Source organism: Paraburkholderia sp. EG286B, from assembly GCF_040965655.1.
GTDB lineage: Bacteria > Pseudomonadota > Gammaproteobacteria > Burkholderiales > Burkholderiaceae > Paraburkholderia.
The window spans coordinates 1-57,361 of the sequence record NZ_JBFRCF010000025.1 but is presented as its reverse complement, the minus strand read 5'-3'; the positions used below and the strand labels follow the sequence as shown (position 1 = coordinate 57,361).

The 57,361-nt window shown below is 62.7% G+C and carries 47 protein-coding genes and 3 pseudogenes (1 of these 50 cut by a window edge); 28 read left to right on the top strand and 22 right to left on the bottom strand.

Going from position 1 to position 57,361, the window contains the following annotated elements:
- Window positions 1–51, top strand: a pseudogene (locus AB4Y42_RS36175) (DMT family transporter); its annotated part reaches 808 nt to the left of the window's first position; the annotation flags it as partial.
- 706 nt (window positions 52–757) lie between these two features.
- Window positions 758–1,000, top strand: a complete 243-nt coding sequence (locus AB4Y42_RS36170) for a hypothetical protein (protein ID WP_368696879.1) — start codon at window positions 758–760, stop codon at window positions 998–1,000.
- 237 nt (window positions 1,001–1,237) lie between these two features.
- Here AB4Y42_RS36170 and AB4Y42_RS36165 read toward each other — a convergent pair whose 3' ends face one another.
- The 4 genes from AB4Y42_RS36165 to AB4Y42_RS36150 are packed head-to-tail and all read right to left on the bottom strand — an operon-like array spanning window position 1,238 to window position 5,364.
- Window positions 1,238–2,845 carry a rhodanese-related sulfurtransferase gene (locus tag AB4Y42_RS36165; RefSeq protein ID WP_368696878.1) on the bottom strand — a complete coding sequence of 536 codons (1,608 nt, stop codon included), beginning with the start codon at window positions 2,843–2,845 and terminating at the stop codon, window positions 1,238–1,240.
- A complete protein-coding gene (locus AB4Y42_RS36160) occupies window positions 2,842–3,438 on the bottom strand; it encodes a cysteine dioxygenase (RefSeq protein WP_368696877.1) in 597 nt (198 codons plus the stop codon). Before AB4Y42_RS36160 ends, AB4Y42_RS36165 begins: the two co-directional genes overlap by 4 nt.
- A complete protein-coding gene (locus AB4Y42_RS36155; protein WP_368696876.1) occupies window positions 3,438–4,268 on the bottom strand; it encodes a class II aldolase/adducin family protein in 831 nt (276 codons plus the stop codon). The genes AB4Y42_RS36160 and AB4Y42_RS36155 overlap by 1 nt, the downstream gene beginning before the upstream one ends.
- A gap of 19 nt (window positions 4,269–4,287) precedes the next feature.
- The gene (locus AB4Y42_RS36150; protein WP_368696875.1) at window positions 4,288–5,364 is read right to left on the bottom strand and encodes an LLM class flavin-dependent oxidoreductase; all 1,077 of its coding nucleotides are present in this window, start codon (window positions 5,362–5,364) and stop codon (window positions 4,288–4,290) included.
- A gap of 226 nt (window positions 5,365–5,590) precedes the next feature.
- Between AB4Y42_RS36150 and AB4Y42_RS36145 the strand changes: the two genes are divergently transcribed.
- Window positions 5,591–7,048 (top strand): NAD(P)-binding domain-containing protein, encoded by a 1,458-nt coding sequence (locus tag AB4Y42_RS36145; RefSeq protein WP_368696874.1) that lies wholly within the window; start codon window positions 5,591–5,593, stop codon window positions 7,046–7,048.
- Window positions 7,049–7,057: 9 nt separating this feature from the next.
- On the opposite strand, the gene AB4Y42_RS36140 is transcribed toward AB4Y42_RS36145, so the two are convergent.
- Window positions 7,058–8,044, bottom strand: a complete 987-nt coding sequence (locus AB4Y42_RS36140; protein WP_368696873.1) for an aliphatic sulfonate ABC transporter substrate-binding protein — start codon at window positions 8,042–8,044, stop codon at window positions 7,058–7,060.
- 246 nt (window positions 8,045–8,290) lie between these two features.
- On the opposite strand from AB4Y42_RS36140, the gene AB4Y42_RS36135 reads away from it, so the two are divergent.
- Window positions 8,291–9,352 (top strand): LLM class flavin-dependent oxidoreductase, encoded by a 1,062-nt coding sequence (locus tag AB4Y42_RS36135; protein WP_342924035.1) that lies wholly within the window; start codon window positions 8,291–8,293, stop codon window positions 9,350–9,352.
- A gap of 21 nt (window positions 9,353–9,373) precedes the next feature.
- On the opposite strand, the gene AB4Y42_RS36130 is transcribed toward AB4Y42_RS36135, so the two are convergent.
- From AB4Y42_RS36130 to AB4Y42_RS36110, 5 genes are read right to left on the bottom strand one after another with little or no spacing between them, the layout of a single operon-like run.
- The gene (locus AB4Y42_RS36130; RefSeq protein WP_368696872.1) at window positions 9,374–10,615 is read right to left on the bottom strand and encodes an acyl-CoA dehydrogenase family protein; all 1,242 of its coding nucleotides are present in this window, start codon (window positions 10,613–10,615) and stop codon (window positions 9,374–9,376) included.
- Window positions 10,616–10,637: 22 nt separating this feature from the next.
- Entirely contained in the window at window positions 10,638–11,645 is a 1,008-nt protein-coding gene (locus AB4Y42_RS36125) for an NrtA/SsuA/CpmA family ABC transporter substrate-binding protein (RefSeq protein WP_368696871.1), read from the bottom strand.
- Window positions 11,646–11,679: 34 nt separating this feature from the next.
- Window positions 11,680–12,423 carry an ABC transporter ATP-binding protein gene (locus tag AB4Y42_RS36120; protein WP_342924038.1) on the bottom strand — a complete coding sequence of 248 codons (744 nt, stop codon included), beginning with the start codon at window positions 12,421–12,423 and terminating at the stop codon, window positions 11,680–11,682.
- Entirely contained in the window at window positions 12,423–13,262 is an 840-nt protein-coding gene (locus tag AB4Y42_RS36115) for an ABC transporter permease subunit (RefSeq protein ID WP_342924039.1), read from the bottom strand. The genes AB4Y42_RS36120 and AB4Y42_RS36115 overlap by 1 nt, the downstream gene beginning before the upstream one ends.
- 45 nt (window positions 13,263–13,307) lie before the next feature.
- The gene (locus tag AB4Y42_RS36110; protein WP_342924040.1) at window positions 13,308–14,237 is read right to left on the bottom strand and encodes an ABC transporter substrate-binding protein; all 930 of its coding nucleotides are present in this window, start codon (window positions 14,235–14,237) and stop codon (window positions 13,308–13,310) included.
- Window positions 14,238–14,406: 169 nt separating this feature from the next.
- Between AB4Y42_RS36110 and AB4Y42_RS36105 the strand changes: the two genes are divergently transcribed.
- On the top strand, window positions 14,407–15,318 hold the full coding sequence (locus AB4Y42_RS36105) for a LysR family transcriptional regulator (protein ID WP_368696870.1): 912 nt from the start codon (window positions 14,407–14,409) through the stop codon (window positions 15,316–15,318).
- 73 nt (window positions 15,319–15,391) lie between these two features.
- Here AB4Y42_RS36105 and AB4Y42_RS36100 read toward each other — a convergent pair whose 3' ends face one another.
- From AB4Y42_RS36100 to AB4Y42_RS36075, 6 genes are all read right to left on the bottom strand, one after another.
- Window positions 15,392–16,042: a peroxidase-related enzyme gene (locus AB4Y42_RS36100; RefSeq protein WP_342924042.1), complete on the bottom strand. Its 651-nt coding sequence runs from the start codon at window positions 16,040–16,042 to the stop codon at window positions 15,392–15,394.
- A gap of 64 nt (window positions 16,043–16,106) precedes the next feature.
- Complete coding sequence (locus AB4Y42_RS36095) at window positions 16,107–17,318, bottom strand: acyl-CoA dehydrogenase family protein (RefSeq protein ID WP_342924043.1); 1,212 nt, start codon at window positions 17,316–17,318, stop codon at window positions 16,107–16,109.
- Window positions 17,319–17,615: 297 nt separating this feature from the next.
- A complete protein-coding gene (locus AB4Y42_RS36090) occupies window positions 17,616–18,827 on the bottom strand; it encodes a cytochrome c (RefSeq protein WP_368696869.1) in 1,212 nt (403 codons plus the stop codon).
- Window positions 18,828–18,859: 32 nt separating this feature from the next.
- Window positions 18,860–19,672, bottom strand: coding sequence for an ABC transporter ATP-binding protein (locus AB4Y42_RS36085; RefSeq protein ID WP_342924045.1), 813 nt, complete (start codon window positions 19,670–19,672; stop codon window positions 18,860–18,862).
- Complete coding sequence (locus tag AB4Y42_RS36080) at window positions 19,666–20,766, bottom strand: ABC transporter permease (RefSeq protein WP_368696868.1); 1,101 nt, start codon at window positions 20,764–20,766, stop codon at window positions 19,666–19,668. The genes AB4Y42_RS36085 and AB4Y42_RS36080 overlap by 7 nt, the downstream gene beginning before the upstream one ends.
- 4 nt (window positions 20,767–20,770) lie before the next feature.
- Window positions 20,771–21,808 (bottom strand): ABC transporter substrate-binding protein, encoded by a 1,038-nt coding sequence (locus tag AB4Y42_RS36075; RefSeq protein WP_069266828.1) that lies wholly within the window; start codon window positions 21,806–21,808, stop codon window positions 20,771–20,773.
- Window positions 21,809–22,189: 381 nt separating this feature from the next.
- Here AB4Y42_RS36075 and AB4Y42_RS36070 point away from each other — a divergent pair, with 381 nt between their 5' ends.
- The 8 genes from AB4Y42_RS36070 to groL all read left to right on the top strand — a co-directional run bounded on the left by AB4Y42_RS36070 (window position 22,190) and on the right by groL (window position 29,525).
- Window positions 22,190–22,408: a hypothetical protein gene (locus AB4Y42_RS36070; protein ID WP_069266827.1), complete on the top strand. Its 219-nt coding sequence runs from the start codon at window positions 22,190–22,192 to the stop codon at window positions 22,406–22,408.
- 173 nt (window positions 22,409–22,581) lie between these two features.
- Window positions 22,582–23,049: a rhodanese-like domain-containing protein gene (locus tag AB4Y42_RS36065; RefSeq protein WP_342924048.1), complete on the top strand. Its 468-nt coding sequence runs from the start codon at window positions 22,582–22,584 to the stop codon at window positions 23,047–23,049.
- 45 nt (window positions 23,050–23,094) lie between these two features.
- On the top strand, window positions 23,095–24,057 hold the full coding sequence (epsC, locus tag AB4Y42_RS36060; protein ID WP_069266825.1) for a serine O-acetyltransferase EpsC: 963 nt from the start codon (window positions 23,095–23,097) through the stop codon (window positions 24,055–24,057).
- Window positions 24,057–24,320, top strand: coding sequence for a helix-turn-helix transcriptional regulator (locus AB4Y42_RS36055; RefSeq protein WP_342924055.1), 264 nt, complete (start codon window positions 24,057–24,059; stop codon window positions 24,318–24,320). Before epsC ends, AB4Y42_RS36055 begins: the two co-directional genes overlap by 1 nt.
- Before the next feature lie 115 nt (window positions 24,321–24,435).
- The gene (locus AB4Y42_RS36050) at window positions 24,436–25,368 is read left to right on the top strand and encodes a family 2A encapsulin nanocompartment shell protein (RefSeq protein WP_133188073.1); all 933 of its coding nucleotides are present in this window, start codon (window positions 24,436–24,438) and stop codon (window positions 25,366–25,368) included.
- Window positions 25,343–27,337: a family 2A encapsulin nanocompartment cargo protein cysteine desulfurase gene (locus tag AB4Y42_RS36045; protein ID WP_368696867.1), complete on the top strand. Its 1,995-nt coding sequence runs from the start codon at window positions 25,343–25,345 to the stop codon at window positions 27,335–27,337. The genes AB4Y42_RS36050 and AB4Y42_RS36045 overlap by 26 nt, the downstream gene beginning before the upstream one ends.
- Before the next feature lie 236 nt (window positions 27,338–27,573).
- The gene (locus AB4Y42_RS36040; protein WP_167053534.1) at window positions 27,574–27,864 is read left to right on the top strand and encodes a co-chaperone GroES; all 291 of its coding nucleotides are present in this window, start codon (window positions 27,574–27,576) and stop codon (window positions 27,862–27,864) included.
- Window positions 27,865–27,890: 26 nt separating this feature from the next.
- Complete coding sequence (groL, locus tag AB4Y42_RS36035; RefSeq protein WP_368696866.1) at window positions 27,891–29,525, top strand: chaperonin GroEL; 1,635 nt, start codon at window positions 27,891–27,893, stop codon at window positions 29,523–29,525.
- Between the two features lie 353 nt (window positions 29,526–29,878).
- Here the strand turns inward: groL and AB4Y42_RS36030 are convergent, their stop codons facing one another.
- Window positions 29,879–32,812: a Tn3 family transposase gene (locus tag AB4Y42_RS36030; protein WP_368696865.1), complete on the bottom strand. Its 2,934-nt coding sequence runs from the start codon at window positions 32,810–32,812 to the stop codon at window positions 29,879–29,881.
- Window positions 32,813–33,299: 487 nt separating this feature from the next.
- Between AB4Y42_RS36030 and AB4Y42_RS36025 the strand changes: the two are divergent.
- Window positions 33,300–33,775 (top strand): annotated as a pseudogene (locus AB4Y42_RS36025) (transposase); the annotation flags it as partial.
- 10 nt (window positions 33,776–33,785) lie between these two features.
- Here the strand turns inward: AB4Y42_RS36025 and AB4Y42_RS36020 are convergent.
- The 3 genes and pseudogenes from AB4Y42_RS36020 to AB4Y42_RS36010 all read right to left on the bottom strand — a co-directional run.
- Window positions 33,786–34,106 (bottom strand): annotated as a pseudogene (locus AB4Y42_RS36020) (transposase); the annotation flags it as partial.
- 784 nt (window positions 34,107–34,890) lie between these two features.
- Window positions 34,891–36,096 carry a mechanosensitive ion channel family protein gene (locus AB4Y42_RS36015; protein ID WP_368696864.1) on the bottom strand — a complete coding sequence of 402 codons (1,206 nt, stop codon included), beginning with the start codon at window positions 36,094–36,096 and terminating at the stop codon, window positions 34,891–34,893.
- A gap of 951 nt (window positions 36,097–37,047) precedes the next feature.
- Complete coding sequence (locus AB4Y42_RS36010) at window positions 37,048–37,731, bottom strand: TetR/AcrR family transcriptional regulator (RefSeq protein ID WP_368696863.1); 684 nt, start codon at window positions 37,729–37,731, stop codon at window positions 37,048–37,050.
- Window positions 37,732–38,073: 342 nt separating this feature from the next.
- Between AB4Y42_RS36010 and AB4Y42_RS36005 the strand changes: the two genes are divergently transcribed.
- The 9 genes from AB4Y42_RS36005 (at window position 38,074) to AB4Y42_RS35965 (ending at window position 49,449) form a co-directional block, all read left to right on the top strand.
- Window positions 38,074–39,591 (top strand): DHA2 family efflux MFS transporter permease subunit, encoded by a 1,518-nt coding sequence (locus AB4Y42_RS36005; RefSeq protein ID WP_368696885.1) that lies wholly within the window; start codon window positions 38,074–38,076, stop codon window positions 39,589–39,591.
- 21 nt (window positions 39,592–39,612) lie between these two features.
- Window positions 39,613–40,050 (top strand): MarR family winged helix-turn-helix transcriptional regulator, encoded by a 438-nt coding sequence (locus tag AB4Y42_RS36000; protein WP_368696862.1) that lies wholly within the window; start codon window positions 39,613–39,615, stop codon window positions 40,048–40,050.
- 52 nt (window positions 40,051–40,102) lie between these two features.
- Complete coding sequence (locus AB4Y42_RS35995) at window positions 40,103–41,611, top strand: efflux transporter outer membrane subunit (protein ID WP_368696884.1); 1,509 nt, start codon at window positions 40,103–40,105, stop codon at window positions 41,609–41,611.
- Window positions 41,612–41,646: 35 nt separating this feature from the next.
- On the top strand, window positions 41,647–42,957 hold the full coding sequence (locus AB4Y42_RS35990; protein ID WP_368696861.1) for an HlyD family efflux transporter periplasmic adaptor subunit: 1,311 nt from the start codon (window positions 41,647–41,649) through the stop codon (window positions 42,955–42,957).
- Window positions 42,958–43,006: 49 nt separating this feature from the next.
- On the top strand, window positions 43,007–43,933 hold the full coding sequence (locus tag AB4Y42_RS35985) for a LysR family transcriptional regulator (RefSeq protein ID WP_368696860.1): 927 nt from the start codon (window positions 43,007–43,009) through the stop codon (window positions 43,931–43,933).
- A gap of 734 nt (window positions 43,934–44,667) precedes the next feature.
- Window positions 44,668–45,105, top strand: a complete 438-nt coding sequence (locus AB4Y42_RS35980; protein ID WP_368696859.1) for a hypothetical protein — start codon at window positions 44,668–44,670, stop codon at window positions 45,103–45,105.
- A 1,193-nt stretch (window positions 45,106–46,298) separates the two neighbouring features.
- Window positions 46,299–47,039 (top strand): SDR family NAD(P)-dependent oxidoreductase, encoded by a 741-nt coding sequence (locus tag AB4Y42_RS35975; RefSeq protein WP_368696858.1) that lies wholly within the window; start codon window positions 46,299–46,301, stop codon window positions 47,037–47,039.
- A gap of 87 nt (window positions 47,040–47,126) precedes the next feature.
- Window positions 47,127–47,993: an ABC transporter substrate-binding protein gene (locus AB4Y42_RS35970; RefSeq protein WP_368696857.1), complete on the top strand. Its 867-nt coding sequence runs from the start codon at window positions 47,127–47,129 to the stop codon at window positions 47,991–47,993.
- Window positions 47,994–48,375: 382 nt separating this feature from the next.
- On the top strand, window positions 48,376–49,449 hold the full coding sequence (locus AB4Y42_RS35965) for a porin (protein WP_368696856.1): 1,074 nt from the start codon (window positions 48,376–48,378) through the stop codon (window positions 49,447–49,449).
- Window positions 49,450–49,596: 147 nt separating this feature from the next.
- Here the strand turns inward: AB4Y42_RS35965 and AB4Y42_RS35960 are convergent, their stop codons facing one another.
- Both AB4Y42_RS35960 and AB4Y42_RS35955 read right to left on the bottom strand, forming a co-directional pair.
- Complete coding sequence (locus tag AB4Y42_RS35960) at window positions 49,597–50,397, bottom strand: adenylyltransferase/cytidyltransferase family protein (RefSeq protein ID WP_368696855.1); 801 nt, start codon at window positions 50,395–50,397, stop codon at window positions 49,597–49,599.
- A gap of 44 nt (window positions 50,398–50,441) precedes the next feature.
- Window positions 50,442–51,434 carry a LysR family transcriptional regulator gene (locus tag AB4Y42_RS35955; RefSeq protein WP_368696854.1) on the bottom strand — a complete coding sequence of 331 codons (993 nt, stop codon included), beginning with the start codon at window positions 51,432–51,434 and terminating at the stop codon, window positions 50,442–50,444.
- A gap of 156 nt (window positions 51,435–51,590) precedes the next feature.
- On the opposite strand from AB4Y42_RS35955, the gene AB4Y42_RS35950 reads away from it, so the two are divergent.
- The 5 genes from AB4Y42_RS35950 to AB4Y42_RS35930 all read left to right on the top strand — a co-directional run bounded on the left by AB4Y42_RS35950 (window position 51,591) and on the right by AB4Y42_RS35930 (window position 56,398).
- A complete protein-coding gene (locus tag AB4Y42_RS35950; RefSeq protein WP_368696853.1) occupies window positions 51,591–52,157 on the top strand; it encodes a flavin reductase in 567 nt (188 codons plus the stop codon).
- A gap of 33 nt (window positions 52,158–52,190) precedes the next feature.
- Window positions 52,191–53,747, top strand: a complete 1,557-nt coding sequence (locus AB4Y42_RS35945) for a 4-hydroxyphenylacetate 3-hydroxylase family protein (protein ID WP_368696852.1) — start codon at window positions 52,191–52,193, stop codon at window positions 53,745–53,747.
- Window positions 53,748–53,811: 64 nt separating this feature from the next.
- Entirely contained in the window at window positions 53,812–54,684 is an 873-nt protein-coding gene (locus AB4Y42_RS35940) for an intradiol ring-cleavage dioxygenase (protein WP_368696851.1), read from the top strand.
- Window positions 54,685–54,709: 25 nt separating this feature from the next.
- A complete protein-coding gene (locus AB4Y42_RS35935) occupies window positions 54,710–55,303 on the top strand; it encodes a malonic semialdehyde reductase (protein WP_368696850.1) in 594 nt (197 codons plus the stop codon).
- A 36-nt stretch (window positions 55,304–55,339) separates the two neighbouring features.
- Window positions 55,340–56,398, top strand: a complete 1,059-nt coding sequence (locus AB4Y42_RS35930) for a maleylacetate reductase (RefSeq protein ID WP_368696849.1) — start codon at window positions 55,340–55,342, stop codon at window positions 56,396–56,398.
- The last annotated feature ends 963 nt before the right edge of the window (window positions 56,399–57,361 follow it).

Sequence of the window (57,361 nt, the reverse complement as noted above, 5' to 3'; positions counted from 1 at the left end):
GTGTTAGGCCAGCCATTGGGTGTCCTCCAGTTGGGTGAAATGTTCCTAATGAAATGTAACGGCGATGTGGAAGTGCAGTCATACGTGCGAACAGTGAGGGCTGCGGAGGCTTCACGTGTATATCCGGTCCGCCAGAAACTATGGATCCGGAGCGCGCGAAGCTGTGCGACACGCAGCGCAGGGAGTGGGGGCAATCAACAACCGGCTCGCAGAGCTCGGGGGCGGAATTTTTGTTCTGGTGGGAGACGCGATCGAGTTGCGGCAGGTGTGGCAATGCCCGATCGCGCGCGAGTCTATTGTTCCGATAGAACGTCCTGTCACTAGGGGCCGAGTTTCGTCCTGAACAAAGCGGAGAGCCCCCGGCAACTCGCGGCACCAACGTCCATATGCAGCGGATTTTGACGTTCATTTATCAGGCACTTTCAGACACGCAAATTTCAACATCAGTTTCGACGACAGCGCCTTTGATGCAACGTACAAACCGCCCCGGACCAAACCCCAGTTCGGACGATGCTCTGAGGTATAGCAGTCAAAAACAGAGCCGCAATGCACGAGAATGTGCAGACCATCCGGCGCTAAAAGTGGACCTATCAATCTCATTTTGGTGGATATATAAGCATGTCCATTCGCTGATATCGTTCTTCCACACCTGAGCGCGAAGCGCCCTCTGTCTCAGGGGACTTGACCCGAACCGCACTGTCTAAACGTGAATTGCCGTGCTTCATGATGACGTTATGCTTCGGCGAAGGAGCGGATCGTGGGAGTTACAAATGCCTTGGAGCTTCCCCGATTCAGCAATGCCGAACCGGACAGGCAACCCGAGCCGAGTGAGAAATTTTGGAGGCCAGAACTATCGGAACATATGGAGAAGCGAGCACTTTCGTTCTTTTTCAGTCGAGACCTGTCGGCGGGGAAGTCGTTTGCCGCGCTGGACGAGCGTAAATGCCCGACACAGCGCGGAAGCTGGCTATTTTACATAAAAACAATGATCGAATTTTGATCATTGTCCATAAAATAACAAAGGAGTACAGATCAGATGAAGCGCGTCCATTCCCTTACTGATAGGCACGATTCTCCGTCCCTAGCTGACTATCGAGAACAGCTCTGCGGCGCTTGAATCGTCGCTTTCTTTCGAAGAGCTCGATTACTTTTTTGAGATTGATCACGCCATCGCGTATGCCTTTCGCCGGGCTCGAATGTGGATTGAAAGGCGCGGCACGCCCCTGTCGCGCCGTGTTCAGACCACGAAAAAGCCATGCGTGCCGTCTCGCCCTAGCTGCGCCACGAGCCCGTACTCCCATTCGAGGTACGCGTTCATCGCTTCGCGGGCGTTATCGGTGCCTTCGTAAGGGCGCCGGTAGCGGTCGATACGCGGCGAGGCCAGATGCGCGTCGCCGCTTTGCACCGGCAGGCCGGCGTGTATCCATGCCGCCGTGCCGCCTTCCAGCACTTCGACGGGCTTGCCCGTGAGCGAGGCTATCTCGGACGCGGCGAACGGTGCGAGGGCGTTGGTCATGCACACTGCGACATAGCGGCGCGCATCGGGCAGCGCGCGCAGATCGTCGAAGCCCGGCGCGAGATGCGACCGCAACGCCCACCACGCGTCGGGAATATGCGCCTTCACATGATTGGCACTCGACGTGAAATCGAGCACGACGGTGCCATGATCGCTCGCGGCAAGACGCGTGGCGAGCGCTTCGGGCGTGATCGTCGGGACGCTGGCGGCAGCGGGCTTCGGCGCGCGCCATGCGCCCGCTTCGGTGAGATCCTCGGTGCGGGCTGCGTCGATTACATACACGTCGACGTTCATCTGTGCGAGCCAGGAAGCGGTCATGTTGGCGCGCACGCCGTCGTCGTCGAACAGGACCACGCGTGCGCCACGCACCGGCGCGAACATTTCGGTTTCCTGGACGAGTTGCCCGCCCGGCGCACCCTGAAACCCTGGCGCATGCGCGTGTTCATACTCGGCAGGCGTGCGCACGTCGAAGCGATACGTCGTACGCGACGTGTCGGCGGCCCACTGTTCGGCTTGCGCGAGCGTCGTGCGCTGCACGCCCGCGCGGCTGGCGAGCGCGGCGGCCGCCGCGCGCGATTGCGCGAGCGTGGCCGCGTCGCGTCCCGCCTGCGGTTCGAACTGGCGTGTGCTGCCGTGCTCGAGCGTCTGCCCAGCCAGCGTCCAGCCGATCGTGCCGTTGCGCAGTGCCGCCACGGGGTTCGGCAGCCCCGCATTCACGAGCGATTGCGTGCCGATGATACTGCGCGTGCGCCCCGCGCAGTTCACGATGACGCGCGTAGCGGGATTGGGCGCCAGCGCGCGGGCGCGCAGCGCGAGTTCCGCGCCCGGCACGCTGATGCTGCCGGGAATGTTCATCGTGCGGTATTCGTCGAAGCGGCGGGCGTCGAGCACGACGACATCTTCGCCGCTCGAGAGCAGCGCATTCACGGCCTCGGCCGTCAGCGAAGGCGTATGGCGCTCCGCTTCGACGAATTCACCGAACGCCTTGCTTGGCACGTTCACGTCGCGGAACACTTCGCCGCCCGTGCGTATCCACCCCGCGAGTCCGCCATCCAGCAGTGCGATATCGGTGTAGCCAAGCGCGTCGAGCTTCGTGGCCGCGCGCTGTGCGAAGCCTTCGCCGTTGTCGAGCAACACGATCGGCACGCTGCGGCGCGGCAGCTTCGTCCAGGCGTCGAGTTCGAGCTTCGAGAGAGGCAGATTGGCGGCGAAAAGCGGATGACTTTGCGCATGCGGATCTTCCTCGCGCACGTCGAGCAGAGCGATCTCGCGGCGGGCGAGCAGGGCGTCGCGCACGTCCTGATACGTGCGTACGGGAAATGACTTCATGAGGCGTTGGGTTCCTTGCTGAGATCCCAGAAGTTCGGGAGGACGTCGTTCGAGTAGCCGGAGATGAAGGGCTTGGGCGGGGCGTCGGCCGGATAGGTAAACCGGCGCACCGCGCCGATGTTTGCACCGTATACGTGAATGCTGACCGAAACGCGATCGTCGTAGGCATTGCGCACGCGGTGGATGTCGCCGAGCGTCGGCGAGACGGCCTCCACCTCGCCGCGCTGAAGCAACACCTCGCGGCCCAGCGGATGCAACACACCCGCCGCGTCGTGCGCGTAGGTCTGCGCATATTCGGCTCCGCGCAGCACGCCTATCAGGCCCCACACCGTGTGGTCGTGAACGGGCGTTTGCTGGCCCGGTCCCCAGACAAAGCTGACCACCGAAAAGCGCTGGCGCGCGTCGGCATAGAGCAGGTATTGCTGATAGCGCTCAGGCGAATGCGCGGCGTAGGCTTCGGGCAACCAGTCGTCGTCGCGCACGAGTTCGCGCAACGCATCGAGGCCGTGATCGATCAACCTGGACTCGCGCGGCGCGTGGTCCACGAGTTCCGCAATCGTGCCGACGAAGCGGCGAAGCTTGTGAATGCCCATCAGTCGAGCAACTCCGGTTCGCGCTCGACAAGCCCTGTATAGAGGCTCTCGAACGCATAGGCTGCGCCGCCGGGGCGCCCCACCTGCGTGTGCGTGAGCGCGGCGACCTCGTGAGGAATGGGTTGTGGCTGGCCGGCGGCCTGCGCCAGCAATTGCGTATGGCAGGCGTTGTCGAGCGCGATATACCACCAAGCCGCGGCTTCGACGGTCGGGCCGGCTGTGAGAATACCGTGATTCTTGAGAATCACAGCCTTGCGTTGGCCCAGCGCGTTGGCAATGCGCGCGCCTTCATCTGTGTCGAGCACCACGCCGCGAAAGTCGTCGAAAAGCGCATGGTCTTCGTAGAAGGCGCAAGCATCCTGGGTGAGCGGATCGAGCGTGCGGCCAAGCGTCGACCAGGCCTTACCGTAAAGCGAGTGAGTATGGGCCGCGGCCACGACATCCGGTCGCGCTTCGTGAATGGCCGCGTGAATGGCAAATGCCGCCTGGTTCACGGGGCCCGCGCCCACGACGATCTCGCCATGCCGGTTCACGAGCAGCAGGTCGGACACCTTGATGCGGGCGAAATGCAACCCGAGCGGATTGACCCAGAAGTGATCGGGCCATTCGGGGTCGCGCGCCGTGATATGCCCCGCGAGCCCCTGGTCGAAGCCGTAGCGCGCAAAGAGGCGGAACGCACCGGCCAGCCGTTCCTGCCGATGGCGGCGCTCTTCGTCGAGTGTGCGCGCGGGCGTTGCTTCGTCGTCGAACCAGAACTTGCGGATGGGCGCATGCCGGAAGTCGACGCGCGGCGCGGCGGTGCCGATATCTGCGGTGTCGGTGTGCCTCATGGCGGTCTCTCCAGCCGTTTCAGGCGGCGGCGCGCACGCGCGAGGCCAGTTCGCGCGTGGCCGGAATCAGCACCCGGCCGTAATCGATGGCGTCCTCGAGCGGGTCGAAGCCGCGAATCAGGAACGTCGTCACACCCAGCGCGTGATATTCAGCGAGCGTCTGCGCCACCTGGCCAGGCGTGCCCACGAGCGCCGTCGAGTTCGAGCGCCCGCCAATTTCCTTCGCGACGGCGGTCCACAGCCGGTCGTCGGCGCGCACGCCTTCGCCCGCTGCCCCGAGCAGGCGGCGCGCGCCTTCGCTCTGAAGCGGGCCACCCTTGTCGAGACCCTGTACGGCGCGCAGGCGGCGCGTCTCGTCGAGGATGTGTTCGGCGCGCTCCCACGCCGCCTTCTCGGTGTCGGCGAGGATCGGCCGGAACGAAACGGAGAAGCGCACCTGGCGTCCGTGTTTCGCGGCTTCGGCACGCACGCGAGCAATCAGGTCGGCCACGCCTTGCTTCGATTCGCCCCACAGCGCGTACACATCCGCGTGCTTGCCGGCGACCGCGAGCGCGGCTTCGGAAGCGCCGCCGAAGTAGATCGGCACGTGCGGCTGCTGACGCGGCTTGACCTCCGACCACGCCTGTTCGAAGCGATAGAACCGGCCTTCGTGGTCAAACGGCTTGCTTTCGGTCCAGACGCGTTTGAGCACCTGCAGGTACTCGTCGGTGCGCGCGTAGCGCTCGTCGTGGCTCAGGTAGTCGCCGTCGCGCCGTTGATCGACGTCGCTGCCACCCGAGATGAAGTGCACGGCGAGCCGGCCGCCGGAAAAGTGATCGAGCGTCGCGAGCTGGCGCGCGGCGAGCGTTGGCGAAACGAAGCCTGGACGGTGCGCCAGCATGAAATGCACGCGCGACGTCACGCTCGCCGCATAGGCGATCGTCAGCGTGGCGTCGGGGCTGACTGAGCTGTGCGGCACGAGAATGCGGTCGAAACCTGCGCGTTCGTGCGCCTGCGCAAAGTCGCGAACGTAGTCGACGTCGATGGCCGGACCTTCGGCGAGATGCGTCTCCGACACCTTGCGCTGCTGGATCATGCCGATGAATTCGATGCTCATGCGGGCTCCCTGGATGGTCGAACGATCAAAAGAGCCTACCACCCGAGCATGCGAGGTTTAAATATTGAATGCTGATAAACATTCCATTTGCACATGACAAGCAGCGACATGCCGCGCGCCGAAAAAGGAAAGTCCGAATCGTTCTTTGCCGGCGCGCGAGTGCTCACCGATACTCGGATTTCCGGCGCGCGGTTGCGCCCCACGTGCCCCTTCGCAGGACATTCCCATGAGCGATCCCACACTGCGCGACCGTCATGCGCACACCACACTGCGCCTCATCGGCCCCGACCCGGAAGATTGGGTCGTCAACCGTGACGGCATCGATCACAACGTGGTCATCGTGGGCGGTGGCCAGAGCGGCACGGCCTTCGCGTTCGGCTTGCGGCGCGCAGGGATCGGCAAGGTCAGCGTGATCGACGGCGCGCCTGGCGCGCCGCAGGCGGGTGTCTGGGCCACACGCGCTCGCATGCAGCGCTTGCGCACGCCCAAGACACTGGCGGGGCCGGAAGCAGGGTTGCCCGCGCTGAGCTTCCAGGCGTGGTACGAAGCGCGCCACGGCGAGGCCGCTTACGCGGCGTTCGAGCGCATTGGCCGGGAAGATTGGGCCGAGTATCTCGCGTGGTATCGGGAATTCCTCGGCATCGCGGTTCGTTACGGCACGACGCTCACACGCATCGAACCCATTGGTGCGCACTTCAGGCTACATCTGGACGTTCGTCACGGCGACGACGTCGTGCGGCGTGTGGAAACGGCGCGTAAGGTGATACTCGCAAACGGCGTGGCGGGCAATGGCAAGCCCAACGTCGCCGCGCCGCTGGCCGTGCTGCCGCGCACGCACCTCGCACATACGTCCGATGCGATCGATTTCGCCGCATTACGCGGCAAGTCCGTCGCAGTGGTGGGGGGCGCGGCTTCGGCGTTCGACGCGGCGGCGACGGCGCTCGAAGCGGGCGCTGCCGATGTGCATCTCTTCGTGCGTCGCGCGCTGTTGCCAAGCCTTCCTGTGACGCGCGCCCGTGCGTATCCCGGCGCTTACGACAACTATCCCGCGCTTCCCGACGCGCTGCGCTGGCGTCAGGCGCTGCGCTTTCGCCGCGCGGGATCGACGCCGCCCGCCGACGCAGTCTCACGCGCCACGCGCTTCCCGAACTTCCATCTGCATCTGGACGCCGTGTGGCAACGCGCGACGGTGGAGGGCACGCGTGTAGCAGCGCGGGTGAACGACGCAACGTTCGCATTCGATTTCGTGATTGCCGGAACAGGTTACGCCGTCGATCTGCACGCGCGGCCCGAGCTTGCCGACCTGGCCGATCACGTGCTGCTCTGGCGCGATCATTACACGCCGGCGCCGCACGAGCAGGACGAGGCGCTCGGCGCGCATCCTTACCTCGGCGCGGCGCTCGAATACCTGGAGAAGGCGCCGGGCACGGCGCCGTTCCTGCGCAATGTTCACGTCTTCAATCCGGCCGCGTTCGTGAGCCGCGGGCTGCCTGTTGGCGACGTGCCGAGCATGAAGCGCGATATCCCCGCCGTGATCCGGCGCATCAGCGAGGATCTGTTTCTCGACGATATCGAGGCGCATGAGGCGCGGATGAGCGCCGTTGTGGCCGCCGATTTCGAACCGTCGCTGTATGTGGACAGTGTGTACCGTGAAGAGCGCGTCGAGCCGGCGCAATCGCGGTGACGGCGAGGCTTACGCGCCGATCGCAACCGCCCGTTTTTGTGCGAAGTCCCAGCGCTCGGCGTGCGCCGTTTCCACCGGGGCAGGCAGAAGATGCGCGTTGAAGAACGTGTCGGCGATTTTCTGCTGCTCGCCGAAAACCGGGGCGCTGACCTCGCGCACGAGATAGCTTCGGCGTGCGTTGGCGCGCTCGATGATGGGCGCATCGAGCCCCCAGACCGGCGCGAGCAGCCGCGCGGCGTCCTGCGGCGCGCTGCGCACCCATTGACCGGCGTCGCGCAACTGCGCATAGACCACGGCGATCACGTCCGGCCGCGCCTGCGCAAAACGCGTGGAGGCGAGGTAGTAGCGCTGGTAGGTGGCGAGCCCCTTGCCGTCGGCGAGCACGCGCACGTCGGGCTGCTGGTCGACCGAGGCCACATAGGGGTCCCACGTCACCCACGCGTCGACGCTGCCGTTCTCGAAAGCGGCGCGCCCGTCTGCAGGCGTGAGGTAGTGGATGCGCACCGCTTCGGCGGCCACGTTCGCCTGCGCGAGTGCAGCCAGTAGCAGATAGTGGCTGCCGGCCGCCTTCGTCACGGCGATGTCCTTGTCGCGCAGGTCGGCGAGCGTGCGCAGCGCACCCGCGCGCTTGACGATGATGGCCTGCGCGCCGGGCGAGGGCGCTTCCTGGGCGACGTAGACGAAGCGCGCATGTGCGGCCTGCGCGAAGATCGGCACGGTGTCGGCAACATCGGCGCTGAAATCCACGGCTTGCGCATTGAGCGCTTCGGTGAGCGGCAGGCCGCTCGCGAACTCGCTCCAGCTCACGCTCACACCGAGCGGCGCGAGCGCGGCTTCGAGCTTGCCTTGCGCCTTGAGCACGGTGATCAGCGTAGACGACTTCTGATAGCCGATACGCAGCGTGGAAGCCGGTGCGGCAACAGCGAGGCCCGTGGTCGCCGCGACGCCGAGAATCGATCCATGAATGAGCAGGCGGCGGCGGGAGGGAGAGAACATGGCGGACCCAGCGGATTCAGTTGACGAATCGAAAATGCTGGATGACCTTCGCGCACAAGGCAACGAAGCGATTCTGCTAAGGATTCGCGCGGGAGCGCTTTAGCCGGGTGAACGCGCAATATCAGCGGCGTGATTCGCCTTAATGCGTTTTCACGGCTTTGATATCAGCAGATATTGGATTGGCCGTGACGCACGTGGCGTTAGTATGGATGCCCGATCATTTCCGTCCTTTGACGTTCTCACGCGATGTCCCGTTCTTTCCCACGTTTTGGCATCTGGGCGCTCGTGCACGGAAGCCGCGCGGCGCTGCAAGACCCCGCTGAACCCTACGATGCCTCGTGGGCCCGCAACAAGGCGCTCGTGCTCGAAGCCGAGCGGCTTGGCTACGACTCGGTGCTCGTGGCGCAGCATACGGTCAATCCGCACGATCCCGCACTCGACCAGCTCGAGGCGTGGACCGCTTCGGCGGCGCTCGCGGCGCTTACCTCGCGCATCGAGATCATCGCCGCGATCAAGCCGTTTCTCTACCATCCGGTCGTGCTCGCGAAAATGGCGCAGCAGATCGAGCACATCAGCGGCGGCCGCTTTGCGATCAACCTCGTAAACGCATGGAACCGGCCTGAACTCGAACGCGCCGGCATCCCGTTTCCGGAACACGACGATCGCTACCACTATGGCCGCGAATGGATCTCGGTGGTTGACGCGTTGCTGCGCGGCGAGCGCGTGACCCATCACGGCGACCATTTCCACATCGACGATTACCGGCTGCTTCCGGCCGATCCGTTTCGTGCGCGTCCGCGCATCTACGTGGGTGGCGAGTCTGAACCGGCGCGCTCGCTTGTTGCCGCGCACGGCGATACGTGGTTCATCAACGGCCAGCCGTTCGACGACGTGGCGGCCCTGATCGCCGATGTGTCGGCACGCGCGCGGCCCGCCGGCCACGAAGCGTTGCGTTTTGGCCTCTCCGCGTTCGTGATCGCACGTGAAACGCAGGCGGAAGCCGAGGCCCATCTCGAGCATCTCTTCGCTCTGGCCGAACTCGACAAGCCGCTTCGCGAGCGCCAGAAGGCCAACATCGACCCGAACGCCGAAATGTTCAAGACCTTCGCCCGCTCGGCGCGCGTGGGTTCCAATGGCGGTACGGCCGCCGGCCTCGTCGGCGACTACGATACGGTCGCGCGTCGCGTCGCGGCCTTTCACCGGGCGGGCGTCGAGCTATTCATGCTCCAGTTCCAGCCGTTCGAAGACGATATGCGGCGCTTCGCGCAGGAGATCGTCCCGCGCGTGCGCCGCGAACTCGCAGTGTGAAGCGGGTAGCGGCGGGCGCGATCAGAAGAACGCGCCCGTTGGCGGAAGCTGGCCAGTCAGCAGGTTCTGGCCGAGCAGGCGCTCCTTGTAGAGGCGCGGATTGTGCGAGGCGATGACCTTGATGTTGCGCCAGTGCCTGTCCAGCGCGCCCACGCTCGACACCACGGAGCCGGAGCCGAGGTCGATGAGCCAGCTCGCGACTTGCGGCGCGAGATCGTCGATCACGACCTTGGCCTCCGAAGCCGCGAGCGTCGCAGCGAGGGTGGCGGCGTATTCCTCGTTCGTGCCTTCGCTATCCAACGCGCGTTGCAGCGCCTGCACGGCGCGGTCGGCGCTCGCCTCGATGCTCGCTGCGTAGGCGCGAATGCGGCCCAGCAGGGCCTGTAGCGCCGGTTCGTCAGCGGGATGCGCCGCCCCGCCGTGGTAGAAGTTGCGCTTGCGCCCTCGCAGCACCTCGAGCGCATCGAGCACCACGCGCCGAACGATGCCGGCAATGCAGTTGGTCAGGTAGACCTGGTGGAAGGTGAAGCCCCACGGCGCGGCTTCGGGCGCTTTCGGCGGGTCAGGCGCATAGACATGCTCGACCTGTACCACGACGTTGCGGAATCGCGCGGTGCCGGAGCCGGTCAGGCGCTGCCCGAAACCCTGCCAGTCGTCCTCGTCGCTCACGCCTTCGCCGCGTTCGAGCACATATTGCACAGTTGTGTTCGCGCGGCTTTCCACAGCGATGCCGATGAATGCATCGTTGTACAGATTACCTGTCGCGTAGACCTTGTCGCCCGAACCCAGATACACCCGTTTGCGCTCGTCCCATTCCAGGCGGCTCAATACGCGACTCGGTCGCGCGCCGGCCGCCGTCGCGTCGCTTTCGACGAAACTGAGCCCGATCGTCTTGCGCTGGCGCACGAGGTCGAGCACGTGCGCATGGAACGGCAGGGTACGTTGCTTGAGCGCGGCTTCCACTTGCCAGAAGTGATTGCGCAAGGCGTGGGCGATGTTCGAATCGGCCGCGGCGACGTCACGCGCCACGGCGAAGAGTTCGCTCAATGACAGGCCGCGGCCGCCATCATCGACGGGCAGGCGCAACGCGCCGAAGCCGAGCGCCTTCAGCGTGGCGATCTCTTCGTGCGGCAGGCGCTGCTCCCGCTCGCGCTGTGCCGCCGTCGCGGCGATCCCGCTTATCGCTTCGGAGAACCCGAGCGCGGCGGACAAGGGCGAGACGAACGCAATCCCGCCGGGCTGGAGGGTGGAGGTTTCAGACATGCGCATTCCCGTTCATGGCGCGTCACACCTTGACGCTGTAATCGGCGACCTTGATGGGCGCGTTGATGATCTTGCGTTGCGCGAGCCAGTCCGCGGCGCGTTGGAACTGCGCCATGAAGGCCGCGTCGTCGGGCTCGTGAAACTGGTTCACGCGCTTCAGGCTCGTCAAATGGTCGCGCACCTGGTCCGGATACTTCGCTTCCCTCTGTACGAGCAGTTCCGATTCGGCGGCATGCGCTGACTGCCAGGCGCCTTCCACGTAATACGCGTCGAGCACGGCGCGCACCAGCTCCGAATTTTCTTCGGAGAACTTGCGACGTGTCACGAGCGAGCTGTAGTCGATGAGGAAGTCGAGATCGCGCCCCTCGTTGAAAATGTCCTTCGCGTCATTCGAATAGCGTGCGATATCCACGGCGGGCGACCACATCGACCATGCGTCGACTCTGCCTTGGGCAAATGCAGGCGCCGCATCGGGCGGATTCAGATAGACGAACTCGACCTTGTCGCGGTCGATATGGTGCTTCTCCAGCGCCGCGATGAGCAGGAACTCGCCGAGCCCCGAGCGGTTCACCGCGACCTTGCGCCCGGCGAGGTCGGCAACCGAGTTGATGCCGCTCGACTTCTTCACGATGATGGCTGTGGACCGCGGCGAATACACGTCGAAGCCGGTGAAGACGATGGGCGAGCCGGCCAGCATGGCGGCGAGCGCGGGCGTGGTGGAGCCCCAGAAGCCGAAGTCCGCGCTACCGCCGACCACGGCCTGAATCGAGGGCGCATGGTTCGGGAACGGACCGACCCATTCGACCTTGATGTTCTTCGCGGCGAGCGTCTTCTCGAATACGCCGCGCTGCCTGGCGATGTCGGGCAGGGCGCCATAACCCCAGCCAATGCGGACCGTGTCGGTGTTGCGCGTGAGCTTGCGGGGCGGCTCGGCCGCCTGCGCGGAAAGAAGAGGCGCGGCTGCGGCGCCGGCAAGCAAACCTCCCGCCGCGAGCAGAAGCTGGCGGCGAGTCAGTGAAACATCGTTCATTCGTGGTGGTTCCTTCTGTAGAGAGCGGAGCGGATCAGTGCGACCGAACGCCCAGTCCCTCGAGCAGCGTGAGCCGCAATGCCTGCGGCGTGCGGTCTTTGGTGTGAAACGAAGCCGCGATGCGCCCGGCGCGCATGACGAGTATCCGGTCCGCGAGCGCGAGCGCCTCGTCGACGTCGTGGGTCACGAGCAGCACGCCCGGCGCGTGGCGCGCGACCAGCTCCTTCACGAGCCCGTGCATCTTGATGCGCGTGAGCGCGTCGAGCGCGGCGAACGGTTCATCGAGCAACAGCAGCGCGGGGTCGCGCACGAGCGCCCGCGCGAGCGCCACGCGCTGCGCCTGACCGCCGGACAGATTGCGCGGCCAGTCGTCCTCGCGGCCTGACAAGCCGACTTCGGCCAGTGCCCGGGTGGCACCGGTGCGCCCGACGCTCGACTCGTGGCCGAGCGCGACGTTCTCCCACAAGGTGGCCCAGGGCAGCAGACGATGCTCCTGAAACACCACGGAGGGCCGCTCTGGCGCGCGAATCTGCCCGGCATCCGGTTTGTCGAGGCCCGCGAGCGCACGCAGCAGCGTGGTCTTGCCGCAGCCGCTTTCGCCAAGCAGCGCGACGAATTCGCCTTTGCGGATATCGAGGTCGAGTGCGTCGATGACGACGCGCTCGCCATAGCGTCGTTGCAGGCCGCGCACCGATACTGCGGACAGCGCCGCGGCGGCTTCGTTTGCGGCGCGATGCGCGCCATTCGCAGGAAGGGACAACGCGACGGTGGAGCCCATTATTTCGCCTCCTTCACGTAGTTAGCGTGCCAGGAGAGGAAGCGCGCTTCGAGCGAGCGAACCAGCGCGTCCGCGGCAACGCCGATGATCGCGTAAATAATCATGGTCAACAGGATGACGTTGGTTTGCAGGAACTCGCGAGCGTCCATGGCGAGAAAGCCGATGCCCTTGGTCGTCGCGAGCGTTTCGGCGATCACGAGGGCGAGCCACGCGTGCGCCAGCGCGTAACGCACGCCGGTGAGGATCGAAGGCATGGCGCCAGGCAGGATGATCCGGCGCACCACGGCAGGCCAGGTCAACCCGATCACCTTGGCCAGTTCCATCAGCTTGGGATCGATCTGTCGAATGCCGAGCATCGTGTTGATGTAGACAGGAAACAGCACGGCGAGCGCGACCAGAAAGATCTTCGCGACTTCGCCCACGCCGAACCACACGATGACGAGCGGCAGCATCGCGAGAAAGGGAATCGCGCGCACCATCTGGATCGACCGGTCGATGAGCGCCTGCGCGAGCCGGGAAAAACCCACCAGTACGCCAAGCACGAGGCCGATCGTGCCGCCGATCAGGAAGCCGGTGACGGCACGCAGCAGCGAGACGCCGAGGTGCACGAACAGGTCGCCGCTGCGGGCAAGGTCCCACGCTGTCGCGGCGACGCTGCTCGGCGCCGGTAGCACTTGCGGCGCGATCCAGCCCACGCGCGCCGCGAGTTCCCAGACTACGACGATCAGCGCGGGGATCGCCCACGAGAGCCAGTAGTAAAAGCGGCCCGTCGAAAGCCGCGAGCCGCCGGCGCGCGAAGGCAGTCCATAGCGGTTTGAAGAGGAGGTGACGTCAGCCATGTCGGTTCCGTAATTGCGGTGAGTGTCCGGGCGATGGACGCCCGTTCAGGGAGCGGTCGACGAGAACTGTTTGTCGAAGCTCGGCGCAACGTCGAGGCGTGTTTTGATGACGTCCGCGCGCAGGTAGAGATCGGCGGTGCGCTGCTGCTCGGCGATCACGCTGTTGTCAATCGGCACGGGATGCAGTTGCGCGCGCTGATAGACGGTCTTGAGCACGTCGGCGGGCAGGCCCGTCACGCGCGACTGGATCGCCGCGACTTCGTCAGGATGCGAGAGCGCCCAGCGCTGGCCGGCCGCCACGCGACGCAGGAAGTCGGCGAGTTCGGCGTGCTTGTCGCGGATCGCCGTATCGGTGGCGGCCTCGAAGCTCAAGCCCGACGAAACGCCCACGCCGTTCGCGATGCTGCGCGTATGCTGGCGCGCTTCGGTGAGCGCCACGTAAGGGTCCCATGTGGACCAGGCGTCCACGCTGCCGGTGGCGAGCGCGGCCTGGGCGTCGACGGGCTGCATGTACGACAAGATCACGTCGGTGAGCTTGAGGTTCGCATGCTCGAGCGTGGCGACGGCGAGATAGTGGCCGATCGAGCCGCGCGTGGTGGCGATCCGCTTGCCCTTGAGGTCGGCGGCGTCGCGGATGGGCGAGGTGTCGGGCACGACGATCGCAAGATCGACAGGCGTCGAGCGTGCGGCCGATACGGCGCGGATTTTCGCGCCTGCCGAGTACGCGAAGATGAGCGGGGCGTCGCCCAGACCGCCAACGTCGATCGCGCCCGCATTGAGCGCTTCGCCAAGCGGCTGCGCGGCGGGGAAATTGAACCATTCGATCTCGTAGGGCACATCCTTTAGCTGGCCCGACGCTTCGAGTATGCCGCGCGTCTGGAACTGCTGGTCGCCGACCTTGAGCGTGGCGGCGGATGCGGCCAGCGGCAACGTTGCAGCAATAGCGACAAGAAAGCGGACATAAGCGCGGCGCATGAAAGATTCCCTGGGTAATGCGTGTGACGAAGAGAGCACGATACGGAGCGCTCCCGTATAAGGCAAACGCATTGTTCTTCTAAGGAAATATGCAGATCGCAAATGCGACGCCGCTTGAACGAAGCGCTGCAACGACGCTAAGCTACGCGATCAATACACCGGGACCATCATGACACTCGACGAGATCGAAGCCTTCGTCGCCGTGGTACGCAGCGAGTCGCTGAGCCACGCGGCCGAACGGCTCGAACTGACGCAGCCCGCCGTGACTCGCCGCATCCAGAATTTCGAGGAAGCATTGGGCGTGGCGCTGCTCGATCGCAACACCAAGCCCATGCGCACGACGCCGATGGGCCGCGCCGTGTACGACCAGTGCCGCGCCATCGTGCGAGAGATCGACGCTCTGCGGCAGCTCGTGAACGACGGGGCGCCGCTTGCGGGCGTGCTGCGTGTGGGCGTGGCGCAAACCGTTGCGGACATCGCGATGCTCGACGCGCTGCAATCGCTGCGTCACGCGCATCCCGGGTTGCAGGCGCGCGTGTCCACGGGATGGGGCGCACCGCTGCTGCAAAAAGTGGAGGACGGTGAACTCGACGCGGCCGTCGTGCTGTTGCCCGCGAACCGCGCGTTGTCCGAAACGCTGGTGGCGGAATCGCTCAGCTCGCTCAAGCTCGCCGTGGTCGCGCAAAAGGGGCTGCTGAAGCGCCGCGCCTGGACGCTCGCCGAATGTCAGTCGTACGGCTGGGTGCTCAATCCGGACGGTTGCGGCTTTCGCGCCGGCCTGCAGCATGCGCTCGCCGCGCAAGGCCACGCACTCAAACTGAATTTCGAAACGCTCGGCACCGAGTTGCAGCTCGGGCTCGTCGCGGACGGCGTGGGCCTCGGCGTCGTGCCGTATCCGCTCGTCGTGGCGAGCGCGCACGCCGATTTGCTGGACATCGTGCAGGTGAGCGACTTCAAGCCCGAAATCACGGTGCGGATCGTCCGCTCACGCGCCATTGGCAAGATGGAATCTGCTATCGCGGTGTTGGCGCAAAGCATTGCGCAAAGCTTCAAGTCGGCGAAGCTTGCACGCGCGGCGTGAGCGGCGGTAGCGCCTGCGGCGAGCGGCAGCGGCGGGTGGCAGCGGCTATGCGGTCGGGTCGACGGCGCGAATCTTATGAGGTCTCGCGGTCTCGTCCCGAGAAAAACTGATCGTCAGGCACGACATTGAGCGCGATCGTCAGACGATTCGCGTAATTGAAGAAAGCGGATATTTCGAGGATCTCGACGACGGCCTCACGCGTGAAGCCGAGGTCGTGGAGCCGCTGCAAAGCGCTGTCGTCGACGAGGCCGGGTTCGCGCGTGAGCTGCTCCGCAATCCCGGCGAGCGCCGCCTCCTTCGGATCCAGCCGCACGTGATGCCATCCTTGCGCGATGCGCTGTGCGCGCACGGTGTCGCCGAGCGCAGTCGCGAGCGACTGGGTGTGGTTGAACACACAATAGCTGCACGTGTTGGCTGCGGAAGTGACGACCGCGATCAGTTCTCGCTCGGCGGCCGTCAGGCGGCTGCGATGCGGGTCGAACAGATGTTCGTAGAACGCCACGAGCCGCCACGCCGTGTCGGGGTTGACGGCCAGCGCGGCCAGCCAGTTTGGCACGAAGCCGTATTGGCGCCGAAATCGCTCGAAGAGCCCGGCAGCATGCGGCGGCAGCGCCGATTCTTCGGGCAGGCCAAGCCGGGAGACGGGCTCGTTTGCGATGTCGTGACCGGCAACGAAATCCGCCCGACGCGATGAGATATCGATAGTAGATGCGGCAGTAGACATAAAAGGACTCCTTATGTTTTGCGTGCGAGCCGGTAATCTTCGAAGAATCGCTGAGATGCGTGCGCTATGCGGTCTGACCGAGGACGCCCAGCCATAGCTGGCCGATCAACTCGTGCGTTGCGTCGGCGTTGGGCGGATGGAACGCGCCGGCGCGCACGTCGCGGAAAAGCCGTTCGAGTTCTTGCCGGCGCGAGAGCGAACCCGCGCCGCTCACCTGCAACGCGAGATTGACCACACGCAGCGCGCCATCGACGGCGTGCTGCTTGGCCGCAAGGAGTTGCGCGAGCCACAGTTCGCCAGGTGCGTAGCCGTCCCACCAGCGCTGTGCGGTGCGCTCGAGCAGCGCCTCGATGCTCTCCAGTTCGATCGCGGCTTGCGCGACGTGGGCCTGCGTGAGCGGCTTGAACGCATACGTCTGGCCGCCCAGCGCGAGAGAACGCCGCGATCGTGCGGCATCGAGCGCAAGGTCGAAAGCGCGCTTCGCAATGCCGTAATACACCGCGCCAAGGCCCGGTAGTACCGCGCCGAGAATGCCGTCGACGAATGGATCGTCGGGCGGCCCCGCGGGCAGCACGCGGGTGACGTGCTCGGGCTGCGCAACGACGCCTTCGAGCCACGTGTCGTGACTGCTCGTCGCACGCAATCCGAGCGCATCCCACGTGGGCTCGGTGCGATGGCCCGCCGCGTCCCGGCGAATGAAGGCGTGCACGATGCGCGGATTGGCCGGATCGCTATCGTCGCGTCCATGCACGCCGAGCCAGTCCCATGCGGGCGCGAGCGACGTGAAGATCTTGTGGCCGTCGAAGCGCCAGGCGCCGCCGGGTAGCGGCGTCGCGCGTACTGTCGAGTCCGCGAGGCCTGCATCGTTGCCCGGCTCGCCATGGCCTGCGGCGAATACCTTGCCCGCGCCGATCTCGCGCAGAATCCAGTCGGCCGAATGATCGCCGCGCCGCCACAGATGCAAGGCGGCGCCTGCCCAGTAGAGATGCATGTTGAGAGCGAGCGCCGTGGCGGGCGCCCGGGAGGCGAGCCTGATCTGTTCGCGCAATAGCGCCGGCAGCGTGAAACCAAGGCCGCCGAACTGGCGCGGTACGCTTGCACGCAGGAAGCCTGATGCGTGGAGGTCAGCCAGATCCTCTGCGAAGAACGCGTTCTCGCGGTCGTACTGCGCCGCGCGGGCACCGATGCGCTCCAGCAGTGATTCGGTGAGCAGTGGCGACCCCGCTTGCGGGGTGAGCGAAGATTGCGGCGCTTGCTGTTCCAGTACGGTACCCAAGACGTTACCTCCTGCATGGGGCGCGAGCGCGGGTCACGTCACCGTGTGGCGGAAGTGGCCGCAGCCGCAGCGATCCAGATACGGTTGAGAGGTCGCGCTTCAGGACTGCGGGAGCGCGCGGGCGGTGTCATCCGCTCGTTGCCATTATGGTTTGGGATGCGAGCCGTGGCCAATATCAAATCGAGATTTGCATATCGAAGTTAGATAATATGGATGCCGAATCATACGCGTTACCTTTCCGATTTGTTCGATGCAGCGGAAGGTGCGCGACGAAAGGGATGTTTGTCCGCGCCGCGATCAATGCACGTAGCCACCCTTCACGTAACGCACCGGCTCCGCGTCAATGCGTAACAGTAGCGAAGTGAGCGGATCGGACCGCCCGCGGCTCACGCGCCCGCCGCGTTCAGCGCGTTCTGCGCCCGCGCCGGCGGCTGTGCAGAGCAGCGCCGCGTTGGCCCATGCGGGGTCGCCCGGTTTCGCCTCGGCGCGCAGCCAGCCGTCGCGATCGGCGATCAGCTGCGCGCCCGCGAAGGCTTGCGCATTCACGCCCGCTATGCCCGCGAACACATTCCACGCATCCGGGGAGACGGCCACACACGAGGCGTCGCCATTCGCTGCCCAACGCGCGGTTTCGGATGGCGCGGGCAACGCGCCGTCGCGGAACAGCAGCAGCGTTTGCCAGCGCGGATCTTCGAGAGGCGGCGTGGGCCCATCGACGGCCACGGCCCTCACGCGCTGTCCTGCGCGCCAACTGGCCAGCGGCACGGCCGGCGCGTCGCCGCAGCGCACGTCTAGTGCAGGCAGCGCCACAGGCACCGGCCAGCCTTCGCCGTCCTGCGCGCCGCCGCCCGCGGCCAGCACCTTCAGGTAATCGAGAATGGCCCACGTTTGCGCATCGGACAGGCGTCCTTCGAATCCGGGCATCGATTGCGCGCCGTCGCGTGCGTGCATGCCATGCAGCACGCGCCAGAACAATTCCCCGTCCAGACGATGACCGAGCAGCGGGCCCACGACGGTCGGCGGCCAGCGCACGAGCGTGGCCGCGCGCGGGCCGTCGCCGCGGCCCGTGTCGCCGTGGCAGGCCGCGCACTCGTGCGCATAGTGTGCAGCGCCACGCGCGATCGCCTCGACCGAGAAGGGTGTGGTCTGGAAGCTGGTGGGCACGGCGTCGGCGAGCCACAGCGAGGTGTCGGGCCACGGCGCGAACCAGGCGGCGAGTGCGGCCACGGCGAACAGCGCGATGCGCCGCCCGCGCCAGAGCAGGCCCGCCACCGCGAGCAGCAGTGCGCCGCCGGTGGCGGCGAGCGCGAGTGCGAGCCGGCGCGCGACGCCCGCGTCGATCAGCAGAACCTCGACGGCGAGCCGTTTCGGCCACGGCCACGCGGGCTGGCCGTGGCTGTCGCCTGCGACGCCGAGCGCGTGCGCAACACTGCCGAGTGCGACCTGCGCAGCCTGCAGCGCGCCGAGAAACGGGTTGAGCCAGGCGTTGCCGGAGAGCAGCTCGCTCATCGCTGCGCGTCGGGTGAAGCGTGCCGCACCGCTTACCAGCTCGCGTCGAGGCCGAGGTGGCGCAAGGCGTCGCGGCGCAGCGCGGCGAAGGCCGGGTCGCCGCGATGGCGCGGATAGGGCAGATTGACATGCAGCTCGGCCGCGACGCGCGCGGGCCGCGGGCTGAACACAATTACACGCTGGGCGAGAAAGAGCGCCTCTTCCACATCATGGGTGACGAGCAGCGCTGAGAAACGGTCGCGCTGCCAGAGCTCCACGAGTTCGCTCTGCATTGCCAGACGCGTGAGCGAGTCGAGCTTGCCGAGCGGCTCGTCGAGCACGAGCAGGCGTGGATCGTTGACGAGCGCGCGGGCCAGCGCCACACGCTGCGACATGCCGCCCGAAAGCTGGTGCGGAAAGGCATCCGCGAATTCGGTGAGGCCAACGCGTTCGAGCTCGACATCGACACGCTTGCGCTCCTGCTTGATCACGCCGCGCGCCTGCAGCCCGAGCGCGACGTTCGCGCGCACGCGCCGCCATGGGTAGAGCGTCGGGTCCTGGAACACCACGACGCGCGAGGGATCGGGCCGCTCGATCGGCGCGCCGTCTTGCAGAAGCCTGCCCTGCGTCGCCGGTTCGAGCCCCGCGACGAGACGCAGCAGCGTGGACTTTCCACACCCGCTTGGGCCCAGCAGCGCGACGAATTCGCCCGGCGCGACCGAGAGCGTCACGTCGTCGAGCACCGCGAGCGGGCCCTTGGGCGTGTCGAAGCGGTGGCTCACCTGCTCGACAGTGATCTGCGCGCCCCGGATGGCCGGCTCGGGCGCAATCGAGGGCGTGGCGTGGGACACGGCGGCATTTACCATTTGACGGTTCCTTTCTGCCAGACGAGCGTGCGATCGCGCACGAGGAAGAGCAGGGTGATGAGGCTCGAGAACAGGACAGCCATCACGAGCAGCGCGGCGTACATGTTCGAGTACGACGCCCACCCTTGCGCCCATGAGAGGTACCAGCCGAGGCCGGATTTCACGCCCATCATCTCGGCTGTCACGAGCACCGTGAACGAGGCGCTCAGGCCCATGAAGAGGCCGACGAAGACCTGCGGGAGCGCAGCCGGAATGGCGACGCGCAGCACAAGAAAGCGCTGGCTCGCACCGAGCGTGCGCGCAACGTCGTAATAGGCCTTGTTGACGCTGGCGACGCCTGACCACGTGAGCACGGTGACGGGGAACGCGGTGGCGAGCGCGATCAGGAAGATGGCGGCCGAGCGGCTCGACGGGAAGATATAGAACGCGAGCGGCAGCAGCGCTGTGGCGGGCACGGGCCCGAGCACGCGCATGACGGGGTGCACCCAGTAGCCCACGGCGCGCGACCAGCCGATCGATACGCCGATGAGGAATCCGGCCACGCCGCCGTAGACGAAGCCTACGGCGAGCAGGCCGATCGAATGGACCACGCAATCGGCGAGGCGCGCCCAGTCGTCGCGATAGACCTCGACGAGCGCCTGCGGCGGCGCGAAGAACGGCGTAGGCAGGATCGCGGTCTTCGCTGTGAGGATCTCCCAGAGCGTGAACGCAACGGGCAACGCGATCAGCCACGGTCCCGCTTTTCTCAAGCCGCGCAGCGCGGGCTCCAGCCGCTCGCTGCTGCGTTCGAGAGCGGGCAGCACGAGCGCGAGCAGCGCGAGCCATGCCGCGATCGCCCAGGCGGCCGCGCCCAGTTCGGCGGTATAGGCCCAGTCGGAAAAACCGGTGATGCGGTTCGGCCACAGGCGCGTGACGCCGCCAAATACGGCCCATGCCGCCGCGACCGCGAGGCCGGTGTACCACACGGTTGGCTGCGCCGAAGAACGGCGGCCCCGCAGGTCGACATTCGCGAAAGGTTGGCCTGCCCCGTCACTGGCCTCCAGTGCGTCGCTGGCGCCGGCGCGGGCCAGCGCAGCCTGTTCGAGCGTCGTCATCGCGTCACCCCAGTACGTTGGTGTAGACAGCCGCGGCGAAGCGCTGCGGGTCGGTGGTGGGTTTGAGCACGCCGGCGCGCTTGAAGTCTTCTGCGAAGTAAGCGATCTCCTGCTGGAGATCGACGTTGGTCGGATGGTGATCGTAGGTGAGCGACGAATAGAGCTTTACAAGGTCATCCTCGGCGAACTTCGGCGTGTACTTCGCGAACGATTTCGCCGCTTCCCGCGGATTCTCGCGCGAGAAGTCGGTGGCCTGGATCAGCGCACGCGCAAGCGCTGCAGCGGTCGGGCGATCGCTGCGCAGGAGCGAGCCCCGTGCGGCGATCACGCAGCAGACCTTGTGCGCGTATTCGTCGGAAAGATTGCTGGCGAGATGCGTGTATGCGCCCGGACGTTGCCGTTCCAGCAGATAGAGATTCGGGTCGCCGTCGGCGATGGCCTGGATCTCGCCCTTTTGCACGGCGACATCGAGCAGGTCCGCGGGATACTGGCGCCAGCTCACGTCGCGGTCCGGGTCGATGCCGTGCTTGAGCAGGAGGATGGCGAAGAAGTTCTTGCCCGGAGAGGCGAGGTCGCTCACCCCCACGGTCTTGCCTTTGAGCGCCGCGAGCGACGTGACGCCCGCCGCGCTCGAGCCGATCAGGCGCACGCATCCTCCATGCACGCTGCTGATGATCTTGACGTCGAATCCCGCCTCCAGCGGTTTGAGCCAGCGGTGGATCATGCCGACGGCAGCGTCGGCCTTGCCGGTGGAAAGCGTTTGCAGCAACTGGTCGTTCGAGCCGGCGTAGCTCACGAGATTGACCTTCAGTCCGTTCTTTTCGAAGAACCCCTGTTCCTGCGCGACGGCGACGGGCGTGAGGCAAAAGCCGTTCGGCGCCCACGCGAAGGTGAACGGCTTGAGCGCCGGCGCCGACCATGCCTTGCGGCCGAGCGTCAGAACCGGCGCGCTCAGCGCGGTCGCGCCGGCGGCGCGCAGCCATTTGCGGCGTTGCCCGTTCGGGGCGGGCGGGGTGAGGCTGGAACCGTGCAATGCGGCCATGAATCGGTCTCCGTATGGATCGAAGTGGAGGGGCACTTGAGTTGAGAGCGGTCTGCATACGTGCGCACGCGTCGCCGTTAATCGAATCGTATGTAAACCTAATTAAATACCGTAAGTATGGGAAAACGACATCGAATGTCAGCGTAATGCCGAATCTGGCTAGCCGCGAAATAATGAATTGCGCAAACCATATGCTGTCGTTTGTCATCGGACGTTTCAGCGTGAATATTCCCGCCCATGCAGGCAAAGTGCATCGTGATGACGAAGTGATGCCCGTGCTGATTTGCTAACGCCAAAGCCTTCTTTGCCGTCGCGCGCTTCTTGCACCAGGATGAAGTGCCGCGGGCGCTTGTGTCCGCGTTTGTCATTACGGGAGCCTTCATGCGATATAAGGGCTACGAAGTCGAAGCGTCCGCACACGCATTGCCGAGCGGACTCTACGCGGCGAACCTGACCATCGAAAACTGGTCGTCGCCGCCCGGTTCGTCGTTTACTTTCGACGCACTCGATTACTTCTTCGAGGCCGATCACGCCATTGCGTACGCCTCGCGCTGGGCGCGACTGTGGATCGACCAGCGCGGCAGGCCGGCGTCATGTTGACGAGGGCGCATGCGATCGAATTCGCACGATTGCATCTGACACCGGTGCCCATTTGCATATCAGTTTTTATTGGTTGGAACTGCGGCGGCACACTCGCATAGTGGAATCCTGATGGCTATAGGCGGCAGCGCTCCGAGGGTCGGGGCGCTGCCGTCCACATTAAGGAGGCACTGATGACAGTGGAACTGCATGAAAAGCCGCTGCACGCGGATCTGGAAGCGGCGCGCGGCGCCGCGCGGGCGGCCGGCCTGCCATACGCGGGCAGCGTGACGCCGCAGCAAGCCTGGGCGCTCCATCAGGCGGGCGAAGCGGTGCTCGTGGACGTGCGCACGGCCGAAGAGCGCAAGTTCGTTGGCCACGTGCCCGATACGTTGCATGTGGCGTGGGCCACCGGCACGAGCTTCACGCGCAATCCGCGCTTCGTGCGCGAACTCGAGGCCAGGACGGGCAAGAGCGCGGCGATCGTCCTGCTGTGCCGCAGCGGCAACCGGTCGGCACAGGCCGCCGAGGCGGCGGCCAAGGCGGGCTTCACCCATGTGTTCAACGTCACCGAAGGCTTTGAAGGCGACCTGGACGACGCCGGGCGGCGCGGGCGCCGTAATGGCTGGCGTTTTCACGATTTACCGTGGGTGCAGGATTAAAGCCTGTTTCTCACGCCCACCACGAATAACGAAGAGAGAACTGGCGTGACCGTATTTCATGTGTCGGAAATCGTCGACGCGCTGCAGGGCGTGCGTCAGCAATGGCGGGAATTGCAGCGCCGCGCCCTGGAGCCGGGCGGGCGCGACCTGCCCGCGCGCGAAGCGCTGGCCGAGGTCGTCGAAACGCTCAAGGGCGTGCTGTTCCCGATGCGGCTCGGGCCGCCCGACCTGCGCCAGGAAAGCGAGAACTTCTACGTCGGCCATGCGCTCGACGCCGCGCTGCACGCACTGCTGGCGCAGGCGAGGCTCGAACTGCGCTACAAGGCGCGCCACGCGGAGGCCGATCACGGCGAAATCGATGCACGCGCATTGGCCGCCGTGCGTGCGTTCTCGCAGCGCCTGCCAGTCATCCGTGGATTGCTCGACAGCGACGTGCTCGCGGCGTTCAACGGCGATCCGGCCGCGGGCAGCGTCGACGAGGTGCTGCTCTGCTATCCGGGCGTGCTGGCGATGATTCACCACCGGCTCGCGCACGAACTCTACCGGCTCGGTTTGCCCCTGCTCGCGCGCATCATCTCGGAGCTGGCGCATGCGGCCACCGGCATCGACATTCATCCGGGCGCGCAGATCGGCAGTGCGTTCTTCATCGATCACGGCACGGGCGTCGTGATCGGCGAAACCGCGATCATTGGCGAGCGCGTGCGCGTGTACCAGGCCGTGACGCTCGGCGCAAAACGCTTTCCCCGCGACGCGGCTGGCAATCTCGAGAAAGGGCTGCCGCGTCATCCCATTGTCGAGGACGAGGTCGTCATTTACGCGGGCGCGACGATACTCGGGCGTGTCACGCTCGGGCGCGGCGCGGTGATTGGCGGCAATGTCTGGCTGACCGAAAGCGTGCCGGCGGGGGCGCATATCACCCAGGCGATTTCCCGGCACGAAGTGCGCGCGCCGGCGCATGAACGCCCCGGCACCGCCGCCCCGGATGCAATCGCAACGGGCGCGGCATGATGAGCGCCATCGTCCATGACTTCGGCGCCACGGTGCGCCGCCTGCGCGAGGCGCAGGCCTGGTCGCAGGAGCGGCTCGCCGAGCATGCGGGTCTCAACCGCACCTACGTCGGCGAAATCGAGCGGGGCACGGCCATCGCCTCGATCGTCACCGTCGAAAAGCTTGCACTGGCTTTCGGCGTGGGTATCGCGGAGCTGCTTGCGGGTGAGACCGCGGGCGCACCGAGCGCCATCTCGCTTCCCGGCAGCACCTTGTCTCCCTGAGTCTTCCCCGCACGCTGCCGCCTATAGCCGGTTGATCCGGCTGCCTTGGCTCCTGATAATCGGCCGTCGTCATAAGCAAAGCAGTTTTCGTTATAAGTAACCGGAGCCCTCGTTCATGTCCTCGATTCAGAGCGGCCAGACCGCGCTTGGCGATAACGCCGCGCGGCAACTGGCGAATGCCACCAAAACCGTCCCGCAGCTTTCCACGATCACGCCGCGCTGGCTTACGCACCTGCTGCAATGGGTGCCGGTCGAAGCCGGTATTTATCGTCTGAACCGCGTTAAGGATCCCGAAGCAGTGCGTGCCGCCTGCACGGCGCGTGAGGACGAAGGCACGCTGCCCACGACATTCGTGCCTTACGAAGAGCAGCCGCGCGAATACTTCCTCAACGCGGTGAGCACGGTGCTCGACGTACACACGCGGATTTCCGACCTGTACAGCAGCCCGCACGACCAGATCAAGGAGCAACTGCGCCTCACGATCGAAACGATCAAGGAGTTGCAGGAAAGCCAGCTCATCAACAATCCCGACTACGGCCTTCTGGCGAACGTCGAGGAAGACCAGCGCATTTTTCCGCTGACCGGCGCGCCCACGCCCGACGACCTCGACGAACTGCTCACGAAGGTCTGGAAAGAGCCCGCGTTCTTCCTTACGCATCCGCTCGCGATTGCCGCATTCGGGCGCGAATGCACGCGGCGCGGCGTGCCGCCGCCTACGGTCAGCCTGTTCGGTTCGCAGTTCCTCACGTGGCGCGGCATTCCGCTGATTCCTTCGGACAAGGTGCCGGTTGCCGACGGCAAGACCAAGATCCTGTTGCTGCGCGTGGGCGACAAGCGCCAGGGCGTGGTGGGCCTGTATCAACCGGGCGTGGCGGGCGAGCAGGGGCCGGGGCTGTCGGTGCGCTTCATGGGCATCAACAACCAGGCGATCGCGTCGTATCTGATCTCGCTTTACTGCTCGCTGGCGGTTCATTCGCCGGATGCGCTGGCTGTGCTCGATGACGTGGAAATCGGCAAGTACCATGACTACCCTGACACCTACCGCTAAGCCAACGGAGATCGCGCATCCGCCGTTGCCGGGCGGACTGCCGGATCCCGCCACGCTCGCGCGGCTCGCCAACGAGTTCTTCAGCACGTTGCCGGGCGGCGCAGGCGCGCCCGGCGTCGCGGCAGGCAGCGGCGCGGTAGGCGGCGTGCCGTCCGCCTTGCCGGCGGCTGCGCCGATACTCGCCTCGGTCAGCAATCCGGCGCCGGCGGGCTCGCCGCTCGCGGGTCCGGGCGGCACCGGCACGGGCGTGCCGGGCTTCGCGCCGCCGCAAGGCAAGGCGCCGGGCTTGAATCTCGCGCCTTCCGCGCCCACGCACGTGCTTTCGCTCGGCAATCGAATACCCGCGCTCGCGCCGCATGCGGCGGCGGCGAACGGGCTGCCCGATAACGCGGTGACGGTCGCGCCGGCGCTGGAGCCGCGCGCGGGCGGCGCGCTGCTTGGCGTGCCGCAGGCTTACGCGGTAGCCGAGCCGTCCGAGCCAGTGCGAGCCACGACGAGCGAGCGTGCGCCGTTCTACTTCACGGAAACGGCGGGCAACGGCTGGCGCGATACGGCGCGCGATATCGAGATGCCGGTGCACGGGCTCGCTTCTCCCGAAGCGTTCGGGTTGCCGGGCGACGATGCGCTGCGTGGCCTGCTGGCGCTCAATCATCGGGACTACGATGCAAACGGCGGCCCCGCGCGATACTTTCTCGACGAACGGGTAGCAGCGCCAGGCGTGAGCCAGGGCGTGCCGTTGAGCGGCGCGCATCCGCCTTTCGATGTCAATGCGGTGCGCCGCGACTTCCCGATCCTCCAGGAGCGCGTGAACGGCAAGCCGTTGGTGTGGTTCGACAACGCCGCGACGACGCACAAGCCGCAGGCCGTGATCGATCGCCTCGCGTACTTCTACGCGCACGAGAACTCGAACATTCACCGCGCGGCGCACACGCTCGCGGCGAGAGCGACCGACGCGTACGAGCATGCGCGCAAGACGGTGCAGCGCTTCATCAATGCATCGTCGCCCGAAGAGATTGTGTTCGTGCGCGGCACGACCGAGGCGATCAACCTGATCGCGAAGACCTGGGGCGTGCAGAACGTGGGCGAGGGCGACGAGATCATCGTCTCGCATCTCGAGCACCACGCGAACATCGTGCCGTGGCAGCAGCTCGCCGCGCTCAAGGGCGCCAGGCTGCGCGTCATTCCGGTCGACGATTCAGGCCAGGTGCTGCTGGACGAGTACCGCAAACTGCTCAACGACCGCACGAAGATCGTCTCGGTCACGCAGGTGTCGAACGCGCTGGGCACGGTCGTGCCGGTGGACGAGATCGTGGAGCTTGCGCATCGTGCGGGCGCGAAGGCGCTGGTCGACGGCGCGCAGTCGATTTCGCACATGCGGGTGGACGTGCAGGCGCTCGATGCGGACTTCTTCGTGTTCTCGGGCCACAAGATCTACGGGCCGACCGGCATCGGCGTGGTGTACGGCAAGCGCGAGGTGCTGGAAAACATGCCGCCATGGCAGGGCGGCGGCAACATGATCCAGGACGTGACGTTCGAGCGGACGGTGTTCCAGCCGCCGCCGTCGCGCTTCGAGGCAGGCACCGGCAATATCGCCGATGCGGTGGGGCTGGGCGCCGCGCTGGACTATGTGAGCCGCGTCGGCATCGAAAACATCGCGCGTTACGAGCATGATCTGCTTGCCTACGCAACGAGCGTGCTCGCGCCGGTGCCGGGCGTGCGCCTCGTGGGCACGGCCCGCGACAAGGCCAGTGTGCTGTCGTTCGTGCTGAAGGGCTATAGCACGGAAGAGGTGGGGCAGGCCCTGAGCCGCGAAGGCATTGCGGTGCGTTCCGGGCATCACTGCGCCCAGCCCATCTTGCGGCGCTTCGGTCTGGAAGCTACCGTGCGGCCCTCGCTCGCGTTCTACAACACGTGCGAAGAAGTCGATGCGCTCGTGTCGGTCATTCGCGGTCTGGCGCCGCGGCAGTAGCACGACCCCGGAGCGGCGTTGCCTGACGCCGCTCCCCTTCTTCTTTTCCTCTCTCCCTTTGCCGTTTTCCACTTCCGCGCGATATCGATAAGCCCGTTCGCTAGATATCGATCTGCCAATCCGTTATTGGAGCGGCGCGCGCCGGCTTTCTATACTCGGTTTTCCATCAGCACTCGCAAGAGGCGAGTGCCAGTTTCACCGCGAATAACCGAGAGATAACTGCAAGGAAGCCACCCATGAGCCTGCGCCCACTGCACGATCGCGTGATCGTCAAACGACTCGACCAGGAAACCCGCACCGCGTCGGGCATCGTCATTCCCGATAGCGCCGCCGAAAAGCCCGACCAGGGCGAAGTGCTGGCCGTGGGGCCGGGCCGCCGCGACAACGATGGCCGTCGCATTGCGCCGGACCTGAGCGTGGGCGACCGCGTGCTGTTCGGCAAATACGCGGGCCAGACCGTGAAGGTTGACGGCAACGAACTCCTCGTGCTGCGCGAAGAAGACATCGTCGCAGTCGTCAATCAATAAGCGAGAACCTGAGAGAGCAAGTCATCATGGCAGCCAAAGACATCGTATTCGGCGATATCGCCCGCACCAAACTCATCGAAGGCGTGAACCTGCTCGCCGACGCCGTCAAGGTCACGCTCGGCCCGAAGGGCCGCAACGTCGTGCTCGAACGCAGCTTCGGCGCGCCCGTCGTGACGAAGGACGGCGTTTCGGTCGCCAAGGAAATCGAACTGGCCGACAAGCTCCAGAATATCGGCGCGCAGGTCGTGAAGGAAGTCGCCTCGAAAACGAGCGACGCAGCGGGCGACGGCACGACGACCGCCACCGTGCTTGCGCAGGCGATCGTGCGCGAAGGGCAGAAGTACGTGGCGGCGGGGCTCAACCCGCTCGACCTGAAGCGCGGCATCGACAAGGCCGTGGTGGCCGCTGTGGAAGAACTCAAGAAGATCAGCAAGCCCACCACGACGAGCAAGGAGATTGCGCAGGTCGCGACGATTTCGGCCAACGGCGAGGAGTCGATTGGTCAGCGTATTGCCGAGGCGATCGATCGCGTAGGCAAGGAAGGCGTGATCACGGTGGAAGACGGCAAGTCGCTCGCCGATGAACTCGACGTCGTGGAGGGCCTGCAGTTCGATCGCGGCTATCTCTCGCCGTACTTCATCAATAACCCGGACAAGCAGGTCGCCGAACTCGACAATCCGTTCATCCTCCTGCACGACAAGAAGATCTCGAACATTCGCGACCTGCTGCCACTGCTCGAACAGGTGGCGAAGGCCGGGCGCCCGCTGCTGCTGATTGCCGAGGATATCGAGGGCGAGGCGCTCGCCACGCTCGTCGTCAACAACATTCGCGGCGTGCTGAAGACGGTGGCCGTGAAAGCGCCCGGCTTCGGCGACCGCCGCAAGGCGCTGCTTGAAGACATCGCGATCCTCACGGGCGGCCAGGTGGTCGCCGAGGAAACGGGCCTCACGCTCGAGAAGGCCACGCTCCAGGAACTGGGCCAGGCCAAGCGCATCGAGGTGGGCAAGGAAAACACCACGGTGATCGACGGCGCGGGCGAAGCGGGCGCCATCGAGGCGCGCGTGAAGCAGATTCGCGTGCAGATCGAGGAAGCGACCTCCGACTACGACCGCGAGAAGCTGCAAGAGCGCGTGGCGAAGCTGGCGGGCGGCGTGGCCGTCATCAAGGTGGGCGGCGCCACCGAGATCGAAGTGAAGGAAAAGAAGGACCGCGTGGACGATGCGCTGCATGCCACGCGCGCGGCCGTGGAGGAGGGCATCGTGCCGGGTGGCGGCGTGGCGCTGATCCGCGTGCGTCAGGCGATCCTCGACCTGAAGGGCAGGAACGCCGACCAGACGGCGGGCGTGAAGATCGTGCTGCGCGCGCTAGAAGAGCCGCTGCGCCAGATCGTGAGCAACGCGGGCGAAGAAGCGAGCGTGGTGGCGGCGAAGGTCGCGGAAGGCACGGGCAACTTCGGTTACGACGCGGCGACCGGCGAATATGGCGATCTCGTCGAAAAGGGCGTGCTCGATCCGACCAAGGTCACGCGCACGGCACTGCAAAACGCGGCTTCGGTGGCCGGTCTGCTGCTCACGACCGATGCCACGGTGCACGAAGCGCCGAAAGCTCAGTCGGCACAGGCGCCGGTGGGCGGCCCTGGCGGCGCCGATCTCGGCTTCTAGGCAGGTATTGCCAGGCTAACGGGGGAAGGCCGCCCGGCGTGACGCCAGTTGCGGCCTGTGCCGTTTGCAGTGCGTGACCTATATGGGGTAATCGTCCTTTTCGTGCAAAATCTGGCGGTTATGTCTATTTTGTCTTTTAAAATCAATGCAGTATGCGACTCCCGAATTTCCGGACCTCATCTCTTTGAAGCAGGATCTGGCGATTCATGCGCCCGCCGTTCCCGTTGACGCTGCGTAGTGGCGTGTGGCCTCGGCGGCGAGACGTGCGTCTTCCGGGTTCGCTGTTCGATCTCATTCCGCTAGGAGATAGCGGCCTCAACGCATGTTCATCACCGCTCCTTCGTGGGCCCGCCTCACAATCTGGCCGTGCGCCGCCACGGCGCCGCATCCAGCAGCATCTCCCGATAGCGTTCGATCGGAAAGCTCATCATCCCCCGGAAATTTACGTGCGCGAAGTGCGCCGGCCCCAGCCGGCGCAACCAGTCGTCGCCAATGCCTTGACCTTTGCTACGCCAACCGTCAAGGGTCGCCTGCATACGCTGCGTATTCCACGCAATCACCACGTTTGTCAGCAGCGTCAACGAGCCGGATATCGCAATCATTTCATCGCGGCGCCGTCCGCGCTCTGGCGCGACCTTGCCGGTGTAGATCGCGCGCTGCAACTGATGAACCGATTCTCCCCGGTTAAGCAACGTATGCATTTCGCGCCGAAACTCCACGTTGCTGAAGTAATCACACAGGAATAGCGTGCGTAGTAGCCTGCCGAGGTGGTCTGCCGCCCGGTGCACAGGATCGCCCTGTGCCGCGCTTCCGAACCGCTGTAAAGCGACTATCGCGCTCACGCGGCCAGCATGAATCGATGCGACGACACGCAGCAGTCCGTCCCAGCTATCACGAATCGCCTTGATGGACACCTCGTTGGCGGCGATGGCTGCCAGCCCCGCTGGTGCGACCATGCCTCTGGGCAGATGCAGTTTGCGTTCCGAGAGGTTGCGCAGTCGAGGGCAAAGGTCAAAACCAAGCAGCTTCGACACTGTCATCCCTACGTTCGTGTATCCATGCGTGTCTACACAAAGCCGCTGCAATCCGCCATCGTCACGGTTCTCGTTGTGGCGGGTCACGCCCTCGATCGCTACTCCAGCCTGGCGTTCGTTCAGCACGATGGGTTGGTTATAGACAATGCCGTGCTGGTCCAGCACGTGCGTGTACATGCCCACCGCATGGGTGCGACGTCGCGGATCGACCCGCGCATAAAAGAGGTGCGGTGACGTATCGAGGCTCATCGAGTCGCTTGATGCCTGCCGTCCAGAGCCCCAGAGTTCCGTAATCGGATGCGTGCGCTGGAATTCCACCACGCGGTCATTCGCACGTGACAGCCGCCCGGGCATCTCAAGGAGACGCATTGCCGTCGAAATATGCGCCGGGTCCAGTTTCGGGATCATGGCCGCGACGTTCGTGGCGTCCAGGTCAGTGCCGTGCGCGATCAACGCAGCGTACAGCGAGACGAGTTCGTTCGCATCTCGTGCCTTGCGTGCCAGGAGCACTTCGCTGAAGCCGGTGTGGGCATCCATCTCCATGATCATGTCGGCGAACTGCGCGGTACCAATCTCGCTGAATATCAGATCCCGTGTACGTTTAGGTATCCCATCCATTGGCAACGCTTCGAGTGCTGAGAGATGCAGCGCGCGGTCGGGGCCGATCGTGACGCGGCCTGCTTCTCGTGCTTCCTCCAGGGCCGCCAGCGCGGCCTTCAGGTGTTCCGTCAGCCGTTCGAGGAACGGATCCGCAGTTCCCGGCAACCCGAGCGAGGAAAGATAGCGGTTGTGATCGCCTTCCCACTGCGCGTGCGGGATCAGCAACTGATCGCGCTCACGGAACGACAGGCTGTGGTTGACCCAGACCGAGCCGCGGCGAAGCCCCTTGCGCAGACCCGTGATTGCGGATGCCTCCAGCGCCCGCAACGCTCGCGTCCGATCGTCGCCCTTGACTAGATCGCGCCAGGCCGCGCTGACCGGCACATCGCAGTCGAGCGGCAATTCGGTTACGCCGCTGTCACGCAGTGTGCCGACAAGCTTGAGCTGTCGGAGACTCGGCTCCGCTTCGCGGCCCACGAAGCCTAGCTCACGTAACGGCCCCATCAGATTTCGGATGCGGTGGTGATCGTCGGTCAGCGCTTCGCGAACGCTCGCTGCGTGACTTGCAGGCGGCTTGTCTGCGAGATTCGCAAGCAGCTTGTCTATATCGTCGAGCCGTTCTTGCGCCGTACGCCTGCTATCCCGAACCAGCGCCTTGATCGCGACCAGTTGCTGCCGGTATTCAACAGCGGAGTGCGCCTGCCGAACGGTCGTGCGGTCGTAAGCCTGCCGCACGAGGTCAGAAACCCGGCGCCCCGTTTGATAAAGTAGCGCGTCCGTCAGCTCGAGCAGAGTGACATGCAGGAAAAAGATCAACTCGATCGTGCGGGTCGACTCCTTAAGTTCGCGTACTTTCGCAGGACGGCGAGCCTGAACGCGCTGCGCGTACGCTCGCTGCTTTTCGATCGGTACGACATCCAGCTGCCATTCGTGCACGCCGAGGTCCTTCAGGAGGCGGATTTTCGCAAGTGTTTCGGTGATGGTGGACGGACTGTGTCGAGCGGGCGGAGTCTTGAGCCATTCCAGTATCGTCATGCCCGAACTGCCATGCCGTGCGGAAAGAAGCGCATCGGCGCGCACGCGCTGCGCTTTCGGCACGACCGCCTCGATCAGTGCGAGCAGGTCGCGCTCGACCTCTGCCCAGATCGATCGCGCAAGATCACGCAACTTCCGTTCCGCCGGAATCAGGATGCGACGTTCGTAGAGCCAGTGGTGGACATGCTGGATCAGATCATCCATTGAGAGAGTCTCGGCGGCATCCTGCTCCATCCATGCAGCAACGTCGACCAGCTGGCCCTGGCCATGCGACGTCAGCCCGAGGTATTCGCAGGCCCAAACCTGATGATCGTATTGCGTCTTGTAGCGCTGGTACAGCGTGCGCAACGAGGCGATCGTCGGAATGGGCAAGCTGAGCCGTTCGCCGATGTAGCGCAGCAACTGACGTGGGAGGGTGCCAACATGATCGAGCGTGCGTCCGCTTGCGCGCAGAAACACCAACTGAATGGCAGCGCCAGCGCGCCGATCGCTCCGGAAACGCTCGTTAAGCGCGGCGATGTCGCTATCAGTCAGCGCGAAGTAGCGTTCGACATCCAATTCCGACAACCTCGAGGGCAGACGATGCTGCCCCACATAGCGAAACGCCAGTCCCGGCATGGCTTGCCTCCCGTCGGAGGGCGATTCGAAATCGCGGGCGGCTAGGTTACCGCAGATCGCCGCCAAGCCTGCCGATAGTCGTCTGGATCGCCCGCTGAGCCTTGCCGCTAAAGGCGTCTAGGAGGAAGCGCCAGATTTTGCACGAAAAGGACGATTACCCCCTGCTCAATCTCATGTCCACAGTTACGCCCGCGGCGTTCAGTAATTAACAAGATTAGTTGAAGTCGTAGATTAGATTACAACTTTAGTTGACGCCGAAGCCTTTGCTATTAACAACTTTAATTGAAATGCAAACAGACCGTTTCGCTTTACGCGGTGGGCCTCTGAGTTAGATTTTGCATCGCGCTGCAGTGTTAACAACTTTAGTTGTGCAAGCGCCCGCTCGCTCGCACAACTAAAGAGAGGTGGCCGCGCAAAATCGGACAGCGGGATAAGTGGAACGGCCGGGGCCTGAGCCAGCGACAATGCAGGCAAAGGAACCGAGGAAATGACGAAACGAACCCGACGCACGCACTCAGCGGCGTTCAAAGCGAAAGTGGCCCTGGCGGCAGTCAAGGGCGAGCGCACGCTCGCCGAACTGGCGCAGCAGTTCGATGTGCATCCGAACCAGATCACGGAATGGAAACGGCAGTTGCAGGAGCGTGCGGCTGACGTGTTCGGTGCGGCCGGCCCGGTGTCGAGCGAGCCACCGGTGGACGTGAAGACCCTGCACGCCAAGATCGGCCAACTCAGCCTGGAAATTGATTTTTTAAGCGGTGCGCTCACCAAGGCGGGATTGCTGAGCGCAAAGCGATGATTGACCGTGGCCATGCGTTGCCGGTTTCGCAGCAAGTCCGGCTTGTTGGCATCGCGAGATCGAGCGCATATTACCGGGCGCGGCCTGTCAGCGAAGTCGATCAACGTCTGATGCGACGGATCGACGAACTGCATCTGGAGTTCCCATTTGCCGGTGCACGGATGCTGGCGCGCCTGCACGCATGGATGGGCGCGATGCCGCTTCACAGATCGCCTCGGCATCGGCAAAGTCGTCTTTATTGCTTTTGACGAACGGCCGAACGAGGTGTGGGGCGATGAGCCGGACTTGATGGCCAAAACCACTTAGCGTGCGCGCCATGAAATGCGCGCCGGCGCAGGCCTCCATCGCAATCGTACAGATAGGAAAATTTGCGAATAGCTCGACAAGCTGCCTGCGCGTCACCTTCCTCCGAAAGACCTCTCTACCCTTTCTGTCTTGGGCGTGCAGGTGAAACGAATGTTTGCCAAGATCGATTCCGACGAGCGTCACTTCTTCCATGATGGTTCCCCTCGGTGATTGCCTCCGTAGCGTACTCTTGCCGCGGAGGCGGGGGCGACCATTCCATTAACACAGTCTTATGCCTACCCGTTAGTTTAAGCGGGAGACTGTGTCCGGCGATTCAGGGGGCCGCTCCAAAGAATCAACTCGTGCCCTCAGCCTACGGCTGCTGCCGCGCAAGGCGCGGGAAGGACGGGGAGGACGTCAAAGGCCGCTAGCGACTACGCGTAGTGCGTCAAAGAAATCAAAGGGAAGATTAAAGAATATTTCCCTGGTCAAACAGTACGTTTCTGCTCCAACGAGAAAAATACCTGCCAAAGTAGCGATTGCCACGACGGAAGACAGAGATTTCAGGTTGAAATCGGAAGTGCATACATCACGCTTTTTTCTACTATTGCTCATTTTCTCAAAGAACTACATGAATACTACGGGGCACGCAATCGAATTTGGCAACTAGTTAGGCCATGGTCCTAAGCAAACGGAGTTGCTCTCCATCAGTAAGCGCACTTGGCATCTGCCGCTCGGCGTGGCGAACGACAGCCGGTATACTGCGTGCCAGTTTAGGTAGGTGCGAAGTGAGAAGTTCGCCTTTCCGCGTGATCTCGCGAGGGTCCTATCAAGCGTCGTTTCTCAAGATGTTGGACCAATCGAGAAATGCGGGGGACGCTCCGTATCCGAGCAGTCTAGCCACACACTGCAAGGAGATGGCCTGGCTTTGCATCGTTTGACGTACTTTCCGCGCCTTGCGCGGCAGCCGTGAGTTGAGGACGGGGAAGGCGTCAAATCATGCTAACTTGTGATGGATTGCCTCGATACAGCGATGCAGCCACTGCATCAATCCATTCTCTGCCGTGTGGACCTCTGGGGACATATGCATCAGGGCTTGTCCTTTCCGTTCGCGTGCCTCAAGCCTTGCAGCGAAAGCGTGTGCGACGTCGGAATGTTGTTTAAGGAGATTCACAACGGCGTGGTCTGGTAATTCATAGACGATTACGTAGGTCCGTGCAACGAATGTAACCATTGAAGCAACACCCGCGATTGGTCCGCTCTCGCCAAAGTATTCTCGAGGACCAAGACGGACGATGTCGCTGTGGCCACCAGAGTCTTCCGTTGCGGTTGCCGCGACGACGCCATACCCGACAATTGAAATAGATTGCGAGCACGCTCCGGCGTTAAGCAGCACTTGTCCGGGTGCGTATTCGCGCCGAACCAGAGATTTGGCTAGTTGAATCCGTTGGTCTTTAGAAAGCATCCCGAATACACCAATAGCTTCAGTTAGTCGATATGCGAGTGTTCCGCCTGGGATGTCGGCGAATTCGTTCCCGTGTTCTAGTTGAGCGGCAAACGACTCCAGATGGCGATGAGCTGCGTCATAGAATTTGTTCAGCACCTCTACTTCTGATCGCTCACCTGTTCTGAAAAAGGTGACTTCGTAGGTGGTTGTTTTTCGGCCGATCGAGATCGTAGCCACGCTCGGTTTAGGATCTTTGGAGATGCCAACACAGGTCTGCAGGGCGAGTTCGAGGGCGTGCACAACATCAGACGGTCGAAGCTGCGTCGTGGTCTCAAACTTGGCGACTGTTGCGTGAGGACCGAGAGGGAAGCTGTGGTTTACGATTCGCGATTTGGCGATGACGCTGTTTGGCACGACGACCATATCGCGGTTTGCTTTGGCTATGTGGGTCGCGCGCCAGGTAACTTCAACAACTTCACCGTCCGCTACCTCATCTAACGTTACGCAATCTCCGACACGATAGGGAGACGTAGCGTTAATCAACAAACCGGAAAAAAGGTCTGAAAGGGTGCTTTGGAGAGCGAGGCCAAGGACGATGGCTAAGGCGCCAGAGGTTGCCAGGACTCCTTTGAGCGGGATGTCGAACACATCGGCGACAATCGCGATCACTGCTCCAAGATAGAGCAGGGCTGCGATTACGTCCAGCGTGAACCGGTTCTGACGTAGTCGATAGCCAACAACGTAGTAGGTTCGCACTACGGCCATAATCGTCGCGGCTGCTAACAGCCACCATCCCGTTTCAAGGACTCCGTGGAGAAAGCGAACGGCTGGGTCCGAAAATCGATGCGCGGCTTGGGTGGGGACGATGCCATATCGAAGCATCGACACTGTCAGAAGCACGAATAGGGCACATTTTAGTGCCGCATGCAGCACGGGCCGCCGTCGGCCAGGCGACCAAAGCAGAACCAATACATTTATCACGGCTGCTCCGCATGGATAGAGTATCTGGTTCAATGGCTTGTTCACGGTAGTGGGCTATGACTCAATAGCGATGGGCGTTACCGCTCGCTATGGCCGAAATGGCTCATATGGGCCGACGGCCATGAGCGGAACATCGGAGCCCGTATATTGCATCGCAGGTTTCCTCCCCGTAAGTCGGAAGCCGAGAGATTCACCGTTGCGGTAGCAGTAACGGTGGCACCTTGATTGGCGCGCAGGCAAGTTCTACGCGACGTATCGGGCGCGCCTTGGCTGGCGGCGCTATTCAGTAGGACGCGTCCACGGAGTCGCAGGCTTAATGCAGCCCTAATTAATCGCGCACACGAAATTCTGTGAATGAATTTCCCAGGCAGAAAATGCGAGTAACGGAATGAGCCTGCTTTGAGTGTGGCGCGTAGCGGTGCGCATGTCGTCAGGCTCGTCGCTGTCCTCAGAACCGCTGCCGCTTGACGGCTGCGTTCTCAGGTTCCGGCGGCCTGCAATTGCTCTCGCTTCGTAGAATCGCGATTTCATTCCCGCATCCCGGGTTGTGCGGGCTATGGCGGTGCCAAGGTGTTCGAGGACCACGCCGCGATTGGCGTGCTCGTTGCACGGTACGACTTGAAGCACGCCCTCGCCGCAGCGCGCGCCACTAGCCACCGTCAAGGACGTGCTTGATGGGCCAAATAAGAAACAGGAGTGGTTATTCGGTGGCGCCTGACAGTCATGTCAGCCAGTTGCGGTGCTTTTTTGGAAAGCGCGCAGAAATGCAGTGACGGCGTCGTTTGCCCATCGGTCCCGCTGGGCTGCGGAGGCGGGGGAATCGGGGTGCGTCAGGCATTGCATCTGGGCTTCACCACGCACCATATTCACAAAGAGCGAGGCTGCAGTATCGCGTCCCATGCCACCGAGGTCCACTTCCCCTCTTGACTCGGCAGTTTCCAGCGCCTTCGCGACGGCATTGTTCATGGCACCTGGTCCAGCTAGATAAAAACGTCTTCCAAGTTCGGGAAACCGAGGTGCTTCCGAGATAATCGCACGATACAGTGCCAGTCCATCGCGCGACAGCAAAAGCTCCAGGTACGCCTGCGCGATCGCGTTCAGGATTTTCGCGAGGCCCTTCCCTGGGAATGTGTGCTTGCAGATCGCCTTCTGAAACAGCGCACATTCGGCTTCGACGACCGATACGAATAATGCTTCCTTATTCGGGTAGTGCGAATAAACCGTCGATTTCGATACCCCTGCGGCTTGCTGGATCATGTCGGTCGTCGCCGCGCTAAAACCATTAGCCAGGAACACCGCCCTTGCTCCAGCAAGAACAACGCGTGCCTTTTCGGACTGAGTTTCTGCCCGATCGGGCGAGAGGGACTTGGAAGATGGGGTTGTCTTCGAACGCCCCGAGGAGATCGCCATGTGTTTGACCGCGCCTGAAGTAAAACGGGACGATACCACAGGAACAGTCCGGGCCGAACTAGCCGGTACGTGACGAGTTTGCGTTCAAGCCCTGAAAATATGGAATGAACCGGCGGGGCCTTGACAGTACCGAACCGATCGGTTTAGTATCGGTCCCATCTTGTTCCTGATCCAGCGCTGCCTCGGCTATTGATCGGGCTAGGTGACCGTGTCATCTTTTTCTATCAGATATCTGACTTGTCAGATAAATGACGGACTCGACGATAGTCGCCCGTCAACTTTCCGAAAGGACGCAACATGAACCCGCCGAAACCCGTTAGTACTCCGGCCCCATTGGTTGGCATGCAGTTCTTGCTGGGTACGTTCGCCGTGGCGCTTGCCACCTTCATGAACGTGCTCGACTCGTCGATCGCCAACGTCGCGATCCCGACTCTCTCTGGCGACCTCGGCGTCTCGGTCGACGAAGGCACGTGGGTCATCACGGTGTTCTCCGCGGCCAACGCGGTGGCGATTCCTCTGACCGGGTGGCTGACGCAGCGGGTTGGGCAGGTGAAGTTGTTTGTCGCGGCGATCCTGCTGTTCGTGGTGTCCTCGGCGGCCTGCGGCCTCGCGCCCAACCTGCCGGTGCTGCTGGCGGCCCGGGTGGTGCAAGGCGCGGTGGCCGGTCCGCTGATTCCGCTGTCGCAGGCGCTGCTGCTCGCTTCGTTTCCCAAGGAAAAAAGCGCCAGCGCGCTGTCACTGTGGTCGATGACCGCGACGGTCGGGCCGATTGCCGGCCCGGCGCTCGGTGGCTGGATCACGGACAACTACAGCTGGTCGTGGATCTTCTACATCAACGTGCCGGTGGGCCTGTTCGCCGCCGCAGTAGTCTGGATGCTCTATCGTAACCGCGAAACGCCGTCGCGCAAGCTTCCGATCGACAAGGTCGGGTTGCTTTCGCTCATCGTCTGGGTGGGCGCGCTGCAGATCATGCTCGACAAGGGCAAGGACCTCGCCTGGTTTGAATCTCCGACCATCTGGATACTCACGATCGTCGCGGTGCTCGGCTTCCTGTTCTTCCTGATCTGGGAACTGACCGAGGTCAAGCCGATCATCGATCTGCGTCTCTTTGCGGGACGCAACTTCCTGGGCGGCACGGTGGCGATTTCGGTCGCGTACGCCGTCTTCTTCGCGAACCTCGTGATCCTGCCCACCTGGATTCAGGAGTACCTGGGTTACCGGGCTGTGGATGCGGGTATCGTGACGGCACCGCTTGGTATCTTCGCTGTGCTGCTCGCCCCGGTGATGGGCAAGATGATGCCGAAGTCGGACCCGAGGGTGCTGGCCACGCTGGCCTTTCTTGGCTTTGCCGGCGTGTTCGTCATGCGTTCGTGGTACGTGACGGGCGTGGACGTCTACTGGCTGGTGCTGCCGACGCTGCTGCAGGGCATCCCGATGGCGCTGTTCTTCACGCCGCTCACCGCCATCATCCTGTCGGGTTTGCCTCACGAGAAGATACCCGCGGCCGCGGGCCTCTCGAACTTCGTGCGGGTTTTCGCGGGTGCGGTAGGTACGTCGCTCCTCAGTAACACCTGGAACGATCGCACGATCCTGCATCATTCGCAGCTTGCCGAGCAGACGGGCGCGACGAACCCGGGCTACCTGCAGGCCCTCTCCGGCATCGAGACGGCATTGCACGCGAGCCTGTTCAAGGCCCAGACGTTCTTTGAAACACAACTGGGTGCGCAGGCGGCGATGCTAGGCCTGAACGACGTTTTCTGGCTGTCGGCGCTGATCTTTATCGTCATCATTCCGCTCATCTGGGTCACGAAGCCCAGCAAGGACGGAGCCGCGAGCGCAGCAGGCGCGGGCGGGCACTAGGAACGTCACGGGGAACTCGCCATGCATCACTACACTAGCGCATCCTTCTCTGCCGTGCAAAACATCGGGCACCAACTGGCCAGGGCAGGCAACCTGGTCACTGCCGAAATGGACTTGGCCCTGAAGGACCTTCGTATCACCAGCCGGCAACTGGGCATCCTCCTCGCAATGCAGCACCGCTCGGCCGCCACGCCGGTTGAGCTCGCGAAGATGCTGTCGATCGACGCGGGCCTGATGACGCGGATGCTCGACAAGCTGGAAGCGAACGACTTGCTCAAGCGTTCGCGCAGCACGTGCGATCGCCGTAGGGTCAACCTCGTGCTGACGGAGAGGGGACACGAAGTCGCGGCCGCAGTTCCGGAGTATGCGCCCAAGATGCTGAATGGGCGCCTGAAGCGATTCACGAACGCGGAGTTCGAAGAGCTGGGCCGCCTCCTGCAGAAGTTCATTGGAGAGTGAGCGCTATCGCGTGTCATCCATTTTTGTAGTCATAAATCTGATAGGTCAGAAAATGAAGGTGCAGATTAAAAGGCGCGACAGCAGCCTCCGCGCGATGAAAGGGGGGCTCTCGGTGACGCTAGCGGCGGTGCTTTCAGCCTGTGTGAATTATGCGGGCATCCACAGTGACAAGCATATGGCGCAGCCGCAACAGCTCGAGACGACCCAAAGCCTGCCCGCCGAGCAAGGTCACTGGCCGGCTGCCGATTGGGTCGACCAGTTCGGCGACGCACAGCTCAAGGCGCTGATTGCCGAAGCGCTGCAAGGCAGCCCGACGATCGAGGAGGCACGCGCACGCGTTGCCGAAGCGCAGGCTTATAGCCAGACCGCGAAGGCGGCCACGCTGCCGCGCGTCGACGCGGACTACTCACTGACCCGCCAGGAGTTCAGCGGCACCACGGTAGTCCCGCCTCCGTATCGGGGAGGCTGGGCGACAGAAAACAAGGGCCTGCTGAGCGCTTCGTACGATCTCGACCTGTGGGGCAAGAACCGCGAGGCGCTCAAGGCGGCCGTGTCGCAGGAGCAGGCGAGTTTGGCTGACGAGGAGCTCGTTAAGCTCACGCTGGACACCGCGATTGCACGCACCTATAACGACTTGGCTCGCCTCTACGCATTGCGCGATATAGCGCAACAGGAAGTGGGGCGCCGCGAGCTGATCGACCGTATCACGGCAAACCGTATCGCGACAGGCCTCGACACCGAAGTGGAGCGCAAGACCGCGCAAGCGAATCTCACTGCGAGCCAGGGCAATGTCGCCGCCCTCGACGGCAGCATCCTGACAACGCGCTATCAATTGGCCGCGCTGTTGGGCAAGGGCCCGGACCGGGGGCTGACGATCGCGCGGCCGGCGCTCGGCGTTGGCGACGAAGTGCGTCTTCCGGACAACCTGCCCGCCGATCTGGTGAGCCGGCGCCCGGACATTGTCGCGGCACGCTGGCGTGTCGACGCGATTACGCATGAAGTGAAGGAAGCGAAAGCCGAGTTCTATCCGGACATCAACCTGAGTGCGGCGATTGGGCTCGACGCGTTCGGTTTCGGCCAATTCCTGAATGCCGCTAGCCGCACCATGTCGGCGGGACCGGCAATCCACCTGCCAATCTTCGACGCGGGTGAGTTGCGTGCGAAATTGAGGGGCCGCTACGCCGAGTTCGACTATGCGGTGGCAGCCTATAACCAGACGCTCGTGCACGCGCTTTCCGATGTGGCCACCCAGCTTGCGCAGATCCGCTCGAGCGATGTGCAGCTCGTCGATGCCGTGGCTACGCAGCAGTCCGCCAAGGGCGCCGATGATCTGGCGATCACGCAGTACAAGGCCGGCCTCACCAACCAGCTCACCGTGCTCAACGCCGATGTCACGGCCCTGAACGCCGAACAGTCTGTCGCCAACCTGCAGATGGACCGACGCGACCAGCAGATCGAGCTCGCCTCGGCACTCGGCGGTGGCTACGTCGACACGTCTTCCGATGCCACACGCAGCGCGGATGCCTCTGTGCACGCAAACCCTGTCGTTGCCGCGCACTGAAGCGGCGTCTTCATAAGATTATCCGGAGAACTGAAATGAGTGAAACCAACACCCCCGAGCACACGGACGCTCGCCAGACCCAACCGAACAGCAATGTTTCAAACGCTACCCCCGCAGGTGCCGAACAGAACGCTACGCAGTCCGCCCCATCGGGCAAGCGCAAGCTATGGCTCGCGCTGCTGGGCATCGGCACGGTCGTGGCGGGTGCGGCATATGGTTCGTATTACTTCACCGTTGGGCAATATCACGAGTCCACCGACGACGCCTATGTCAACGGTAACCTCGTCCTGCTCACACCGCAGGTGACCGGCACGGTCAACGCCGTCAACACGGACGACACGCAGATCGTCAAAGTGGGTGAGCCGGTCGTGACGCTGGATGCGGCCGATTCGAGGATCACGCTCCTGAACGCCGAGGCAGCATTGGGGCAGGCCGTGCGCAAGGTGAGCACGCTCTACGTGAACAACGACTACTACGCGGCCAACATCGCGCAGCGCGAATCGGACCTCGTGCGAGCGAAGCAGGATTTACAGCGCCGGATCGCAGTCGAGAATACCGGGGCGGTGTCGGCGGAAGACGTCTCGCACGCGCAAGACACGGTGAATTCGACGCAGGCCGCGCTCGACGCGGCTCGCCAGCAGGCAATGTCGAACCTTGCCTTGACCGACCGCACGTCGATCGAACAGCATCCGGACGTCCAGGCCGCAGCCACGAAGGTTCGCGACGCGTACCTCAACTACGCGCGCAACGTGTTGCCCGCGCCGGTGACGGGGTACGTCGCACAGCGCTCCGTGCAGGTGGGCCAGCGTGTCGCCCCGGGTACGCCGCTGCTGTCGATCGTGCCGCTCGACGGCGTGTGGGTCGACGCGAACTTCAAGGAAGTGCAGCTACGCCGGATGCGCATCGGCCAGCCGGTCACGATGACGGCAGACGTCTACGGTTCTAGCGTGGTGTACCACGGACGCGTGATTGGCTTCTCGGCGGGCTCGGGCAGCGCGTTCGCGACCTTGCCCGCTCAGAACGCGACCGGCAACTGGATCAAGATCGTGCAGCGGCTACCGGTGCGCATCCAGCTCGACCCGAAGGAGCTCGAGGCGCATCCGCTGCGTATCGGGCTCTCAATGGACGTCGACGTGGGGACGCGCAACGACGACGGAACGCAGCTTGGCGCGGCGGTGAAAACGACCTATCACACCGACGTGTTCGCCCAGTACGGCGCACAGGCCGACGCTGAGATCGCGAGGATCATCGAGCAGAACGAAGTGGTGGCGCAGATCAAGGCGGTGCAGCCGGCTGCGAAGAACGTAGCGATGAGGATCCCGCCGGCCACGCTGGCGGCCCGCTGATCAACGGGGCATTAGAGCTCGGTTGAAGTTTGATTCGGAGGATCCGACAGTGGACAGGTTGCAAACAATGCGAATATTCACCCAAGTTGCAGAAGAGGGTAGCTTTACCGGCGCTGCGAGACGCATGGACACATCAACTCCCATCGTTTCGCGCGCAGTCGGACGCCTGGAAGCCCATCTGGGTATCCGCCTGATCAATCGCAGCACCCGAAGCTTCTCGCTGACCGAATCGGGGGAACGTTATTTACAGCGTTGCCAGCGAATTCTCGCCGAACTCGAGCAGGCGGAAGCTGAAGCGGCGGACGCACAGGTTCACCCGTCCGGCCGCTTGCGCGTGCATGCGATGCCGGCCTTCGGGCAGACTTATCTGGTGCCTGCCGTCATGAGCTATCAGCAGCGCTATCCGTCCGTCTCGATCGATCTGACGCTGTCCGGGCATGCACCCAATATCGTCGACGAAGGTTACGACGTCGCCATCCAGATGAGCACCGCCTTGTTACCGGACTCGGCCCTCGTGTCGCAACGCCTGGGCACGCTGTACAGCGTGCTGTGCGCGTCGCCGGCCTATCTGCGCGCGCACGGCACGCCAGGCCGCGCTGCCACGCTGGCGCACCATGCTCGCCTGCAACTGGTCACCTCGCTCTTCCCGCGAGATCGCTGGGAGCTGGACGGACCGGATGGCCGGGAAACAGTCGAGCTTCCGCCAACGGCCTTTCAGGTGAACACTCCGGATGCGCTCGTCACAGCACTGCGCGAGTGCAGGGGGATTGGCGCTCTGCCGATGCCATCGGCCGTACCCGCCCTGAAAAGCGGTGTGCTCGTACGGGTGTTGCCGCGCTATCAACTCCAGACGCTCAACGCCTATGTCGTGTATCCGTCGCGGCAATACCTCAGTGCCAAGGCCGGGACATTCGTCGAGTTCCTGCGAGAGGTGGTGCCGCAGGCGTTAGCTGCCGACCACACGGCCTTAGGTTGAAATACCGGTTGAACTATGGGAATCGTATGCGCTTTCGAGGCCCGCCAGGACGTCGCACACGTTGGTACGGATCTCGTCGACGGAGTTGGCCGCCTTCCATGACCAATAGCGTCGGCGTCTCCAGCGTCCCGATCAATGCGCAAGTAATCGCCTGGGGCGAGCCTGAAGCCCGTGATCGAGCACACGCAGCCATCCCATCCGGTGCCCTTCGGCGGAGGGCAATTCAGATTGTAGCCCCCAGAACGAACGTGATGCCCGGGTTCAAACGATTGAGAAGTGCATTGACCACGATTTCAGCCATCGAGTTGGTGCATCGCATTCGCTAGCGGCGATTCGACCTATCCGCACTCCGCTTGAGGACATCACTGCCTCCTCTGTCTGGAGTGCTGTCCTTTTTGATCGATAACGTATGTACATTTATAAGCGGCATTGCAGACGCGCCATCTATTTGCACCAGATCCAGGTGATGTTGGCATCTTGCTGCGGAGCGTGAATTGATACTCTTGGCGTAATGAACTGATTCGTTCTCGAGTATTGCGCACACAGGCACTACTCGCTACTTTGTGGGCAAGCACATAAAGCGTCTGTGGGGCACGAAACAGGCTTGCTTTTCGCAATGTCGCCGCCTGATTCTCGCAGAGTTTCCGAAGCAAGCGAACTTCTTGATGTATCTGTAAACGTACGTTATTGCGCTGATTGACGCGGCGTATTGATTGCCCAAGGAGAGAATACCAGTGAAAGTATCTATTTTGCTTCGATGTATCGCTTCCGGTACAGCCCTCGTCTCAAATGTGATCTACGCACACGAGATCGGTGCCAGCCTCGATTGTCATTTTGGTCCGCACGAATTCATCGAACAACTGGTAGAAGAAAAGGAAATTGATCCGCGACCCATGAAAGTGTCGGACGACTCGGTCAACGCGTATCGGCTGAAGCCAAACCAGAACTTGACTGCACTCGGATTCAAAGTCCGGGCTGTCTTTGGCTTCTCACCGAACGATGGCCTATTCAGCCAGAAGCGCGGCGGAGGCGAAGCGTCCCACCAGGTCTATGGGGTTGTCGTAATGGCAGGGGAAGAGGCGGTTAGCGAACGCATTCGCGAAATGGGAAGCCCGGCGACAGTGAAGGAAGTCACGCCGCTCGTCATGTCGGCTGTCGTTTGTGAGAACTAGTTCACTTTCGGTCGCCCGATGCTACGCCAGCCACTTAACGACCTTCCACTCCTTCGTTCGACCTGCATTCACTCAAAGGTACCGCCGCTGGATTCAGTCGACTGCGCCTGGCTTCGGTAAGGGCCGCGATCCCGGCCATCCCGCTTCTTCAACTGCGATGGCGTACAGACCATGAGCCCAAAAAAGTCTGATACCCGCGTACGCGCAACCGCCGGATTGACAGCTATTGTCATGGACATTGGTCTGGCAATGGTGCTTTTCTGGGGCCGCACTTTTGAGCCACGGGCGCGCGCAGCTTTCTCGTGCTCGCCTTGATCCAGATGGATGACTGGTGCCTGGGCACCCCAACAGCCATCCGATGAGAAATCGGATGCGTCGAATTGCTTTGCTGCAGCGGAATGGCCTAAACGATATCTACACATCCAGTACAACACCCTGATGGATGCTGTTTATAGTTTTACTCAAGCCTTCCAATGGGTGAGACATTTATTGTCACAACGGATGACAGAATTATTGAGGTCTATGACGACTGGTGGACCTGATCATCGTTGTCCGAAGTCTCCAAGCTTGCCTGGCAGCCCGGGCCATCGAGGTTGCCTCCTTATGCGCCTGGCTTCCCTCACCACGCTGACCCGCAACGGTTCAGCTGACGGTCGACATCTGCTTCTTTCCCCGATGGAAAAGTGTCCGTGAGATCTCTTCCATAGAGCGAACAGTTTCGTCGGTGTACTGTGATCCAACAAAATTCGTAGGGCACCAAGTAATACCCGGGGTAACGGGCCGGCGATGCAGCCGAATTAACGGGACCTAAGGCGGTTGAGCCAGTCAATAGTCGCGGTCGGGCCAATGCGTGAGCCTGCTGCCGTCGCTTGTTCGTTGCGATGGAGTGGCCAAGGCAGCCGCACCTCTCGAAATTGAGAATCAGCGTTTCACCTCCGGTCACTACCATCCCGTGAAAGGAGGCCTTGCAATGAAGTGAATGCAACGAGCACAAGCAGCGCTCGAGAGTGCGAGAGCGATTATTTCGCAATTATATGATTTATCTAACCTATGAGGTATTTAGTAGTGGAGATAATCGGAATGAGTCATGTGGGACGGGACATCCACGACGAACTGATCGCCGATGAAGCCGTTCACGAGGGATACCGCGACATCAAAAATTATCGGAGCAGTGCTGATATGGAGGCTAACGCATGGCTGTCGCATTGATTACGGGAGCCAGCCGAGGCATCGGTGCGGTGATCGCATCGACCCTGGCTGAACACGGGTACAGGGTGGTCGTCAACCATCGCAATAGTGCACCGCAGGCTGAAGACGTGGTTCGGAGCATCACCGCGGCGGGTGGCGAAGCTGTGGCGATCAAGGCCGACGTCACCGCGCCTGAGGACGTCGCCGCTATGGTCGAGGAAGTCAATCAGCGGTGGGGCGGGATCGATGTTCTCGTGCACAACGCGTTGACGCCGTATGCCGTCACCTCGTTCGCCAGGCTGAGCTGGGAGCAACTCGGCGGCAAGCTGGATTCAGAACTCCATGCCGCCTTCCTGACCACGAAGGCCGTCGTGCCGGGCATGATTGCTCGTGGCCGCGGGCGGCTGATCTACCTGAGCGCCTTGTTGTCGCGTCGTCCGCGTGACGGAATGATCACGCTGGGCACCGCCAAGGCGGCCATGGACCAGTTCGTCCGATACGTCGCTCTGGAGCTCGCGCAGCACGGGATTACTGCCAACATCGTCGCACCGACTACCGTGGAGGGCGCCACTTCGACGGAGCTGGTTTCGCCCGAACGGTTGCGCGCGATTGCCGCGGCCATACCGATGCAACGGCTCGCCCGGCCGAACGAGGTGGCCAATACGGTGGCGTTCCTGGCAAGCGACGGTTCGGGCTTCACCACCGGCCACTACCTTCCTGTGAGTGGGGGTATGGGGATCGAGTGAGCTCGACGAGCACGCGATTCGCCAAAAGACGGCGAGAGGAGCGATCTCGCCAAAGCACTCGATGAATCTGATAGAGGAGTTATTGCAATGCTCTCGATCGACCTGACCTATGTGGGAAGTGGTATTCACGAAGAACTGATCGCGCATGTAGCTGATCAGGAGGGATATTTCGAGGACGAGGGTGTCCACGTTGCACTGCGCGATGGAGCCGTCTGGCCGGGTGAACGCGTGCGCGCCGGCGCGACCATCGGTCTGGGCCGTGCTCTATTGTCGCGACTTACTGATGGCATCCCATGGACGGTGCTCACCGCTAACACCCATCGTCCCCTGTTCTGGTTCGTCGGGCGTGGAGATGTGAAGTCCATGGACGATCTGCGAGGGCGCCGGCTCGCGGTCCATGCGGCTCACACCGCCCCCGGGTGTTTCGCGCGAATCGTACTGCGCAAGCACGGTCTGGATCCCGATCGCGATGTGCAGTGTGTGGAGCGAATCCCGGCTGACTACCAGATGGACCTGCGACGCCTTCGCGAAGGGTCGATCGACGCGGCCTACGTGGGCAGCACGCTGGCGCCCGAGCAGGTCGCCACCGAGGAGGGCTTTTCGGTGCTTTCCTGGGTGGGCGACCACCTGCGAATTCCCACAGTTGGAATCGCTGTGGACACTTCTCGCATTCCGCTCGACGATCCCGCCCTCCAGGCGCTGGTGCGGGCCAACAAACGGGCCCTCCAGACGATTGCTGAGCAACCGCGTCTGGCTGTCAAGCACATCGCGTCGCTCCTTAATCGATTGACCATCGAGGAAGCGCAGCATCACTACGAACGCTACGTTCGACCCTGGTTCACCGCCGACGGTCGAGTGGACCCCCACGCCGTTCAGGAGGGGGTTGCTGCTGTCGCCACCGAACTCGGCCTTTCCGCGGCAGCTGCTGACCAGATGTATCGACCAGCGATGTAATCGAACCACGCCGTCAAGCAGGAAGACGAAGAAGACTAGGCCCGCAGTGACGCGGTGCATGTCTGTCCTCGTACAGGTGATCGGACGCCGGCGCTCACGAATGATTAAGGTCGCGATACGACCGGTATCCGAAAACCGTCAATGACCTGAGCTGAAGTAAATCTGAGTACGTCAACGCCTCTTAAAATTCGAAAACGAATCGAACGCCGTTTTCACTGTCGATCAGACGTGGTGCCTGGGGGATCCTCAATGCACCACGGCTCGCGCCTGACACTAAGTCTGTTGCTTTTGAAGTCTCTGCTCCTACGCGCCCGTCCAGTCGGATGCGTAGAATCCGTCATATTAATTAGTAATACTATGAAAAATGAAGGAGGCAAAGGTAATGGAGATTAGTGGCTTGAAACTGACGGCGTCGGCCGTTTTGCTGTTCTATGGTTCCACTGCCTGCGCACAGTCGAGTGTCACCCTATATGGCCTTGTGGATGCAGGAGTCGAGTATTCCAGCAAGACAGCGAACTCAACTGGAAGGGACGTTGGAAAGACGTTCGCGATGGTTGATAGCGGCGTAGGTCCGTCGTTTTTTGGCATGACTGGGAAGGAGGATCTCGGTTCAGGAATGCAAGCGGAGTTCACGCTCGCAAGTGGGATCAGCCTCGCCAACGGCGGGTTCAAGAGTTCCAACGGCAATTTATTCGGGCAACAGGCCTGGGTGGGGCTCCGGGGCCTCTTCGGCGAATTCAAGGGTGGGGTACAGTTTTCACCGTTTTATCTCGCGTTGTATGAATCGGATCCGCGTCAGTTCTCTGAGTTTGGCAGCGGCCTTGTGCAGTACTGCAGCGATGTATTCGTTACGGGTGCCTTCAATTCCAATGCCGTGTCGTATACAAGCCCAGAACTGGCGGGCTTTCAGGGTAGCGTTATGCTCGCTCTGGGCGGTGAGGCAGGCGATTTTTCTGCAGGGCGTCAGTGGTCTGCAAGCCTGAAGTACCAGAACAGCACGGCTCTGATCAATGTGGCGATCTATGCCGGTAATAGTGGCGGAACGGTCCAGACTCCGTATCCGAGCACCGTCGAATTCGAGGGGCGAACTGTGGGCGTTGCCTATACGTTCGGGTCATTGACCGTGAAGGGTTCGTTTGTCAATTTCAAGGTCGCAGGCTCGCATAACAACAACGTCTACGGCGGAGGTTTCAAATATCAGGTGACGCCTTTCGTTGATGTGAATTCGGGCGTGTGGTACACCAGCGATCGCGACAACAGCGCCAATCACTCGCTGATGGCGGCAGCGGGAACGGACTACTTTCTGTCCAGGCGCACAATGCTGTACTTCCAGATCGGAATGGTTTCGAACCACGGTGACATGAAGACCGGTCTTGCCGTATCCAGCCTCAGCTTCTTGAGCGGCGCACCCGGTACCACCGTTGGCGGAAATCTTGGGATAAGGCATTCATTTTAAGAGCATAGCCTAGGTGCGGAACGCATTCTTCGTGACTTGCGAGCATCGCAGCCGATTAGACCCTTGCCCAGGGCTTCAATCGGCCGAGTGTTCGACGGACGTCATGAGAGTCTAGATTCCGGGCCGCAACGCATATCCCGCCGTAAGCTACGTCGAAGCCTGCCGGACAGGCGCGACTGTGTCGACAAATAGCATGGTGACATGTGTGCCAGGTTCAAGATCAGCACGCTGAATTAAACCGCGGTGATAGCCCTCGTCGCCCTGTATTTTCACTTGTGCCGGATGCTTGACGCCGTGCCGGCTACGCAGATGAACCGCATACCGCCCATCGCGGGGTACACACATGCCTGGCGGCAAGAGCAATTCGCCGCGGGCCCCCACTTTGCATTCCAGTTCGTGATACCTGCCGAGCAGTCGCGCCGAGCTTCGCACGTCACCATCGAGAACGAGACGGCGAATAACGGTCGACGAGGCTGGTTCAGCACCAAGGTCATCGAATGCGGCACGCAATGGCACAGGATACACACTGAAATTCGCGGCCTTTCCAAGCCGCGACAGATAATCGATCGTCCCCTTACGTGCCTTCCCACACACGAAGTTCGCGCCGACCACCAGTGCACGGACCCCCAAGCGGTCGATGAGCGTCTGCGACACGAAATCGTCTGCTGACTGTTCGCGTCGATGCTGATCAAAGGGCATCACACACACGTGATCGACGCACCCCGTCGCTGCGAGGAGTTCGAGGCGCCGCTCGATGCTCACGAGCATGGGGGGAGCCTTGTCAGGCTGAAGCACTCGCCTTGGATGTGGGTCGAACGTCACGACGACTGCGGGCAACCCGAGGTGTTCCGCCGTTTCGCGCAGCATCTCCAGCACGCGCCGATGACCGCGATGTACGCCGTCGAAGACGCCAATCGAAACCACGCATCCCTGGTTCAACGAAATCATGATCGCGCTCCACGCCGAGTGTGTGAGCGGATCATAGAAGGCTATCAAGGCGAGGGCCATCCACCCGATAGAACAGTCTCATTGACGCACAGGCACAGTTCGCCAGATGTCGACCTTGCAAAAAGCTGCTTCATGACATCGCGAATCCACTGATTTCCGGGGTCGCGGTGTACGCGGTCATGCCAGTACTGGGAAATCTCGATTCTTGGAAAATCAAGCGGGGGCTCGACGAGTTGCAGGCCGCAGCCTCGGACCAGACCCAGTGCAAGCGCGCGCGGAATCGTCGCAATGGCGTCCGTGCGCCGAGCGATCAACGCAGCGGACGAGAACGTCGGCACGCGACACGCGATGTTCTCGGGCGGCACATGCGCCTCGAGCAGGCGTTCGACGGACAGATGCTCATGCCCCGTGCCGGCGGCTGACACGACCGCATGCTTCTCGGCGATGAACGTCTCGAGTGTCGGCGTGGCTCCGACGCGCGGGTGGTCGCTGCGAGTTACGCAAGCAAAGCTCTCCGTCCACAGGGGAAAACGCCGGATGCCTGTCACGAGTGAAGGGAACGAGCCGATCGCGATATCGATCAGGCCCGACTCCAGCCAGAGATCCAGATGCTGCGCGTCGCAGTGGATGGCCTGCACACGCACGCGCGGCGCGTGCTCACCCAGATAATTGAGCAGCGGCGGAAGCATGTTCACGACGCCGGCATCGACCACATTGATCGTGAACATTCTGTCTGAGGTCGCCGGATTGAACGCAGCATGTGACGAGCGCAGTTGCCGGAAGTGATTAAGAAGCAATTTGACGGGTTCCGCGAGCTCAAGCGCCTTTGGCGTCGGCTCCATGCGCATCGACACGCGAATGAAAAGCGGGTCACCGAAATACACCCGTAACTGCGCAAGTGTCTTGCTCAGTGCGGACGGCGTGACGTTCAGCACATACGCGGCTTTCGTAATGCTGTGCTCGGTCATCAGCACATCGAAAACCCTGAGGTGATTGAAGTCGAGATCCCCTTCGTTCCGTTGCGGAAAAGTTTCCATGAGGCCGTTTCCATAGAGATAGCGGTTTAGTCGAGGTACTGTAGCTCAAACACGATGTGCGAGCACTGGGCAATACCCCGGGGCACGAGATGCAGCCGGTTTGACCGTCCCTCGCACACGTCCGACTTTCAGAGGCCGCAGAAAAGGAGACATACGATGAATCAAGCGCCACATCAGGCGACGGGTGCAGGCGCGCCTGTGCATTACGAGCATGCAGGCGAATCGCCTTTTGTCGATGCAGCAGAGTTCCGTGAAGTGCTTGCTTATGCACCGACGGCCGTTACCATCATCGCGACGGACGGACCTGCGGGCAAAGCGGGTGTGACCTGTTCCGCTGTCTGCTCCGTTAGCGACGCGCCGCCCACGATTCTTTTCTGCGTAAACCGGCGCAGTGCCGCAAATAGCGTCATCAAGGCGAACGGTCTTCTGTCTGTGAACTGGCTAAGCGCCCATCAAGCGGGCATTTCTCAGGTTTTTGCCGGCATTGGCCAGTTGCCCATGCTTGAGCGCTTCAGCGATACGCGCTGGCAAGAGTCAGCACATGGCATTCCGTATCGCACCGATGCCCTTGTAGCGCTCGATTGCCGTATCGCCTCGGCAATGGAAATCGGGACGCACAGTGTCTTTGTCGCACGTGTGCTGAATGCACGGCGTACAAGCGGGGTCGAGCCGCTTGTCTATTGCAGGCGTGCATATGCAACGACGCGTCCCACGCAATCCTGATCCCACTGAAATTGACCACCAACGGAGTAACCTATGATCCGCACAGGAAAGCAGTATCTCGAGTCGCTGAACGATGGACGTAACGTCTGGGTCGGTAACGAGAAAATCGACAATATCGCGACTCACCCCAAAACGCGCGGCTACGCAAAAGTTCACGCCGACTTCTACGATCTCCACCATCGCGAAGATCTTCAGGACGTGCTCACCTTTGTGGATGAGAACGGCGAGCGCCGTTCGATGCAATGGTTCGCCCACCGCAACAAGGACGAGTTGCGCCGCAAGCGCAAGTATCATGAGACGATCATGCGGGAACTGGCGGGCGCATCGTTCCCGCGCACGCCCGACGTCAACAACTATGTGCTGATGACTTACGCCGACGACCCGACGCCGTGGGAGACGCAGGCCATCGGCGCGGAAGGGAAAAACCTCGCGAAGAACATCGTAGAATTCGTGCAACACGCAAAGGACAACGATCTGAATTGCGCGCCACAATTCGTCGATCCGCAAATGGATCGATCAGGCCCCGAAGCGCAGGCGAGGTCGCCCGGCCTGCGCATCGTGAAGAAAGATGAGCGCGGCATTACTGTCACCGGCGTCAAGGCGATCGGCACGGGTGTCCCGTTTGCGGACTGGATTCATATCGGCGTCTTCTTCCGTCCCGGTATTCCGGGCGATCAGATCATCTTTGCCGCCACGCCCGTCAATACGAAAGGCGTGACTATCGTTTGCCGCGAGAGCACCGTAAGGGACGATGAGACGGAGCATCCGCTTGCGGCGCAAGGCGACGAACTCGACGGCGTGACCGTGTTCGACAACGTCTTCATTCCGTGGAGCCATGTGTTCCACATCGGCAACCCGGAGCATGCCAAGCTTTATCCGCAACGCGTCTTCGACTGGCTCCACTATGCCGCGCTGGTTCGCCAGGTGGTACGTGCCGAGTTGATGGCGGGCCTTGCGGTGCTGATCACCGAGCACATCGGCACGAACAAGATTCCGCAGGTGCAGACGCGCGTGGCGAAGCTGATCGGCTTCCATCAGGCGACGCTCGCCCATATGATCGCTGCCGAAGAACTCGGTTTTCATACACCGGGTGGGCACTATAAGCCGAATATTCTGATCTACGACTTCGGTCGTGCGTATTACCTCGAACACTTCTCGTCGATGATCTACGAACTCGTGGATCTGTGCGGGCGCAGCGCGCTGATTTTCCCAACGGAAGCGCAGTGGAAGGACTCGAAGCTTGGCCCGTGGCTCGAGCGCATGAACAGCGGCCCGACGGGCAAGCCGCATGACCGCATAAAGATCGGACGCGTCGTGCGCGATCTGTTCCTCTCGGAATGGGGCGGCCGCCTTTTCATGTTCGAGAACTTCAATGGCACGCCACTGCAGACAATTCGCTCGCTGACGATGCAGCGCGCGGAGTTCGCTGCTTCTGGCCCGTACGGCATGCTCGCATCAAAGGTGTGTGGCATCGAACAAGGCAGCAACGAACTGGCGACGGAATATGCCACCTCCGCTGACTATGCGAAGGCTCAGGATAGCGCGCGCCGTCAGGAGCAGCTCGCAATGCGCAGTGTAGTGACGGTCTAGCGAAGGACGGCGTGCGGCCCGTTGTGCGTCGCACGCCCGTGAGGCCTGACCATTTGGAGACAGCATGAGAAACGTCGACGAAGACACCATTACACAGATCGTAATCTCGCGTCACGCCGAGGCTCAGGATCCGCGGCTCAGGCGGATCATGACGAGCGTTGTCCAGCATCTGCACGCGTTTGCCCGCGACGTCAAGCTGACCGAGGATGAGTTGTATCAGGGCATACGGTTCCTCACAGACGTCGGCCATATCACCGACGAAAAGCGGCAAGAGTTCATCCTGCTGTCGGATGCGCTGGGCCTTTCCATGTTGGTGACGGCGCTTAACAATCACAAGCCGGGCGGCTGCACGGAGTCGACGGTATTGGGGCCTTTCTTCGTCGCAAACTCACCGGACTACGAGAACGGCGATGACGTCGCGAACGGTGCGAAGGGAGAGCCGTGTTTCGTGACCGGACGGGTGAGGGGGCTCGCCGGCGAGCCGGTGCCCAATGCGCGCGTCGAAGTCTGGCAGGCCGATTCGGATGGTCTCTATGATGTGCAATACGACGGGGCGGCCACCCAGGGTCGCGGCACATTGCGCAGCCTTGAGGACGGGTCATTCCACTTCCGTTCAGTCACTGCGGAGTCCTATCCGATTCCGTACGACGGGCCGGTTGGCCGGATGCTGACGGCACTTGGCCGGCATCCGTGGCGGCCCGCGCATTTGCACTTCATGATTGAAGCGCCCGGTTACGAACGGCTCATCACACATATCTTCCGCGCAGGCGATCGATTCCTCGACTCCGACGCGGTCTTTGGCGTGCGTTCTTCGCTGATTGCGGACTGGATGCACCACGACCGAGGCAGGGCGCCCGATGGCACCGAGTTCGACACGCCGTTTAGCACACTCGATTTTACTTTCGTTCTGAACCGCACCAACCCCACGCGGGCCTGATCACTGTTTGCTCTGGATAAAGAACATGTCGGATACACTTCGTGCGGATGCACTGGATACGCTGTTTCGCAGCGCCCGTTCACACAATGGCTGGCTCGACAAGCCGGTGACCGATGGGCAGTTGCGCGCGCTTTACGATCTGGCCGTATACGGCCCAACGAGCATGAATACCTCGCCAGCGCGCCTCGTATTTCTGCGTACGCCCGAAGCGAAGGCGCGTTTGCTTCCGGCGTTGGCGCCAGGGAATATTGAGAAAACGCGTGCGGCCCCGGTGTGTGTGATCGTCGCGTACGATCGCCGTTTTCATGATCATCTGCCGGCATTGTTTCCGCATCGTGCAGATGCCCGTGCGATTTTCGAAGGAAAGACGGATCTGATTGAGAGCACGGCGTTTCGCAACGGTACCTTGCAGGGCGCTTACTTGCTCCTCGCTGCGCGTGCGCTCGGGCTGGACTGCGGCCCCATGTCGGGCTTCGATGAGCAGAAACTCAATGACGAGTTCTTTCCCGACGGCGATGTCAAGGTCAATTTCCTGTGCAACATCGGTTATGGGGATCGGCGCAAGCTTTTTGACCGGTTGCCGAGGCTGCCGTTAGAAGTGGCGTGCTCGTTTCTATAACCGCGCCTTTGCGTCATTCATCGAAGGTACCGGATCATGCAGGACTCCTTTGTCTATCAGATGCTACCGACGCGGGTCGTTTTCGGCCGCGGCACGAGCGCGACTCTGCCTTTCGAGGCGGACCGGCTCGGCTTGCGCCGCCTGCTGGTGCTGTCCACACCCGACCAGGCCATGCTAGCGGAGCAAGTCGAGCAATTGCTCGGCGGCCGTGCCGCCGGTGCGTTCAATGGCGCCACAATGCACACGCCCATCGATGTGACCGAGCGCGCACTGGAGGTCGTGAAAGCAGGGCGGATCGACGGTATCGTCGCGGCGGGCGGGGGCTCGACCACGGGACTCGGCAAGGCCATCGCGCTGCGCACGGATCTGCCGCAGATCGTGCTTCCGACCACTTACGCGGGTTCCGAAATGACGCCGATCCTCGGCGAGACGCAAGGCGATCGCAAGACTACGCAGCGCAACTCGAAGATCCAGCCCGAAGTGGTGATCTATGACGTGGATCTCACGCTCTCGTTGCCACCGGCGATGTCTGCCCTTTCGGCGTTCAATGCGATGGCGCATGCGGTGGAGGCACTCTACGCACCTGATACCAATCCGATCGTCACGATGATGGCTGAGGACGGGGTGCGCGCGATTGTCGATTCGTTGCCTCGTGTGCTCAAAGAACCCGACGGTCCCGAGGCTCGCGCGTCCCTGCTTTACGGCGCATGGCTTTGCGCATGCTGTCTTGGCGCGACCTCGATGGGGTTGCATCACAAGTTGTGCCATACGCTGGGCGGTCTGTTCGATCTGCCACATGCGAAGACGCATGCCATCGTTTTGCCCTACGCGCTCGCCTACAATGCGCCAATGGTCCCAGAGGTCATGGCCCGTCTGCGCCGTGCAATGGCGGCTGACGATGCTGTCGGCGCGCTGTTGGACCTTGGGCGCGATTGCGGCATTCCACTCGCATTGTGCGACATCGGGATGCCGTATGAAGGGATTGCGGTCGCTGTGAAGCAGGCGCTGAGGAATCCCTATGACAATCCGCGCCCAGTCGAAGCGGCTGCCCTGGCCACGTTGCTGACGCGTGCCTGGGCGGGGAGTGGCATTTGACCCGTCTCCGATGCGCTCCAGCCAGGATACGTCGCCCTCGGCACGTTAAGAATGCGGGGGCACGGGCTACCCGGCACCGTGTGGCTTCCTAAGGCGGCAGGGCCGCGGGCCAGGGTGCTCGAGCGGACCGATGCAGCGCCGCTTCATCCTCGGCCAGCGAGTGCGGTACGGCATTGCGCAAGAAATCCTCGAATGTTCTGATTTTGGCGTCGAGGTAGTTGGGCGGCGCGTTAAAGGTCGTCTACCAGGATCGTGAATTCTTGCCAGGCAAGGTGCGCGCATTTGTCGATCTTGCGGTTTCGCACTTTGATCTACCTTTGATCCGTTCTGCTCCACGACACGCATTCACCTCGACGGGGCTCCTCCGTGTGACCAGCAAATGCTGCAACTTTGAGGCGTAATTAGGCACTCGCGCAATACATAGGCGTGTGCCCGTGATGCGGCCCCGCGAGCGGTGCATACGTTCTGGATAATGAAGTGATATACCCAATAGTCTTTTTTCTAGTCGCGGCCACGTCGGCAGTTTTTGCTTTCGGCGGCATCGCCTCAGAGACCGCGAACTTCGCCAAGACGGTTTCGTCATCTTCGTAATGTTTTTCGCCTTGGCTCTGGACTTTCGCCGAAGGCAACGCTGATCTGAAACAGGCAGCATGCAGGGCATTGCTCTGGATTTGCCGCCGATCGTGCCAAACGTGCCATGGCGCCCGCCTCAGGTGAAAGAAGCATCATCAGCCAGCGAGCAGGTAGCCCGCAGGGCGAATCATGCGATTGAGTGATGGTTCAGCCGTCATGTTTATGCAATTGCAAGCGGCTTATCTGCATTTGCACGAGCTTAGCAGGCTGCTGAATTACCGGCGGTAACGTCATCGCGGAAGGCCCCTGAAGCGTTGATGAAAGGCCTCCACTCGCCCCCGGGAGATCATGCGCGGCGCTGACACATTCACCGAGAGTTTATTTTCCATG

Coding starts and splice junctions, on each gene's coding strand:
- AB4Y42_RS36165 (WP_368696878.1), bottom strand. CDS start 2,845: ATGAAGTCATTTCCCGTACGCACGTATCAGGACGTGCGCGACGCCCTG.
- AB4Y42_RS36160 (WP_368696877.1), bottom strand. CDS start 3,438: ATGGGCATTCACAAGCTTCGCCGCTTCGTCGGCACGATTGCGGAACTC.
- AB4Y42_RS36155 (WP_368696876.1), bottom strand. CDS start 4,268: ATGAGGCACACCGACACCGCAGATATCGGCACCGCCGCGCCGCGCGTC.
- AB4Y42_RS36150 (WP_368696875.1), bottom strand. CDS start 5,364: ATGAGCATCGAATTCATCGGCATGATCCAGCAGCGCAAGGTGTCGGAG.
- AB4Y42_RS36145 (WP_368696874.1), top strand. CDS start 5,591: ATGAGCGATCCCACACTGCGCGACCGTCATGCGCACACCACACTGCGC.
- AB4Y42_RS36140 (WP_368696873.1), bottom strand. CDS start 8,044: ATGTTCTCTCCCTCCCGCCGCCGCCTGCTCATTCATGGATCGATTCTC.
- AB4Y42_RS36135 (WP_342924035.1), top strand. CDS start 8,291: ATGTCCCGTTCTTTCCCACGTTTTGGCATCTGGGCGCTCGTGCACGGA.
- AB4Y42_RS36130 (WP_368696872.1), bottom strand. CDS start 10,615: ATGTCTGAAACCTCCACCCTCCAGCCCGGCGGGATTGCGTTCGTCTCG.
- AB4Y42_RS36125 (WP_368696871.1), bottom strand. CDS start 11,645: ATGAACGATGTTTCACTGACTCGCCGCCAGCTTCTGCTCGCGGCGGGA.
- AB4Y42_RS36120 (WP_342924038.1), bottom strand. CDS start 12,423: ATGGGCTCCACCGTCGCGTTGTCCCTTCCTGCGAATGGCGCGCATCGC.
- AB4Y42_RS36115 (WP_342924039.1), bottom strand. CDS start 13,262: ATGGCTGACGTCACCTCCTCTTCAAACCGCTATGGACTGCCTTCGCGC.
- AB4Y42_RS36110 (WP_342924040.1), bottom strand. CDS start 14,237: ATGCGCCGCGCTTATGTCCGCTTTCTTGTCGCTATTGCTGCAACGTTG.
- AB4Y42_RS36105 (WP_368696870.1), top strand. CDS start 14,407: ATGACACTCGACGAGATCGAAGCCTTCGTCGCCGTGGTACGCAGCGAG.
- AB4Y42_RS36100 (WP_342924042.1), bottom strand. CDS start 16,042: ATGTCTACTGCCGCATCTACTATCGATATCTCATCGCGTCGGGCGGAT.
- AB4Y42_RS36090 (WP_368696869.1), bottom strand. CDS start 18,827: ATGAGCGAGCTGCTCTCCGGCAACGCCTGGCTCAACCCGTTTCTCGGC.
- AB4Y42_RS36085 (WP_342924045.1), bottom strand. CDS start 19,672: ATGGTAAATGCCGCCGTGTCCCACGCCACGCCCTCGATTGCGCCCGAG.
- AB4Y42_RS36080 (WP_368696868.1), bottom strand. CDS start 20,766: ATGACGACGCTCGAACAGGCTGCGCTGGCCCGCGCCGGCGCCAGCGAC.
- AB4Y42_RS36075 (WP_069266828.1), bottom strand. CDS start 21,808: ATGGCCGCATTGCACGGTTCCAGCCTCACCCCGCCCGCCCCGAACGGG.
- AB4Y42_RS36070 (WP_069266827.1), top strand. CDS start 22,190: ATGCGATATAAGGGCTACGAAGTCGAAGCGTCCGCACACGCATTGCCG.
- AB4Y42_RS36065 (WP_342924048.1), top strand. CDS start 22,582: ATGACAGTGGAACTGCATGAAAAGCCGCTGCACGCGGATCTGGAAGCG.
- AB4Y42_RS36055 (WP_342924055.1), top strand. CDS start 24,057: ATGAGCGCCATCGTCCATGACTTCGGCGCCACGGTGCGCCGCCTGCGC.
- AB4Y42_RS36050 (WP_133188073.1), top strand. CDS start 24,436: ATGTCCTCGATTCAGAGCGGCCAGACCGCGCTTGGCGATAACGCCGCG.
- AB4Y42_RS36045 (WP_368696867.1), top strand. CDS start 25,343: ATGACTACCCTGACACCTACCGCTAAGCCAACGGAGATCGCGCATCCG.
- AB4Y42_RS36040 (WP_167053534.1), top strand. CDS start 27,574: ATGAGCCTGCGCCCACTGCACGATCGCGTGATCGTCAAACGACTCGAC.
- groL (WP_368696866.1), top strand. CDS start 27,891: ATGGCAGCCAAAGACATCGTATTCGGCGATATCGCCCGCACCAAACTC.
- AB4Y42_RS36030 (WP_368696865.1), bottom strand. CDS start 32,812: ATGCCGGGACTGGCGTTTCGCTATGTGGGGCAGCATCGTCTGCCCTCG.
- AB4Y42_RS36010 (WP_368696863.1), bottom strand. CDS start 37,731: ATGGCGATCTCCTCGGGGCGTTCGAAGACAACCCCATCTTCCAAGTCC.
- AB4Y42_RS36005 (WP_368696885.1), top strand. CDS start 38,074: ATGCAGTTCTTGCTGGGTACGTTCGCCGTGGCGCTTGCCACCTTCATG.
- AB4Y42_RS36000 (WP_368696862.1), top strand. CDS start 39,613: ATGCATCACTACACTAGCGCATCCTTCTCTGCCGTGCAAAACATCGGG.
- AB4Y42_RS35995 (WP_368696884.1), top strand. CDS start 40,103: ATGAAGGTGCAGATTAAAAGGCGCGACAGCAGCCTCCGCGCGATGAAA.
- AB4Y42_RS35990 (WP_368696861.1), top strand. CDS start 41,647: ATGAGTGAAACCAACACCCCCGAGCACACGGACGCTCGCCAGACCCAA.
- AB4Y42_RS35975 (WP_368696858.1), top strand. CDS start 46,299: ATGGCTGTCGCATTGATTACGGGAGCCAGCCGAGGCATCGGTGCGGTG.
- AB4Y42_RS35970 (WP_368696857.1), top strand. CDS start 47,127: ATGCTCTCGATCGACCTGACCTATGTGGGAAGTGGTATTCACGAAGAA.
- AB4Y42_RS35965 (WP_368696856.1), top strand. CDS start 48,376: ATGGAGATTAGTGGCTTGAAACTGACGGCGTCGGCCGTTTTGCTGTTC.
- AB4Y42_RS35960 (WP_368696855.1), bottom strand. CDS start 50,397: ATGATTTCGTTGAACCAGGGATGCGTGGTTTCGATTGGCGTCTTCGAC.
- AB4Y42_RS35955 (WP_368696854.1), bottom strand. CDS start 51,434: ATGGAAACTTTTCCGCAACGGAACGAAGGGGATCTCGACTTCAATCAC.
- AB4Y42_RS35950 (WP_368696853.1), top strand. CDS start 51,591: ATGAATCAAGCGCCACATCAGGCGACGGGTGCAGGCGCGCCTGTGCAT.
- AB4Y42_RS35945 (WP_368696852.1), top strand. CDS start 52,191: ATGATCCGCACAGGAAAGCAGTATCTCGAGTCGCTGAACGATGGACGT.
- AB4Y42_RS35940 (WP_368696851.1), top strand. CDS start 53,812: ATGAGAAACGTCGACGAAGACACCATTACACAGATCGTAATCTCGCGT.
- AB4Y42_RS35935 (WP_368696850.1), top strand. CDS start 54,710: ATGTCGGATACACTTCGTGCGGATGCACTGGATACGCTGTTTCGCAGC.
- AB4Y42_RS35930 (WP_368696849.1), top strand. CDS start 55,340: ATGCAGGACTCCTTTGTCTATCAGATGCTACCGACGCGGGTCGTTTTC.